The following is a 56,281-nucleotide window of genomic DNA, read 5'->3' on the forward strand; positions in this document are numbered from 1 at the left end:
AGCAGCCCATGGCGATCCCCTACGGGATCTACGACATTGCCAACAACAGCGGATGGGTCAACGTCGGCACCGACCACGACACCGCCCAGTTCGCGGTGGAGTCCATCCGACGCTGGTGGCAGCACCGCGGACGGGCGGACCACCCGAATGCCACCCGGCTCCTGATCACCGCCGACTCCGGCGGCTCCAACGACCCCCGCCGCTGGACCTGGAAGAGCAACCTTGCCACCTTCGCACGAGAGAGCGGCCTGGAGATCACGGTCTGTCACCTACCGCCGGGGACTTCGAAGTGGAACAAGATAGAACACCGGATGTTCTGTCACATCACCGCGAACTGGCGGGGGCGGCCCCTGACCAGCTACCAAGTCGTCCTCGAGACCATCGCCGCCACAACCACCAGGACCGGCCTGACCATCGGGGCCGAACTGGACACAGGCAGCTACGACCTCGGCATCAGCGTCACACCCGCCGAGTTCCACGCCCTTCCGATCACACCCAACGCCTTCCACGGTGACTGGAACTACACGCTGTCTCCCGTTCCACCGCGAGCGCCAGACGCGCCGGCAACGACACACCGGACCGACCCGGCCCTGACCGCGATGCTCACCGACCCGGCCCTGACCGGCATGTCACGAACCGCCTTCGAGCATCTGGTGGCGGTCTCGGAGCCTTTCTGGGACGCCTTGGCCGAGGCAGCATTCCAGCGACGCTTCCACCGCCCGCGCAGCTACCGCCACCCACAGACCAGCAGCGTGGACCACACCCACCGCCTCCTGGCAGCCATCCTGCGCCGCCGCAGAGCGGTGACCATGACGTTCCTGGCGCAACTACTGGGCGTCAACCGCACCAACCTGTCCATCCAGTACCAGGACGCGAAACGGCTCCTGGACATGCACCGGATCCTCGTCACGCCGATACCCGGATCGCCCGCCCGCACATTGGAACAGCTACACGCCCGAACAACCCCCGCGGAAACCCGTGACTGACAGTTATTGAAATACGGGCCCCCGGCCGGACCGAGAACTGCCAGATCGGCGTCTTCGCCGCCTACGCCTCCGTCCGGGGCAGGGCCCTGGTCGACCGCGAGCTCTACCTCCCGAAGTCCTGGACCGGAGACCGGGAACGCTGCCGCACCGCAAGGGTCCCCGACGAGCGGGAGTTCGCCACCAAGGGCGAACTGGCCCGGCACATGGTGCTGCGGGCCCTCGCCTCACCGCTGCCCATCGACTGGGTCACCGCGGATTCCGCCTACGGTCAGGACAGCCGATTCCGCCGGCTGCTGGAACAGTCGGGCGTCGGCTACGTGCTGGCCGTCCCCAAGTCCCAATTCTCCGTGGGTTGTTCACGGATCGAGGGTCTGTTCGCGCACGCCCCGGACGAAGCGTGGGAGAAGATCTCATGCGGCGACGGCGCGAAAGGGCCACGCGTCTACCACTGGGCAGCGGTGCGGCTGCCGGCCGTCGCCGAGTTCGACTGTCAGGGAGAGGCCCCTCATCGGATGCGGTGGGCACTGGCCCGGCGCAGCATCAGCAAGCCCGACGAGATTGCCTACTACCTCGCCTACACGCCCCTTCAAGTCACCGTCCAGGAGCTGGTGCGGGGCGCGGGGGCACGCTGGGCGATCGAGGAGTGCTTCCAGGCCGCGAAGAACGAGTGCGGCCTGGACCAGTACGAGGTCCGCCGCTACGTGGGCTGGTATCGGCACATCACTTTGGCCATGCTCGCGCATGCCTTCCTGGCCGCCACGGCACACCGGCCCAGGGAAGAGGGGGCGAAACAGGTGGGACAGCCTGGGCCATCGAGCTCACAGTGGCGGAGGTACGGCGACTCCTGGCAGCTTGTCGCGCCCAGCCCCCGCACCTGAGCGGACACCGAGGACGACACCACGCGCTGAGCTGGTCGAACTGGCGCCGCCGACGCCAAGCAGTCGCCCGCCGCTGTCACTACCAGCGGCGTTGTCGAACGATCGAGGGACGGTCTCCCTGAGACCGCCCCCGCACGACCGGAGGCCCGCTACACTCCCGCCACCCGGCGAAAGACCAGTTCAGACAGCAAACTCCTGCTGGAGTACTAATTCATCGACGGCCCCAGTCCCCTTGTCTCAATAGCTGTGGGTTCCCGTTTCTCGCGGCTGGCGCCGGGTGGACCTCGCCCGGTTGCCGCAGCCGAGGGAGCACCACGCCTGGTCACGTCGCCTGGCCAGGAAGAACATGCCGCAACTGGGGGCGTGGCAGCGCCGCACCCGCTGACGGTCTGGACCCGCGGCCAGGACGAGCGTCTCGCGGGCGACGACGGCGTCGGCGCCGCCGCCCTGTTCCTGCTGTGCGAGCAGGCCGTCGCTGGTCATCCGGAAGACGACGGGGGCGGACGAGGCGAGTTCGTTCAGGCGGCTCCGCAGGCTGTCGGTGAGCGGCCGCTGTTCGGCTGTCGCGTCCAGCGCGTCGCGGACCAACCCGCGCAGCTTCTCCAGTTCCTCCAAGGGGAGGGCGGCCAATCCTCGGTCGGCGGCGCAGGCGCGCCACCGCCTGGTGAGTTCCCGATCGGCGAGGAAGTCGACGTCGCCGCGCCCCAGGCCTGCGCCGACGACAACGGTGTTGGCCAGGTCGAGGACCGGGTCCTCGCCGATCCACGGCATTTCCTGCAGGTCCCGGATGGTCATGCCTCCCAATCTACTGGATTCAGGTCGGCGAACCCGTGATAGCTTCAGATCACGGATTTAATCTGCCAAATCCGTGAGTCACGTTTTCGACGAAGGGTGATGCCATGAGTACGACCATCGAGTACGTCAGGTTCGACACCGACGACCCCGCCGCCCTCACCGCCCACCGGGAGCAGCTCGTCGACCTGCTCAGGGAGAACTACGGCGACGGCTTCCAGGGTGCCCACCTCGCCCGGTTCGACGACGGCACCGTCCTGGACTTCATCATCTGGTCGTCCGCCGACGTCGCCGAGCGCGCGGCCAAGGAGATGCCGACCGCCCCCGGGCACAGGGCTTCTTCAGCCGGATCGGCACGGTGCATGAGATGCGGCACGCTCAGGTACTGCACACCGCGTAGCCCCCGAGATCAAGGAGAATGACGCTGTGCCCTCGGCAGACGAACTACTCAGCGCGGACACCGTCGCCGACCTCGCCCGATGCCTTGCGCGAGCCGGTGACGGGATCACGGCGCATGAGACCCGGGGGTGCGGCGCCCTCCTGGACGGGCTGAGCTTCACCGAGCGTGTCGCGCTGATCAGAGATGCCGTCCTGGCTGATATTCCCGCCGACTACCCGGCCTTCGCGAACGTGTTGCGCACCGCACTGCGGGACAGCGATTTCACCGGATGGATGATCTTCCCGGTCACCGAGGCCGTCGCCGTACGGGGCCTGGACGCCTTCGAGCCGGCGCTCGCCCTGCTTGCAGAACTCACCCCGCGTCTGACCGCGGAGATCGCCGTCCGACCGTTCCTCCGTGCCGACCTGGAACGCGCGCTGCGGGTCATGACGCCGTGGACCGCCCATCCCGACCTCCATGTCCGCCGACTGGCCAGTGAGGGCACGCGGCCAAGACTGCCCTGGGCGCCCCAGCTTCCGGATCTGATCGCGGATCCGACACCCGCACTGCCCCTGCTCGACGCGCTGTACCGGGATGACTCCGAGTACGTCCGCAGATCCGTGGCCAACCACCTCAACGACATCAGCCGTGACCACCCCGACATCGCCGCCGGTGTCGCGGCGCGCTGGCTGAGCGACCCGGCACCGACGACAACCCGGTTGGTACGGCACGGCCTGCGGACCTTGATCAAGTCCGGCCACGCCGGGGCCCTTACGCTGCTCGGCCACTCCCCGGACAGTCCCGTCGCTGTCGAGGGCCCGCACGTCCACGCCTCAGAGATCCAGGTCGGCGACTATCTGCTGTTCGACTACTCGGTGACCAACACTCACGATCAGACCGCTCACCTCGTCATCGACTACGTCGTCCACCATATGAAAGCCAACGGGACCCGCACTCCCAAGGTCTTCAAACTCGCCACACGGTCCCTGACTCCCGGCCAGACGTGGCGCGCGACACGCAGACACTCCTTCAAGCCGATCAGCACGCGGCGCTACCACCCGGGTGTCCATCTGGTGCAGCTCCAGGTCAACGGCCGATCCCATGGGGAAGCCTCGTTCACGCTGCACTGCTGAGGGCAACCGCCTCGCATCCCGCTTCGGTGGCGTATCCGCCATCGCGCCGCCACCCCAATGGGGCTTCCGCCACCAGAAACGGGAACCTGCATCCGCGCAGCTACCCCTTGGAATCCATCATCTAGCGAACCCCAGACGACGGGGAATGATCTATTTTCATTGCCTATACAGCTTATATCAGCATAGGTGCCACGCGGCGTTCCTGCTGTGCTCGCTCATGGTTCTGGGAGCTCGCTATGACGGCATGGTTTGCCAAGCACGTGGTCGACACCGGGCGGTTGCGGCTGTTCTGCTTCTTCACGGCGTTCATCGGGGCGTTCCTGTTCATCAGGTTCAGCGTGCGCATGATCCGGGCGGAGGTTTCCTGGTGGCCCGGCAACGTCACGCGCGGTGGGACGCACATCCATCACGCTGTCTTCGGTGTGGTGTTCGGAGTCGGTGCTGCCCTCGTCCTGGACGATTTCGCTCTGCTGCTCGATCTGAAGGACGTCTACTGGTCCGAACGCGGGCGGCTGTCTGTGGATGCCGTGTTCCTCGCCGTCGCGCTCACCGGTCTCGCTCTGACCGGTATCAAGCCACTGGGCCTTGACCGTGCCCTCGCTCCCAGGGATGCCAGTACCGGTCTGGTCGCGTGGATCGTCACCGCCACCATTCTGGTCAATCTCGCCCTGGTGGTGCTGGCGCTGGCCAAGGGCAAGACATGGAGTGGGCTCATCGGACTGTTCCTGCCCGGCCTGGCTCTCGTCGGCGCGGTCCGTCTCGCCCGCCCCCGTTCGCCCTGGGCCCGCGCTCGTCACGACGAGGGGCCGTGGAAGCTGCGAGGCCGAGGTGCGTGAGGAGCGGGTCCGCAAGCCGCTGGTGCGGGCGAAAGTCGCGTTTCAGGAGTTCTTGGCCGGGCGCTTCGGGTCGGGGCCTGAGGGCCCATGAGCATCGCGGAGCAACAGGCGGCCCCCACCGGGCCGACTCTGCATCGCAGACCGCGATTCGCTGGGCAGTTGAGCGAACGGCGTGTGCGATCTTGAGAGCATGGCGCATGAGGAAGCCGGGAGCGACGGGCACGGCAAAGGACTTCCGCTGGCCATCGGTGCGGTCCTGTTCCTTGTACTGCGGCTGTTCGCCGTCTCCGACTACGACTGGTACACCGCGTTCGCCGTGCTGCACACCGTCGATGTCGACGACAGCATCGCCGTGGTCATGGGCACCCTGATGGCCGACCCGATCGCCGCGGCCGTCTATCTCGCCCTGCTCACCCCGCTTGCTGTCCTCTGGCTGCCGCTGAGCGCGCCAAGGCACCGACGACGCACCGAGGAGGAGGCAGCGCGGCAGCCCCCGCGCCCCTCGCTGGGAAGCGGGCTCCTTCTCCTGCTCGGCGCCCTGGTGCCGCTCGCCGCGTATGTCTGGTCCTTCCGCGCCTGGTGGGTCCTGGCGACCACGGTCGCCCTCGGCGCGCTGCTCCTCGCGCTCGACCGCGCGTCGAAGGCCGGCAGCCGGCTGCGGCAACTGGCTCAGTGGACAGGCCGCCACCTCGGAAGGCTGATCCTGGCCGGATGGCTCCTCGCGGCGGCCACCGTCAACACCCCCTGGGTCCCCCTGGAACGCGTCGACCTGCACGATGAACCCCCCTTGCGCGGTTACGTCCTGCAGGCGGAACCCGGCTTCCTCAAGTTCCTCACCGAGAACCAGCGCGAGTTCCGCATCCTCACCGACCAGAACGTCGCCTCCAGGGAAGAAATTCAAGGGGACTGATGGTGCGGAGTGGGTCCTTCCGTGCGGTTCGCTGCCACTCGATGCTGTGATGTCGGGGCATCGCTGCCGGTCAGATACTCGAGGTTCGCTTGGGCTGCGGCATGGACATGCGCAAGCCGTACCCAAGCGATCTCGCCGATGAGCAGCGGGAGTTCATCGAACCCGTGATCACAGCGGTCACACTCGTACCGGGCTGGATGATCGTTTCAGCGGGTGACTTCTTACCGCCGCATGGGTGAGTGGGCAGTGATTCCGGTTCCGCTGTCCCTGGCATGAGGACTACAAACCCCTGTGCGGCCCTGGCTCGGGGCTGTCATTCACCGTCAGATTCCGTGAGCCGCTCCCGTACCCGCTCCCTGGGACGGGGCTGCGGCATGCGCTCTGTCCTTCGATGCCAGGAACGGTTCACCATGAAGATCACAACTCCTTGGCGATTGTTCGCCACGGCCGCAATCGCACTCGCCACCGTGGCGGGCGTCACGACGCCGGGGCAGGCGGAACCCGCCACACCCGCGCAGGGGACCGCCCCTACGGCTGCGGCCCTTCCCGGCTATCAGGTGATCCACGGCGGGCCGGCCACCGTGGACAACTTCGCTCGGATGTATATGGCCTGCCCGTCGGGCAAGGTCGTCGTGGGCGGCGGTGGCGAGGCCCAGGGTGCCGACGGTGTACTCGTCGGCAGCTTCCCCAGCTACGTCGGCGGCACCTACCGGTGGAACATCGTGGCACGGCAGGAGGACCAGAGCCAGGTGACCGTGACCGGGCACATCATCTGCGTCGACAGCACCGCCCTGCCCGGCTACCAACTCGTCAACCTGCCCAACGCCAATATGTCCAACGGGAGCTCACGCGAGGTCTCCTGCCCGTCGGGGAAGGTAGTGGTGGGCGGCGGAGCGGAGGCCCGAGGAACCAGCGCGACACTCCGCTTCAGCATCCCCATCCCCGCCAAGAAGGTCCCGTACTACTCATGGACGGCGAGCGGTCGGTCGCTCTCCGAGGACACGGTCGGCATCACTGTCGACGCGATCTGTGCGGACCCCTTGGCCGGGTACGAGATCATCGAATCGCCCGTGACGGAAACCCCCAACCCCACCCGGCTCACCGTGACCTGCCCCCAAGGGAAGGCCATCCTCGGCGGAGGCCCCGGCGGCTACAACACCGCCATCGTCAGCGCCAGCCGTCCCGAATTCATCGACTCCGCCCACGGCTATCGCTGGGCAACGTCCGTCCGCGAGCCCTCCCGCTCGACCGCCATCAGCAGTGCCAGCGCGATCTGCGCGAACACCTGACCCTGCTCGTCCCCGCCTCCGGACACGCCGGGATTCGGGGCGTCCGGGGGCAGGCCGCAGTACCTCCCTGATACCACCATCCGGGCCATATACGGGGTGCGCCTGGCTCCGAGCGGGCGGTACGTGCCCTTCCATCCGGCTTGCCATCGCTCAGTGACGTGACATTGAGTCATCGCCGCTGCTCAGGCGTTCAGGGTTCACCTTCCCTGACCTCAACCACGAAACAGACAAGAGCTCACGTTCCGCACTCTCTACCCCTGGTCTCGGGCCGGCATCGCACACAAGCCCTCGGCTCAGCAGTTCCGGGCGGTGGCACCCACCGGGCTGGTGATGTCCGGGAAGAGGCCCACCGGTTGTACCGCTCGCCCCCGCCCTACCGCCGCACCTGAATCAGCGCGTGCGTGCCACTGGTACGCCAGGCGCCCCCGGACCGCTCCAGAGCGTCCACCGCTCCCTCCTCCAGGCCGACGACGACATCGGACTTCAGGGTCCGGAGCGCCGCGACGGCCCCCGGGAAGTACCTGGTGAGATCGGCGAAGGACGCCGTCGCGTCCCACGACTGGTCGCCCACCAGGCGACGGTAGTTGAGGTCGCCCTTCAGGACGGTGAGCGCGGCGCCCCCGAACTCACCGCGAAGGTCCTCAGGCATCTCCCCGTACGGCTGCGGAGCGCAGAAGAACGGGTGGGTGCGGACCTCCAGGTCTCCTGCCCCCATGGCCTTCCACAGCCGGCCGCCGATCCTGCCGGCTTCTCCGGGCGCCTCGACGAGGCGACGGAGGCAGTCGACGACGTCAGCCGTCATCGCGTCGGAGACGTAGTAGGGGTAGGGCTTCACGTGAAGCACGACCCGGTCGGCACGCCGCTGTTCCAGGAGGTGGTCGATGAGGATCAGGTCGGGGATCAGCTCCCGGCCCGCGTTGTCCGCCACGACGGCGACCGTGGAGCCCGACCCGACGGGCAGAAGCCGCCACAGCAGGACGCTGTCGTCGGCGACCAGCGCGGGATCTGCGGTAGCTCCGGCCGCCGGCTCCCCCGCCGCGACCCGGAAGCCGAGGTCCGCGCGGTTGCCCCAGAGCGAGGCGTGCAGCAGGGCTGTGGCCCGCTCCTCGGCCGGCACGTTCGCGAGCGCGTCCAGGGCGCGCAGCTCCTCTTCCACCGCGCCGCCTCCCAGTTCGGCCTTCTTGAACGGCGCGAACGGATCGACTCCCCGCCATGGGCCGGTGCCGAAGTACCCGACCGCACCGAGGAGTCGGCGGTAGAAGTAGCTCTCCGCCCACAGGAACGGAGCGTCGTACCAGGAGCGGCCGAAGTACTCCTGTCCCGAGGCCGCCCAGCGCCCGTGATCGCGTTCCCCGGGGGCAAGCGGTTCGACAACGCCACGGGTGATCTCGTCCAGCAGGGCGTCGAGGGCCTCGTGCTGCCGTGGACCGTACGGGAACGCGTCCCGCACCTGCTGGACGAGAGCGGGGTGGCGCTTGGCCAGCACACCCCAGGCGAACGAACCGGGCTCGTTGCTCAGGATGACCGGAGCGTCCGACGCGGCGGTCGCCTTGGGGGCGTCGGCAGCCTCGTCACCCGAGGGGCGGGGGGTTTTCTCTGTCATGGTGTCCAAACCCTTCGTTGCTCGCTCATGTGTCCGTGATCCCCGGGGCGACGACGTCGGCCGCGCTCCCGCCAGCACCTCCCCTCGTACCACGATGCAGTACCGCGATACGGCCGGTTACCGCCCGCCTGCGCCGACGGACAGTGGCTGGTCCTCTCGGCCACCGCCCTCGACCAGCACCCGCCCGGAAGCGGAACCGGGCGCTACGAAGTCGGGGGCGGCGGCAGAAGGAGTACGCGGCGTCAGGCGGCTCGCCCGGGGGCCGCCCCGGAAGCAGCGTCGAACACCGGAGGAACGGGAGTGGCGGGCGGGGCAGGTGGGACGCGTACGAGCGTGGCCCAGGTGCACACACCGGCGGCGGGCGGCTGGGCGGCGGCGAAACCCCACTCCCCTTGGTGCCTCTCGGACAGTTCGCGTACCACCGCGAGGGAGACCTTGCGCCGCTCGGCGCACTGACCGGCGAGACGAGGCGCGAAGTGCGGGGCATGCGTGTCATGCACGACCACCTGAAGTACGCCGTCGGCCCGACGGAGCACCAGATGAACCATCTCTCCGGCCCCGGTGAAGCGGCAGGCGTGGACGGCGAGTTCGTGGACGAGTTCGAGCGCCGGCTCGATCAGCTCGTCCTCCACTCCGTGCACGTCGAGTACGGCGTCCGCCGCCTCGTGCGCGATCAGCGGGGTCGCGGTGGCCGAGGGGAGTGTCAGGCCGTAGACGAAGCGGGCGGCGGACGGCTCTCCGAGGTCCGGCGGGGGTGGCGGGCACTGCGTCACCCCCGCCGGGGCCCGAAGGGCGAACGGCGAGCCGAGAACGTAGGCGGGGAAGCCGGATCGCGGCCCCCCTCCGGCCCGTTCACGGCCGCTGCGGACCACGGGATCGGCGTCGGCCACCGAGGTGGGAACCGGATCGGAGACGGGGGCGGACGTGATGGCGGACATGTGGGCGGATGCGGTGACGGACACCGGGGCGGACACGATGGGCACGCTTTCGGGCATGACGACTCCGTTGGACGGCGCGGACGTTGGAGCATGGCCGCATCGATCACGACGCGGGTGACTTGTCGAGAGGCTCGTACGGCACATGAATCGTTCGGCGACGCGGCGCGTGGCAGTGGCTTGTCTCCCTGGCGCGAGCCCACCCCTCCCAGGGCAGGAGGACACGGGCAGGCTCACGCGATGCTCTTCTCGTTGCCTTGCGTGAGCGTCGCGTGACTTAAGGTAGGGCACCAGGTGGCTCATGTACCACTCATCCCGGAGATTCACCCCGAATGGATTGCGCGGGGCTCACCCGGCAGACTGGCCCACGGCCCGAGGAGAGAGGCGATCGATGCCGCCACGCACCACCCCCACGCAGCGTCAACGCAGGCTGGGCGCAGAGGTAAAGAAGTTGCGCACGGAGGCAGGGCTCACCGCCGAGTACGTTGCGGGCCTGCTCGGAATCGACCGGGGCAAGATCTCCAACATCGAGTCAGGTATCCGCACGATCAGTCCGGACCGGCTGCGAACGCTGGCGACGCACTGTGCCTGCGGGGACGAGCAGTACCTGATCGCTCTGGAAGAGATGGCCCAGCCGGCCAAACCCCAGTGGTGGTACGAGTATCGAGGCAGGGTCTCGCCAGGGCTGCTCGACATCGTCGAGCTGGAGTGGCACGCCAGCAGCATCCAGACGGCACAAACCGCCCACGTACCTGGCCTGCTTCAGACGGAGGACTACGCTCGCAGCATCTTCGCCGCCGTGCTACCGCCCCTCCCGCACCCCGAAGTCGAGCTGCGCCTGGCTCATCGCATGGACCGGCAGCGCGTGCTGGAACGCGCGGAGCCGCCTGCCTACACGGGGTACATCCACGAGGCCGCCCTGCGCATGCTCTTCGGAGGACGTGACGCCACCAGGGAGCAGCTGAAGGCTCTGATCGAGTGGAGCGAGAGGGACAACGTCCGGGTGCGAGTCATCCCGTTCGAACTCGGCAGCTTCCCTGGGGCAGGGCATGCCGCTCTGTACGCGAAGGGCCCGGTACCCCAGCTCGACACAGTGCAACTCGATACGGCACACGGCCCCGCGTTCATGCATGCCGAGCTGCAACTGTCGAAGTATCGGGCTCACTTGGAGTGGATGGACCGCATGAGCCTGTCCGTCACGGCATCGCGAGACCTCATCCGCAATATCATCAAGGACCTGTGAGGAGACCGATCGTGACAGACATCGAGTGGGAAGCCCCCTTCTGCGGGGAGGGCAACAACTGCTTCCGTATCGGCACCGACGCGGAAGGCAACGCCTACATAGCCGTAGCGGGCCAGGAGGACACCTACCTCACGGACACCCGCGAGGCATTGAGCGCACTCATCCAGGACATCAAGGCGGGCAAGGCCGACCATCTGCTGTGACGGTCCGGGGCAGGCCCGTGCGCCGCACGGCTGACGCCGCGCCCGCCCTCACGCGGGCCGGGGAACAGAGGCCAGAGCCGGCCGGTCGCCGGACACCGGGCCGGGGAACACAGTCGGCCGGTCGCCGGGCACCGCCCCGCCGAAGCTCGGAGGTGGCCGGATGCCGCCCTTCCCGTACGGCCTCGGCTGTCCCTCACGGAGGCCCGCGTGCCAAAGTCGCCGGACGGACCGAGCGAGCACGGACGCGAACGCAAGGAGCAGCACATGCGCGACGGGGGATCGCCGTGGACACTCACCGTGGCCACGGGCGGCGACACACTCCGGCAGGAACGCCTCACCCGGGATCTCCACGACACCCTGCACAGGGCGGACGGTCTCGTCGTCGGCTTCCATGACGCCGACGGGCCGGCCGAACCGGGCCGCAAGGGTACGGGCGTCGGTGAGGTGGCTCTCTGGGCCGCTACCACCGCCGCCACCACCGCCGCCGTCGCCCGCCCGGCGTCCCAGGTCCTGATCACCCTGATCAAGGAGTGGTGCGCCAAGGAGCGGCACCGCAAGGTCGTGGTCACCGTCGGGGACGACTCCATCCAGATCACGGGGCGTCCGGACGCGGCGCAGGAGCGCATGGTCCGGGAGTTCCAGGACCGGGTCGTCGGCGACGACGGTCCCGCATCGGATGACGGCGCGGCGTGACCCGCCTCCACAAGCGCCGGGCTCTCCTGATCGGCAACGAACACTACGACGACGGCCACTTCTCGCCGCTCGCTTCCGTACGGGCGGACGTATGGGGACTCGCCCAGGTACTGAAGCACCGCGGCATCGGCAACTTCGTCTCCGTACAGACGGAGTCCGATCTCACCGCGGACGACATGCGGGCGGCCATCGGAGAGTTCCTCCAGGAGCGCGACGAGGACGAACTCGCGCTCGTGTACGTCTCCGGGCACGGTGAGCGCACCGTACGTGACGGCGGCGAGTTCCACTTCATCGCCCGGGACACCGCATCCGACCGGGTGGCCGCGACCGGTGTCAGCGCCGGTTTCCTCAACGACGCGCTGGAGGAGTGCGTCGCCCCGCAGAAGATCGTGATGATCGACTGCTGCCGCAGCGGCGGGTTCGCCATGGGGCTGCGTACGTCGGACCGGCAGGACGACGGCTCCGTGGCCAAGTCCGGCGAGCGGCCCCCGCTGACCAGCAGGGGCGTGTACGTCCTGTCGTCCTCGCGGGCCGGCGAGGACTCGTACGCGGACGCGGGCGGCGGCGACGACGTGAAGCCGTCGGCGTTCACCGGCGAGGTCATCGAGGCGCTGCGCACGGGGAAGGTCAGCAAGGACGGCGGCAGCGCGGTAACGGTCAGCGACCTGTTCCACCACGTCAACCGGCGTATGCGTGCCCAGGACGGCGGGCGTCAGGTGCCCGTGCAGTCCGCGCTCGGCGTCGACGACCGCATCGTCATCGCGGACAGCCCCTTCGGCCTGGCCCCCGTCCTCGATCCTCTGAGTTCCCGACCCCGGACCGCCGCCGCCGGAGAAGCGACACCGCCAGGCGCCGCGAAATCCGCTCACGCGCAGCCCACCTGGACCGACCTCCTGGACTACTACCGCGAGTGCGTCCTGGCCGAGGGCGCCGAGACACCGCTGATGGACGTGAACCGCCAGGACACGTCGTACGTGTGCCTGGACGGTGCGGAGAGGTTCATCTCCGGAGACGTCGACGACGACGGCTGCGTCTCGCTCCCCGCGGAAGCGGCCCCGCTGGTGGACTCGGCGGCCGAGGAGGACGCCGAACTCTGGGCGGGTTACCCGGCCGTGGTCCTCACCGGGCCTCGCACCGGGCGCCCCTGGCAGCAGCCGAAGTTCGCGCCCCTGCTGGTACGAGGGCGAGGTGCGGCTGAAGCCGTACGGACCGGTCCAGCCGCATCCTCAGCTCGCGCACGACTGGCTGGGCGAGGACGAGGCCAACCAGCTCATCGACACGTTTCAGCCGTCCTGGCATCGAGGACAGCACGACCGGATGGCGGTGGAGGTACGGAACCTCCTCACACAGGAGTTCGAGCTGCCCTGCGTGCAGGAGCTCCGTCCGGACCAGCTCGCCGACCGTATCGACGTCCGCACGCCCGGCCACGGGGCCCGTAACACCGCGGTCCTGTTCGCGGCGCGCCCCCAGACAGGTTTCACGAGGAGTCTCCTCAACGACTTCGCCGGCATCGTCGAACAGACGGACCGGATCGGGAAGAACGCCCTCGGCGCCCTCGCGCCCGACGCCTCGCAGCGCGCCCGAGCCCTCGCCCACACGGACCCCGGCCCGGTGCGCCTCGTGACGCCGCTGCCCTCCAACGAGGCGCAGACCGCGGTGCTCCGGTCCGCCATGACCCGCCGCCTGACCGTGGCCACCGGGCCGCCCGGCACCGGCAAGAGCCAGTTGGTCGCCGATCTCGTGGCCACGGCGATCGCGGCGGGCCAGACCGTACTGGTCGCGTCCACCAACAACGATGCCGTGGACGAGGTCTGGCGCCGCTGCGACGCGCTGGTGCCCGGCAGCGTCGTACGCACCGGTTCGGCGCGGAAGAACGGCACCGGCAAGAGCAACGCGGAGCACGAGGCCGCCGCGCTGCACGCGCTGCGCACCGGCCCGGAGCCGTCCACCACCGTGGCCACGGCGTCGATGGCCGCCACGCTGGCCACCGAACGTCTGGCGGACGTACGGCAGGGGCTGGCCCACGTCGCGGAGGCCGAGCTGCGGCTTCGCCGGGCGGGCGAAGCCCGCGCCCACCACGCGGAACAGCTGGGGACCGTCGCCGCCGTACTCCCGGACCTGCTCGGTGGTCCACCCCGGCCGAGCGAGCTGGCGGACACAGCGCGCCGGCTCTCCCGCGCACGCTTCCTCGGATCGTGGCGCCGATCCCGTTTCCTGCGCAAGGCCGGTCTGGAGGCGTACACCGGTGACCCCGCCGCGGGCTGCCTCGCGCTCGCCGGCTTCGCCGCGGCCGAGGCGCAGTGGCGTGACGGGCGCGAGCACGCGGCCACCGTCGACGACACGGAGCTCTCGCGCACCCTGCGCGCAGCGGAGAGCGCCGTGCGGGACGCTTCACGCACGCTCCTCGCCACCAAGGTCCAAGCCGCGGCCTGGTCCGGACGCCGCCGCATCCTGGACCTGTTGGCGGCCCGGGACGGCAAGCGCAGCGACTGGCCGCAGATGCGGAGGGTCCTGGGCCGCTCGGACGGCTCCACGGATGCGCCCGCGGTGGCCGGATGGGCTGTCACCAGTCTTTCCGCCCGGCGGTTCCCGCTGGGCCCGGCCCTGTTCGATCTCGTCGTCATCGACGAGGCCAGCCAGTGCGCCATCCCCCAGGTCCTGCCGCTGCTGTTCCGCGCGCGGCGCGCCCTGGTCATCGGCGACCCCATGCAGCTCACGCACATCACGAAGACCAGCCCGCACCGCGAGGCTCTCATCCGGCGCGGGAACGGGTTGCGGTCCGACTGGCTGGAAAGGCACCACCTCGCCTACCGGCGCCACTCCGCCTTCCACGCGGCCGAGCAGTCCGCGGGCGGCACCTTGCTCCTCGACGAGCACTTCCGCTGTCATCCGCACATCGCCGCGATCTCCAACGAGTTCTTCTACGACGGCGGGCTGACCGTTCTCACCGACACCCGTGGCCGACCCGCTCTGGAGCACCGCTCAGCCGTCATCTGGACGGATGTGACCGGGCGCGCCGCCCGCCCTCCGTTCGGTGGCTCCTGGGTCAACGAGGACGAGATCCGCAAAGTGCTCGCCAGCGTCACGTACCTGCTGGACCAGCTGCCGCCCGAGGCCACCGTCGGCGTCGTCACGCCCTTCGCGCCTCAGGCCGAAGCGCTGCGCAAGCGGCTGCGGCCGTATGACGAGGAGCGTCTGCGCATCGGTACGGTGCACACCTTCCAGGGCGGCGAACGCGACGTCATGGTGTTCTCCCTCGTCGCCGGCGAAGGCATGCATCCGGGCGCCGTCGAGTGGGTCGGCGGACAGCTGAACCTGTGGAACGTCGCCATCACCCGGGCACGCGGTCACCTCATCGTGGTGGGGGGACAAGGAGCTCTGGCGAAAGCGGGGAGGCGTGGGCGCCGCACTGCTGGAGGCCGCGGAGCGGGACGGCGTACCCCCGGGTGGCGGAGACGAGGACGTGCTGCTCAAGCGCCTGTACCAGACCCTCTCCCGCGCGGCGGACGCCACGGTCACGCTGGGCGAGACCGTGCACGGGCATGCCGCGGACGCCGTGGTGCGTGGCGCCGGCGGGGCGGCTCCCCAAGCCGTGCTTCTCGATCGAGGAGTGGAGGAGGACGGCGACGCGGCACGCCACCTCCGGCTCATGCTGCACCGCCGGATGCTGCTGGGCGGTGGTGACGGTGAAGCCGAAGCGGCGCGTTGGCCGGCCTGGCGGCTGTACGACACCGACGAGCAGCGAGGGTGACTTCTGCCCCAGCGAAGCCGACCCGCTCCGGACGCCCCGGATCCAGCGTGCCCGAAGCCGATGCGCCGGTTGCCCGGAGGCCAGATCCGGCCACTCAGCATCGCCTGTCGGACCCTCCACGTAACCTCGCAGCCATGGAGGAACCCGCATCCGGCACACCGCCGGAACCCTGCGACGCGCCCTCGGCACCCGACGCCGACGAGACGCGCCGTCGCCTCGACGCGTACGCGTACCTCAGCGCGCCGGAGCGGCTGGAGTACCTCGCGATCATGCGGGTCTTCTGCGGCACGCTCCTGGCCGATCTGGCCGTCCCGGACGTGATGGCGAAGCTGCTTGAGGGCGGCGGGCCCGCCGCCGGACTCGACGCCGACCCCCTCACGGCGCGGCTGGAACAGCTGGTGAAGTGGGGGAACCTGCTGCGGGGCAGCCATACCGTCACGGCATCCAGCATCACGGAGTACCAGCGTTCGCGGGCCCGCTACCAGCTGTCGCGGCTGGGCGAGCGCGTCCAGCGGAACGCCGACGGGGTGCTGGCCGACGCCGACGCCGCCCGCGAGGTGAGCAACGAACTGCTGGCCCTGGTCGAGCGGGGGCTGCGGGAGCTGGCCGAGCTGGTCGCCGAGCCGGGCGGCATGGCTCCGCAGGACGGGCTGGAGCGGATCAGCACGCTGTTCGTGCAGTTCACCGGGTTCGCGGACTCCGTCCGGGACTTCTACGCCTATCTCGGCCAGGTGCTCTCCCGGTACGACCTGGACAGCGGCGAGTACCAGGGCTTCAAGGAACTCCTCCTGGACTACGTCGAGGCGATCACGGAGGACGTGTCCTTCCGCGCCCCCCGCATCTCGGCAGTCCTGGACGCGCTCTGGCCCCGCCTTCCGGGCCTGCTGGAGCAACTGGACGCCCACGCGCAGGGGCTCGCCGGGCTGCCGGTGCGGAGCGAGAGCCGTACGGAAACCCGCGTACAGCGCAGCCGGGGTCGCGAGCTCGCGGACTGGGAGGGGCTGCGGGGCTGGTTCAGGGACACCGACGGGCAGGGCAGCCAGGTCGACCAGCTGCGCGACGCCACCCTGCGGGCCCTTCAGTCGCTGCTGGCCAACGCCAAGCGGATGCTGCGCTCGGCCACCGGCGAGATGTCGCGGCGCCGGGACCTGTTGCGGCTGGCCCGGTGGTTCGACGAGGCCGCGCCGCAGGACGCGCACGACATCGCCGTCGCCGCCTTCGGGCTGTACGGCGCCCGCCACCTGGGCGTACCGCCCGCCTCCGACGAGGTGGTGCCCGCCTACACCAGCTGGTGGACCGGCCCGGTGGTCGAGGTGTCGGTCGCACTGCGCGAGAGGGGCAGCCGCGCCCAGCGGGGCCGGACAGCATCGGTGGAGGACCATTCCGCGCAGAAGGAACGGCTGCGGGAGGCGGCGCGTCAGCGGGCCGCTGACAGAAGCGCCGCGGCGGACGAGCTGTGCAGCGCGTCCGCCCGTTTCGACGGCGTACGGCTCACTTCGGCGGCGCTCGGCCTGCTCCTGGAACTGCTGGCCACGGCGCTCGGGAACGCGCAGCTCAGGCGGCACGCCGAGGCGGACGGCCGGGAGGAACGGGGCTTCGGGCTGGACGCGGCGTGGAGCGAGGACGCCGATCTGGGCATCCGGCTCACCGTGCACCGCACGGCGGGAGCGCACACTTCTCCGCTCGGCCGACGGGGATCTGCTGCTGGACGACCTGGAGCTGGTGGTCCACAGGACGGCCGTCCCGGCGGACGGAGCGGAGCCGACCGGGAGCGAGGCGCTTCCCACGCAGCCGCACAGTGCGCCCACCGACGGTACGGAGGAGGTGAGCGTGTCATGACGCTTCCCTCCGCCCACGACGTGGCCCTGGCCACCGAACGCCGCACCGCGGCGAGGCTGTTGCTCGCCCACCCGCTGGTCACATCGGACGGCCCGCACGCCGACCTCTTTCCGCTGGTCCGCAGGCACGCCGACTGGCTGCGCGGCCGGTTCCAGCAAGTGCTCGGCTACCGGCTCCTGGTCGACAGCTCCTACGCCCGGCGCGGCAGCGTGTCTGGGCCTCGCTCGCCTCATCCCTCGACGCGTCGCCACTGGCCGGGCTGGAGTGGACGGGGCAGTGGTCGGATGTGCTGCGCCGCACCGGCGTCCCGAAAGGCGTGACGCCCGAAGCAGCGGTACGGACGCTTCAGCAGGCAGTCCAGGTACTCGGCGAGCTGCTCGACCCGGAACGTACCGACGCGCGGGGCCGCGGCGAGCTGGCCGCATCGGCGACGGGTTCGGCGCACGGGCTGGACGACGGTTCCTGGCTCGCCCGCCTCGTCCAGCGCGGCATCGCCCTGGCCCACGGCACGGACCTTCCCGGCGACGCGGCCGGCCGGCGGGCACTGTGGCGGCTGGTCTCGGTCACACCGGACGAGGTCTCCAGCACCGTGCTGACGTACGGCCTCCGGCCCCACGGCGAGGACTGGCGCGCGAGGTCACTGCGGGAGCGGGCCGATCACCGTGCGGAGACCCACCTGACATCCCGGGACCTGCTCGACGCGCGGCTTCACCTGCCCGCCGGAACCACCGTCCACATCTGTGAGAATCCACGTGTGGTGGAGGCCGCAGCGGAGGCAGGCTGTTCGCACCCCCTGATCTGTACCTCCGGCAGCGCAGCGACCGTGGTCCTCACCCTTCTGGACGTTCTCGCAGCCGCGGACTGCCACTTCGCCTACCACGGCGACTTCGACTGGCCGGGCATCGCTCTGGCGAACCGGATCGTGCGCCGTTACGGAACCCGGCCTTGGCGCATGGGCGCCGACGACTACGAGCACCTGGCCACTCGCAACCAGGCCGGGGGAATCCCCCAGCTGCCGCTGGCCGGGCAGCCCATCAGCGCCATCTGGGACGCGGGGCTCGCCCCTGCCATGACAGCACTCGGGGTGGCGCTCCATGAGGAGGCGACGTTTGACCTGCTGGTGGACGATCTGTCGGGCGCCCCGTAGGGGAGCCGGAGTGGCCGGCCCGGCCCGGTCCCGCTCGCCCTGCCGATTCCTGGGGCCGTTCGGAGCCGACCGCGGAATCCGGCGCCCGGGGCGCCGGCCGGCGCAACGAGAATCCCTGGGACTGGCCGGTGGGGGCCGCCAACGATCCTTGGCGAGAACGTCCGTCAGCCGCCCGCCGGCCGGCCGGCGTGGCGTCCGGCGCGGGCAACCGCGGACTCCGCGGTCCGGCGTCGCCGGTCCCGCTGCGGGAGCAGCTTGGCTGTCGCCGGTTGCCAGGGGCGGAAGCGGTTCCGCGGCGGCCTGCGCGCTCAGGCCGCCGTGTCGTAGGTGTAGTGCGGGGTGTGGTCGAGCATGTCGGCCGGCGTCACGTCGTTCCACGGGCGCATGGTGTCGCGCAGAGCCACCACGTCGGTGGTGCCCGTGGCCGGGAGGTAGGGCGAGTTCGGGTGGCGCGCCTGCCAGTCGGCCCACAGCTTGTCGATGTACGCGTGGTGCAGCCAGAACACCGGGTCGTTGGGTGAGACTCCGGTGGCCATCTGGCCGCCGACCCACACATGTACCCGGTTGTGCAGATTGACGCCGCGCCAGCCCTCGACATGGTTGCGGAAGCCGTTCGACGCGCTGTTCCACGGCGCGGTGTCGTACGTGCTCATGGCGAGCACGGAGTCGACCTCGGCCCGGGTCGGCAGCTGCCGGCCACTGGCTCCGAGGTCGCGGCGGAGATAGTCGCGGCCGTCCACACGTACGGTGACGGGCCAGCTGCCCGCGGCCGACGCGAACGGTCCGGTCATCACTTGGCCGTCTCTGCTCCGCCCGGTGCCGCCAAGGAAGTCGTCCGCCCAGAGCGAGGACGCGACGGTGCGGTCGGCGGCCCAGTCCCAGTACGGCAGCGCCACGGACGCGTCCACGGACTGTAGTGCCCGCTCGAACTGTATGAGGAATCTACGGTGCCACGGCAGGAACGACGGCGAACGGTGGCCGACCCGCTCACCGTTGTCCGTGTCGCTCATGATGAAGGCGTTGTGCGTGGTGACGAACGTGTCGTAGCGGCCGCTGCGCTTGAGCTCCAGCAGGGCGTCGACGAAACGCTTCTTCTCGGTGGCGGTGAGGTTCGCCTGGTTCTTGCGTACGGTCATGGCTGGCGCTCCGGATTCAGGCGAGGGCGAGAGGGACGAGGGTGGCGCCCTGAAGCTCCACGACGGCGGCGCGGGCCACGGCGAGCGGGGTGGCGAAGGTCTCGTAGTGGTTGACGACGCTGATCCAGGTGCCGTCCGCGTTGCGCATCACATGCAGCTCATCGCCGTCGATGTGCACCTGGTAGCCGCTGCCGTGGTCGTGGTGTCCGCCGTGGTGGGAGGGTGCTCCCTGTATGCGGCGGCCCCGGTGCACCTCGTCGAAGGCGGCGGGTTCGGCGGCTGCTGCCCGAGGCGCGGAGGTGGCGGAGGTGTCGGAAGGGCCGGCGGCGCTGGCCACCCCGGCGACGGCGAGTCCGGCGAGGGCGCCGGCGGAGGCGCCCAGCGCGTGCCGACGGGTGATTCTGGACATGGGTGTTCCCCCAGGTGTGACGGTGGTCGATGAGCGGTCCGATGGTCGGGCGGACCGCTGCAGCCATGCCTACAGGGAGGGACGCGGCGGGAGAAAGTGGTTGGCCGCGATGCGGACATGTCGGCTTACCTGGTGGAGAGTTGAACAAAGTTGATCTTGCGGTGCGGCGGGCCGCGGGGGGCGGTCCGCGTAAATCTTGCACCTGATGTGCCCATCGCGTGAAGGATCTCCGGCGGAGGAGGAAGAGTTGTGCGCGTCCTCACACGTGAAACCTGTCCGAAATCGATGCGCGCGCTCGGCGGGCCTTGACCTCGAATCCTGGGCACGGGTCATGCGGCTGGTGCCGGCGTAGTCGGTGTGCAGGTGGAAGTCACGAGGTCCGCGCGCAGGTGACCGGCGATCGCCCGGCCGGCCGGACGGCGCGATGCGAGGTCGATGACGGTCGCGGGACAGCAGAACCTCCCGCCGTCGACGGGCAGGCAGGCGTTGTCGCCGACGTACTTCGTGTCCGGCCTCCGGGCGCTCCACCACCGTGCCGCCTCGTACGAACCCGAGGCCGTGGCCTCCACCGCACGTACGTGCGTCGGCCCGGCGACGCGACCGTGGTGGTTGAGGACGTCGGGCACATGTACGGAACTCCGGTGAGCGCCGGGCTCAGAGATCGTCCACGTCGACGAGCCCGTCCTGGACAGCCCGGGCCACCAGGCTCGCCTTGGTCCGCGCGGGGCGGCCGACGTTCGCGTACTTGATCCGCACCCGGTCCAGATACGAGTTGACCGTCCGTACGGAGATGCCGAGACGCTGCGCGACCAACTCCTTCGACTCCGACTGGAACCACTCGATGAGCACGTCCTCCTCGCGCGTGGAGAGCTGCGGGCGGTCGGCGCGGGCGTTCGCGCCCAGCGCGCCGGCCAGCGCGGGCGGCATGTAGGGCCGCTCATCGGCTGCTGCCAGTGTCGCCTCGACCAGGTGCTCCTGGCCCTCGTTCTTGGTCAGGAAGGTCGCGGCTCCGAGGTCGAGGCAGGTGAGCGCGGTCTTCTCGTCGTCCCGCATCGAGTAGACGACCACCTGCCGCCCGGCGTCGACAAGTCCCCGGAGGCTGCTGAAGGCCGGGCCGGATTCGCCCAGTTGAAGGTCCAGGACGACCACGTCGGCCGTATTGCCCGGAGCGTTCCAGGCTTCCCGTACGGTGGCCCCCGCCGCGACCACGGTGATGCGCCGCGGTGACGCGCTGAACCACATCTCCACGCCCGTGAGGATGGCGGGATGATCGTCGATGACGACCACGCTGACCGGTGTGTCGTTACTCATGGCAGGTCAACTCCTGATGACGCCGATCTGCTCCAACTCGCTTCTGCCCACGTACTTTCACCGCGCCTAGTTCTTACCACGGATACCTTCGCGTCAGTGGCGCGGCCGTGCGACGGGGCAGCCGCTCCCACGGGGCGGTCGTCGGCGCAGTCCACCCCCACGACGCTGACCCGGACGGCGCGGGGGGTCCACACGACCGTCACCCGCGCGGCCGAGCGGGTACGGCCCAGCGTCACCGCCACCGGGTCGATCAGCTCCCTGCGTACCTCCACAGGCACCTCCCCCGACTGGCCGCGCACGGCCAGGCTCACCGACACTCCCTGGTGTTCGGCCACCTCGACGCATGCCCGCAACTCGTTCAGCAACGGGTCGGAGACGGCATCGCCCTCGGCGAACAGGCGGCGCATACGGGCGCCCTCGACGCCGCACCGCAGCCTGACCTCCTCGTCGTGCGGACTCAGTACGCCGTGGCCGAGGCCCACCAGCAGGGGCACTGTCGTTGCCGTCAGCGCACGGTAGCGCTCCTTGTGATCACTCTGCAGATGCTCGTGGATACGTTCCCGGGTGCGCAGTTCCTCCTCCCGCGCGGCCGCCGACCCCGCTGCCGGGGCCGTGCCGTGGAACAGCTGCGTCATCAGGACACCGACGGAGAGCTGGAGTCCACAGCTGCCTATCGTGGCGATCCCCAGGACGGCTGACTCGGCCGCGGTCGGCGCCCAGGACCAGGCCACAGCGCTCGCGTTGATCCCTATGTGCGCTCCGAGGAAAGCCGCGTACACCCTGACCCGCAGGTCTGCCAGCAGGAACAACGCATGCCAGCCGACCACTCCGAACGCCCAGTCCGCCGCACCCGTCGACTGCTCCGGCGGGAGCGTGTACGCGCTCACCGCCGAAACGGCCAGCACCGAACCCAGGCTCCACCCGCGCACCCCCGGCGGGATCCGCCTACCACGCAGCAGATGGGCACCCCCGATCACCGCGACGGCGACGAGGCAGACGAAGGCGGCCGTCTGCGCCCACGCGGGGTGGTACACGTCCTGGTGGGCCACGAGTCGGCGCAGCGAGATGGTGAACTGCCACACCAGGCTGATCAGCAGCACGACCAGCTGGGAACCGTAAAGGAGCTGTCCGCGGATGAAGCGGACCGCGGCCGTGTGCTGCGCTCGGGCGCGGGGCTGGCACGGTACTCCCGTGGCCTGCGCCCCGTCCCCTGCCTGGGGCACCCGGCCCCGGTCGTGCCAGCGCCACCGCACGCGGGCCCCGGCCCCCGGACGCGAGGTGATGGAAGCAGTGCCTCCGGCCGCGCGCATCCTGCCGATGATGGAACCGGAGATGCCCCGGCGCCGTGCCGGAACGGATTCCGGGTCGAAGCCCTCTCCCGCGTCCGACAGTTCGACGACGACGACGTTCCCCTCTCTCCACGCTCGCAGTTCCGCTTCCCGCACCCCGGCATGGCGTGCCACATTGGTGACGGCCTCCCGGACGCCGCTGAATATCGCGAGCCCCGGGCCGGAAGGAATCGCGAGCGGGCCTTCGATGTGCGTCGTGAGCCGCACCCTGGCTTCTCCCTCGCCCTCGGGCACACAGCCGAGAAGCGCCGCGAGGTCGACGCTCCCTGTCTCGAATCCGGGCATGGCGGACAGTGCTTCCAGATCCTGCCTGGCACGTGGAGGCAGCCACGACCAGTCCCTGCTGTCGCCCTGGGAGACCATCAGCAGTGTCGCGCTCGCCGTGTCGTGCAAGGTCGCCAGGTACTCGCGCTCGGTAGCCCGCCGCGCCGCGGCGACATCGGCCTCCCGGCGCAGGGCCGCCCGCACCGCGGCTGACCGGTCAGCCGCCCTGGCCCGTGCCCGGACGATGAGGTAAGCCGCCCTCGACAGGCCCACCTGGACCACCATGCGCAACAGGGACACCACATCGGGGTCCTGCGCAGGCGAGGAGAGGAGGTCACCCAGCACGCAGGCGACAGCTCCCGCCCCGGCCAGGGCAGCCCCGGCCACCGGACGCGTCGCCCACTCGAACTGGAAAGCGACGACGCTGATGCCGACGGCCACCTCCACCATCGCATTCGCGCCCTCACCACCGAGGACCGGCTGAGACAGCCCCATCAACATCACCACTGCCGCGTCCAAGGTCCAGAGCAGGGCGAGCGGGAGCGGACGGCGCAGCGACCAGAGACGCACACCGCAGGCGAGGACGGCCGGCACCAGCAGCGACAGGGCCCAGGACACCTTCGCGGCATCCGCCTGGACGAGGCCCAGCGCACCGCACAGACAGACCACGGTGGACCGGAGCCACACCCCGTACCGCTCGACGGTGCGGTCGACCAGTCGCTCGCTGTTCCCCTCGTTCCCCCCAAGCCGCATGGGGGCGAGATTAGTTGACGGGCGAACGAGCGTGACCGAATGCGGGGTGAACAACCGGCACACCCCGCGACCGGGCCGGGCTAATGTGCCCGTCGAGAACACACTCAAAGACGGGGAAACGGGAAATTTCATGCAGAAAACTCAGAGACGGCTCACGCTGCTTCTCGCCGCAGCGCTGGCGACTGTCCTCACCATGCTCACCGTCGCGCCGGCCAGCGCGGCGGGCAAGCCGGCCCGGTCGAACGGGAAGAGCAACCGGGTCATCTTCGTTCACGGGCACTCCCCGTTCGGCAAGCATGACTGCGCCAAGGTCTTCAGCACCGCCCGCAAGCATTTCACCAACAACGGGTGGAAGGGAAACCTGCTCACCTTCGGCTACTACTCGAAGAACAAGAACTGCTCGTACAACGCCGGCGGCAGCCGTGACACGTCCATCAAGGATGTGGCCAAGAAATTCGCGAACTACGTCTCCAAGCACTACACGAAGAAGAACAAGAAGGTCGACGTCGTAGCCCACTCCATGGGAGGCCTCGTCGTCCGTGCCGCTCTGCACTACACCCATAAGCGCACCCCGGGATTCCCGACGAAGCTCTACATCGAGGACGTCGTGACGCTCGGCACCCCGCACGCCGGGATCACGAAGAGCAGGGTGACCCTCTGCGGAAACGCCCGGCAGTGCAAGGACATGAAGCCGGGCAGCAGCTTCCTCAAGGGCCTCCCGAGCAAGATGCCGAGCACCACCAGGAACGGCAACATGAGCACCGACTGGACCACCGTCTCCTCGTACGACGACGGAACCGTCACCGAGACTTCCGGCATCGCCGGCACCGCGGACCACGAAGTCCAGTACAACGCCGGAATCAACCACGGTGAACTCATCACCACCAGCTCCGGAAATCACAACGGCAGGATCAAGTACTCCACGAAGTGGACCAAGTGGCACAAGCGCATCTCGCCCGTGGGCCAGGCACGCCTGGCGGTGTACTGGCACGCCACGACCTGATATCCACGGAGACGCGGAGAAGCGAAGGGTGCGGTCGCCCCGTCGAGGGCGGCCGCACCTTCGATGCGGATCCGGGATTCCGGCTCCAACAGCCGCGTCATCTCCTCGCCCAACGGCACTCCGGGAACGGGACGTCCCCCCGCGCACTCCTCTCGCTCCCGGCGCACTACGGGAGTTGAGCCGACCGGATGAACTTTCCGGCGCGCCGGGCGCCGGGCAGGGCCCTGCCGCACCACGAATCACACCCGAACGAGCCCGCCTGGACGCACCGAATTCTCACTGACTCGGCGGAAACAGCACAGAGTTGAGGGTTTACCTGCGCGCGGAGCACGGCCCACCGAACGGGCATTCGGTCATACCAGACGACTTTCCGTACGGGCATTACCGGCGGGTGCCACGAACTGCTAGAAACTGCTTCGCTCCTCCCCCCATCCCCCCACGCCTCGAAGGACCGGCAACCATGTCAGTACGAAGAATTCGGGCATCCGTGTCCGCTCTCGCGCTCGCCGCCGTGGCCGTACTCGGCATCGCCGGACCGGCTTCCGCGGCCGGCTCGGCCGACTCCACCGCCGCGGGCGGCTATGTCGCGCTCGGCGACTCCTACTCCTCGGGCGTCGGCGCCGGAAGCTACCTTCCCGACAGCGGCATCTGCCGGCGCAGCACCAACGCCTACCCGCATCTGTGGCAGGCCGCGAACTCCCCCGCCTCGTTCGACTTCGTCGCCTGCTCGGGGGCGACCACCTCGTCCGTGGCGAGCGGCCAGCTCGGTGTGCTCAGCTCGTCCACCTCACTGGTAAGCGTCACCGCCGGAGGCAATGACGTCGGGTTCGCCGACGTCATGCAGGACTGCGTGCTGTCGAGCGAGGCCACCTGCATCAACAGCGTGAACAACGCCATCGCGCGGATGAACAACTCCCTTCCCGGAAGCCTGGATTCGCTCTACGACACCATCCGGGCCCGCGCCCCGCAGGCCCAGGTCGTGGTCCTCGGCTACCCCCGCTTCTACCAGCTGTCCGGCAGCTGCGTCGCCGGGCTCACCGAGGCCGAACGGTCAGCGATCAACAACGCGGCGGACGTGCTGAACGACGTCCTGGCCAAGCGGTCCGCAGACGCCGGATTCACCTTCTCCGGCGTGGTGGACGAATTCACCGGACACGAGCTGTGCTCGGGCGACGCCTGGCTCCACGGCGTCACGTTCCCGATCCACGACTCGTACCACCCCAAGGCAGCGGGGCAGTCGGGCGGCTATCTGCCCGCCTTCCGCTCCGCGGTGCAGAACACGTAGGCCACGTAGGCCACGTAGGCCACGTAGGCCACGTAGGCCACGTAGGCCACGTAGGCCACGTAGGCCACGTAGGCCACGTAGGCCACGTAGGCCACGTAGGCCACGTAGGAAAGCATGCGGGAGCGGCGGTTCACCGGGCGACCGGTGGGCCGCCGCTCTCAGTAGCGCTCGACCAGGTGCTCGCGGCCGGCCGGAGGCTCGTACGACTCGGGCCAGAAGTCCGTCACCCCGGTGATCAGCCCCTGCTCGTCGAACGTGAAGAAGTGAATGGCGTCCAACTCCTGCGACGGCTGCCCCGGCTGCTCCCCCGTCACGGTGAACCCGGTCCGGGCCGCGGCCTGCCGGCCCTCCGCGTCGGCGACGATCCGCTCGACCCGGACGTGCCAGTCGCCCGGATACTCCTGGTTGAACCGGAGATACCGCTCCTTGCCGCGGATCCGCTCCCGCGTCTGCGGCAGGTCGTACACCACGCCCTCGGCGAGGGTCGACCCGAACGCGCTCCAGTCGCGCGCCTCGGCCGCCGTCCAGTACGCCTCCACCGCCCCGCGCAGCGCGGCCGTCGTCGTCCCGGGCGTGGTGCTGGAAGTCGTCCCGGGCGTGGCTCCGCCCGCCGTTCCGCCTGTCATGTCGGTCATGGAAACGAGTGTGGCCCCCAGCACTGACAATCGGCCGGAGAAGCCGTGCGAGGCGGCCGCGACGAACGACGCCCGGTCCGGGCCCAGCTCCAGCGTTCCGGCCAGCCCCCGGGCGGTCTCGACGGCGGGTTCGGGGAAGTCGAGGCCCACCACCCTGTGCGGCGCCGCGCCGCGCCCAGGAAAGGGTGTCCACACCGGTATGGCACTGGCGGTGCAGCAGGGTCCTCCCGGTGACGTCGCCGACCTCAGCCGGTTCGAAGGCGCGCGCTCGCCCCAGCGCGCGCGGTTGGCGTCACGGCAGCCGTCCGGAGTCGGGGAGTACGTGGCCGGAAAGCCGCCCGAGGCTCGGGAGGGTCACGAGTGGCTATTCGGCGCCCTCCGGCCCCGTGGGGGCGACGGGCGCGGAATTACCTTGTTTCTCTCGGACCAGGGATTCAATACAGCGATTCGAACCGGGATTTCGAACCGGGCTTTAGATCCGGGCTTTCGAACCAGGAGTGCGGACCGGTTTCGGACCGGCATTGCGGACCGCCAGAAGGAAGGGTTTCCGAATCCCGTCACGGGCCGGCCGCGGGATCGGGTTGGATAGGAGCATGACGACTGATGCAGCAGCTGTGCCCGACTGGGAGATGCGGTTCCGTGCGCCTCGTGTCTCGCTGCCCGACTGGGCCGAGGACGCCCCCGACCGCGCGCTGTTCGTCTCGAACGCCACCGGGACCTACGAGCTGTACGCGTGGGACCGGGCGAGCGGGCGGCAGCGCCAGGTCACCGACCGGCCGAACGGCACGACGGACGGGGTGCTGACACCGGACGGCGAAGCGATCTGGTGGTTCAGCGACACCGACGGCGACGAGTTCGGGGTGTGGATGCGCCAGCCGTTCGACGGCGGGGAGGACGAGCCGGCCGCCCCGGGCCTCGCGCCCTCCTACCCGGCGGGCCTGGCCATCGGACGGGACGGTTCGGCGGTGATCGGCCGCTCGACCGACGAGGACGGCACGACGGTCCACCTGGTGCGGAAGCCGGGCGGCGAGCCCGTGGAGATCTACCGGCACCGGGAGTCCGCGGGGGTCGGGGACCTCTCCCACGACGGGACCCTGATCGCGCTGGAGCACACCGAGCACGGCGACGCGATGCACTCCGCGCTGCGCGTGGTGCGCCCGGACGGCTCCACGGTGGCCGAGCTGGACGACACCGAGGGCGGCACGAAGGAGCTGGGGCTCGCCGTGCTGGGCTTCGCGCCGGTGGCCGGGGACTCCCGGCTGCTCGTCGGGCATCAGCGCCGGGGCCGCTGGGAGCCGATGATCTGGGACCCGGTCTCGGGCACGGAGACCGCGCTGCCGGTCGACCTGCCGGGCGATGTGGGGGCCGAGTGGTATCCGGACGGCTCCGCGCTGCTCATCGAGCACGGCTTCGAGGCCCGCAGCGAACTGTGGCGGTACGAGCCGGGGGCCCCGGAGCCCGTGCGCGTGGAGACCCCCGCCGGCACGGTGTCGGGCGCCACGGCCCGCCCGGACGGCACGGTGGAGTATCTGTGGTCCTCGGCCGCGCAGCCGCCCGTGGTGCGGTCGACGAGCGGCGCGGTGGTCCTGGACCCGCCCGGGGCGAAGGCCCCGCCGTCGGTGCCCGTCGAGGACGCGTGGGTGGAGGGGCCGGGCGGCCGGATCCACGCCCTCGTGCAGAAGCCCGCCACCGGCGAAGGGCCCTTCCCCACGATCTTCGAGATCCACGGCGGGCCGACCTGGCACGACAGTGACGCGTTCGCCTCCGGACCCGCCGCCTGGGTGGACCACGGCTTCGCGGTCGTCCGGGTCAACTACCGGGGCTCGACCGGCTACGGCCGCGCCTGGACGGACGCGCTGAAGCACCGGGTCGGTCTGATCGAGCTGGAGGACATCGCGGCCGTGCGGGACTGGTCGGTGGCGTCCGGGCTCGCGGACCCGGCCCGCATGGTCCTGGCCGGCGGTTCGTGGGGTGGCTATCTGACCCTGCTCGGCCTCGGCACCCAGCCCGACTCCTGGGCGCTGGGGCTGGCGGCCGTGCCCGTCGCGGACTACGTCACGGCGTACCACGACGAGATGGAGGCCCTGAAGGCGATGGACCGCACGCTGCTGGGCGGCACGCCGGAGGAGGTTCCCGAGCGCTTCGAGGCCTCGTCCCCGCTGAGTTACGTCGACGCGGTGCGCGCGCCCCTCTACATCTCGGCGGGCGTCAACGATCCACGCTGCCCCATCCGTCAGGTGGAGAACTACGTGGACCGGCTCGCGGCGCGCGGCGCGGTCCACGAGGTGTACCGGTACGACGCCGGGCACGGCTCCCTCGTGGTGGAGGAGCGGATCAAGCAGGTGCGGCTGGAGTTGGAGTTCGCCCTGAAGCACCTGGGAGAAGGCGCGGTGGCCGGTTCGGCGGGGTGAACCCGGGCCGCGGGCGGGCGTGAGGGCCGGATGAATCACGGACCCCGCTCCGGGAGCCCGGGGCGGGCAACCGTACCTTTGAGGGGTGTACCGGTTCCTGCTGACCCCGCGATGGTGGGGGATCAACCTCTTCGTCGTGCTGGCCATCCCGTTCTGCGTGTTCATGGGCACCTGGCAGCTCGGCCGCTTCGAGGACCGTGTGCAGTCGCACGAACAGGCGGAGAAGCAGCCCGATCCCAGCACGCGGGCCGCGAAACCCCTGGACGAGCTGCTGCCCGTCGACAAGGTGACGTCCGGCCGCCCGGCCGTCGCCACCGGCACGTACGCCGACCAGTTCCTGGTGCCCGGCCGTGAACTGGACGACCGGCAGGGCTTCTACGTCCTGAGTCTGCTGCGTATGGACAGCGGCAAGGCCCTGCCGGTGGTACGGGGCTGGCTGCCCGGTTCCGCGAGCGACGCCCGGGTGCCCGCGGCGCCGGGGGGCGAGGTCACGGTGACCGGCGACCTCCAGGCCTCCGAGAACGCCCACAGCGACGGGGTCGACGCCCGGGGCGGACTCCCCGGGGGCCAGGTCGGCATGATCAGCGCCGCGACCCTGGTGAACCTCGTCCCGTACGACGTGTACGACGCCTGGGTGACGCTTCCCGAGGCCGGGGCGGGCGCTACGGGCGGGGCGATGAAGCCCGTGCCCGCGGCGGCCCCGCAGGGCAGCGGCCTCGATCTGAAGGCCTTCCAGAACCTCGGGTACACGGGCGAGTGGTTCGTCTTCGCCGGCTTCGTGCTCTTCATGTGGTTCCGACTGGTGCGCCGCGAGGCCGAGGCCGTGCGCGACATCGCATTCGGCCTCGTCCCGGAAGACGAGCAGGACCCGTCCTCGCCGCAGGACGGGTCGTCCTCGCCGGACTACGACGTGGCGAGTACGCCCGTGCGGTAGACCGTGCCCGAGCAGGCGTTGGGGATCTTCGTCTCCGCGGTGGGCGCTCCCGCCTCCGGGGTGTGCGTCACCGCGACGCTGCCCTCCGCCCTGCCCCCGTCCTCGCGCAGCGACTGCGCCTCGACGCCGGACTGATCGGTGCCCTCGCCGACCGATCCGCCGACGCCGTCCGCCGACGGGGTCGGGCTCGGTGACGGGCCCACGGCCGGACAACTGTCGGCCGGCACCCAGGCGAACCGCACCTCGTACGCCATGGCCGGCTTCAGCAGCACCGTGCCCGGCTCCTGCGAGGGGTCCGGCAGCCCGGGGGCCGCGTCGCCCGCGGCGTGCTGGACGACGCCGATCTTGAGCGGGTCGGCCGCGCCGATGGCGGTGACGCCCACCGTGCCGTTGCTGCTGACCGTGCAGACCTTGCCGGACACGTTGGCGATCTTGAAGCTGCCGTAGACCGTGCCGTCGGTCCCCGGCGCGTCGGTGCCCGCGGAGGCGACGCCGAGCTGGCTCGGGTCGCAGACCGGCAGGGCCGCGAAACCCGGGCTGGGGGAGGCGGTCTCCTCGCCCGTCACCGCGCCGTCGGGGTCACCGCCCTCGCCTTCGGTCGGGCTGGGGTCCGGGGCGGCCTCGCCGACGCCGCCCTCCCTCTCGCGCTCGGTGGGCTCCACGATCCGCGGTCCGGGCTCCTCCGGGCCGCTGTCGTCCCCGTTGCCGCCCTGGACCTGTTCGCCGTGCCCGGCGATGGCGGGGCGGGCGGTGGACGGGCCGTCCGAGGCCGCGACATGGACGAAGGCGGGGACGGCGGTGCCGATCAGCAGGGCCGCGGCGGCCGCCCCGACGACGGCCTGCCGTCGCCTGGCCCGGCGGGCGGGGACGGCGCGGTGGAGATGTTCGAGGGTCCCCTCGGAGGGAGCGAGCTCGCACACCGCACCCCGCAGCATGCTGCGCAGGGCCACCTCGTCCAGCTCGTCGGGTTCCTCGCCGGCCTCGTACTCCACCAGCACGGGCCGCGCGGGTTCCGGGGTCTCCCCCGGTCCGGGCCCCGCGCTCCCGCCGTACGGGCGGTCCGGACCGGTGTGCGGAGTCTCCTCCGGCCCGTGGTTCACCATTCCTTTTCCCGTCGGGTCATTCTCGTTCCTGTGCTCGGGGCCCTGTCCGGGGCGCTGCTCGGGCCCGCTCACGTCTGGGCCTCCATCACGACGCGCAGCGCCGCGATACCCCGGGAACCGTACGCCTTGACCGACCCCAGGGAGACACCCAGCGTCTCGGCGACCTGGGCCTCCGTCATGTCCGCGAAGTAGCGCAGCACCAGCACCTCGCGCTGGCGTCGCTGAAGGCCCTTCATCGCCTTGATCAGCGCGTCCCGCTCCAGCTGGTCGTAGGCGCCCTCCTCCGCGCTCGCCATGTCCGGCATCGGCTTGGAGAGCAGCTTCAGTCCGAGGATGCGGCGGCGCAGTGCGGAGCGCGAGAGGTTGACCACGGTCTGGCGGAGATACGCGAGGGTCTTCTCCGGCTCGCGGACCCGGTTGCGCGCGGAGTGCACGCGGATGAACGCCTCCTGCACCACGTCCTCGCAGGACGCGGTGTCGTCCAGCAGCAGGGCCGCGAGGCCCAGTAGGGAGCGGTAGTGGGCGCGATAGGTCTCGGTGAGGTGGTCGACCGTGGTTCCAGCTGCCACCGCCTCGTCAGCGCCCCCGCGCTGCGAGGGCAGCTGGGCCGGGCGCGCAGCGGGCATGGGCGCGATCACCGGCATGCCGCCGGGCGCGCGGGGCCGCCGGAGCGGACGCGCCGACGCGCCTCGCAACGGGCCCACCACGGTGATGTCGAGAACCTCTGCCACGCCTGTTGGACACGCTGCCCCCCGTCAGGGTTGTACGCGGACGGTGCCACGTTCGGCACTGTGCGACATGCCCTCATACGTACCTGCTCTTCCCCAAATGCCCCGTCATAGCGTCCGGTCACGCAAGAAGTGACCGCATAGACGCCGCCCGGCCGAAGTTCGGTTGCAGATGGCCGGGAGATCATCGTCGGATACGACAACGCCCCAGCTCAAGAGGTTCAGACCAGCGAATTGCTCATAGGGCGTTCACAGATCCTACAAAACAGGTTCGATCATCCCCGCGGAAATTCAGCGGCGACCGATTCGGCGATCTGCGCCACGTTCAAAGCCGCACCTTTTCGGAGATTGTCACCGCAAAGGAACATTTCCAGGGCATGCGGATCGTCCATCGACCGCCGGACCCGGCCCACCCAGGTGGGATCGGTACCGACCACATCCGACGGAGTGGGGAAGTCTCCGGACTCCGGGTTGTCGAACAGCACCACGCCGGGGGCTGTCGCCAGGATCTCGTGCGCCTTGCCGACGGCGACCTCGTTCTCGAAGCGGGCGTGCACGGACATCGAGTGCGTCGCGACGACGGGAACGTACACACAGGTCGCGGTGGCCTTGAGAGCCGGCAGGCCCAGCACCTTGCGGCACTCCTCGCGGATGGCGATCTCCTCGGAGGACCAGCCGTCCCCGGCGTCCGTACCGGCCCAGGGCACGACGTTCAGGGCGACGGGTGCGGCGAACGGGCTGTCCGCCGTGGCGGCCTCGTCACCGAGGGCCCGGCGGACGTCCCCGGGCCGGGTGCCCAGCTCCGTGCCGGCCACCAGTGCCAGCTGCTCGCGCAGGGCCGCGACGCCGTCCCGGCCCGCACCGCTGACCGCCTGGTAGGAGGAGACGATCAGCTCGCGCAGCCCGTACTCGGCGTGCAGCGCGCCGACCGCGACGATCAGCGACAGCGTGGTGCAGTTCGGGGACGCGACGATGCCGCGCGGCCGGAGCCGGGCGGCATGGGGGTTGATCTCCGGGACGACCAGCGGTACGTCGTCGTCGAGCCGGAAGGCCGCCGAGTCGTCGATGACGACGACGCCCTTGGCGGCGGCGATCGGGGCCCAGTGGGCGGACACGTCGTCCGGCACCAGGAAGAGGGCCACGTCGACGCCGTCGAACACGTCCTCGGTGAGCGCGAGGACCTCGCTCTCCTCACCGCGCACGACCAGCTTGCGGCCGGCCGAGCGCGGCGAGGCGACGAGTCTGACCTCGCCCCAGACATCCGCGTGCTGCGAGAGGATCCGGAGCATGACACCGCCGATCGCCCCGGTCGCGCCGACGACCGCGAGCGAAGGGCGGTGTGCGGTCATCGGCCGGTGCCTCCGTAGACGACGGCCTCGTCGGAGTCGCTGTCGAGACCGAAGGCGGTGTGCACGGCGCGCACGGCCTCGTTGACGTCGTCGGCACGCGTGACCACCGAGATACGGATCTCGGATGTCGAGATCAGCTCGATGTTCACGCCCGCGTCGGACAGCGCCTCGAAGAATCCGGCCGTGACGCCCGGGTTGGTCTTCATGCCCGCGCCGACCAGGGAGATCTTCGCGATCTGGTCGTCGTAGCGGAGCGAGTCGAACCCGATGCTGCTCCTGGTCCGCTCCAGGGCGTCGATGGCCTTGCGGCCCTCGGCCTTGGGCAGGGTGAAGGAGATGTCCGTCAGGCCGGTCGTCGCGGCGGAGACGTTCTGCACCACCATGTCGATGTTGACCTCGGCGTTCGCGATGGCGCGGAAGATCGCGGCCGCCTCGCCCGGCTTGTCCGGGACGCCGACGACGGTGACCTTGGCCTCCGAGACGTCGTGGGCGACTCCGGAGATGATCGCGTGCTCCACCTGCTGGTCCCCTTGCGGCTCGTTGCTGACCCAGGTGCCGCGCAGTCCGGAGAAGGACGAGCGGACGTGGATCGGGATGTTGTAACGGCGTGCGTACTCCACGCAGCGGTGCAGCAGCACCTTGGAGCCGGACGCGGCCAGCTCCAGCATGTCCTCGAAGGAGATCCACTCGATCTTCTTCGCCTTCTTCACGACCCGGGGGTCCGCGGTGAAGACGCCGTCGACGTCGGTGTAGATCTCACAGACCTCGGCGTCCAGCGCGGCGGCCAGCGCGACAGCGGTCGTGTCCGACCCGCCGCGGCCGAGGGTGGTGATGTTCTTGCCCTCCTGGCTCACGCCCTGGAACCCGGCGACGATGGCGATGTTGCCCTCGTCGATCGAGGTCCGGATGCGGCCCGGCGTGACGTCGATGATGCGCGCTTTGTTGTGGACCGAGTCGGTGATGACACCGGCCTGGCTGCCCGTGAACGACTGGGCCTCATGGCCCAGGTTCTTGATCGCCATCGCCAGCAGGGCCATGGAGATCCGCTCGCCGGCGGTCAGCAGCATGTCGAACTCACGGCCGGCAGGGATCGGCGATACCTGCTCGGCGAGATCTATCAACTCGTCCGTCGTGTCGCCCATCGCGGACACCACGACAACCACCTGGTTGCCGTTTCTCTTGGCGTCGACGACTCGCTTGGCAACCCGCTTGATGCCCTCGGCATCGGCTACGGAGGAGCCTCCGTACTTCTGCACGACAAGGCCCACGTGCGCTCCTCGCTCAGTCATTTCTGCGGTCGGCTCAGTTTAACGAGCAGTCCGGAATCGACCCGCCCATACCAGATGATGAGATGTCCCGCTCATCACCCGGTACGGCGTGTCGCCCCGAACCGCTCGTACGGGGCTGTTGCCCAGCCAGCCCGGGAGCACTCCCGTTTGTGTCCCAGCCCACACGATCGGGGCACATCCCAGCCCACACGATCCGGCGCGGTCGGGCGAGCCGGGACGGTCAGCCGGCGTACTCCTTGAGCTTCTCGGTGTCGAGCGTGAAGCCGACCGGTCCGGGCAGCTCGACGACCGCGCCGAAGGGCCGAGTGGTGGCGGAACGGTACGTACCCTTCTCCGGCTCGGTGAAGACGGTGACCGAGCACGCCTCACGGTCGACGAGCAGATAGACCGGAATGCCGGCCGCCGCGTAACCGTCGGGCTTCTCGACCCGGTCGCGCCGGTTGGTGTCCGCGTCACGGGAGGTGACTTCGACGGTCATCAGTACGCCGGTGGGGTCGGCCCATTCCCCCGCCCCGGCGAAGTGCTCGTCGGGTGCGAGGACGCCGTCGGGGCGGGCCCGGCCCTTGCGGCACGTCTCGATCGCCAGGCCCTGATCGGGAAAGAGCGACAGTTCCGGACGCCACTGCATGCACTGCCTCAGCAACCACATGACGATCGCCCCGTGATTGCCGTCGGGCGCGGGCTTGACCCGGACCTTTCCGTGGATGAACTCCAGCCGCACCAGTTCGGGTGCTCGGCTGGCGAGTTCCTCGAACTCCTCGACACTCATCTGGGGCTGGGCGGTGGTCCTGGGGGTCACGGCGTCGCCTCCTTGCCTCCATGGTGCCCCGACCGGGATGTCCCGCACGCTCACCGACGCGGCCTCGGGGCCGGAAGCACCGGGCGGACCGTGGCCGAGCGGAGTTCGGCCATGCGGGCGGCGACGTCGACCTCGGCGCGCGGCCGGGCCAGGAAGGTGTCCGGTACGTCGCCGGTCAGGCCCATCGCCTCGTCGCGGGCGACGGCTGCATGGCAGTCGCGGCAGACGCCGTGGTCCAGCGTGGTCGTCGTCTCGTCCTCGTCGCAGAACAGGCACATCATCACCATGCCCACGATCTGCTCGCTCGGGTGGTCCCTCTCCGGCTGCGGGGCGGGGCTCGGCGGCATCTTGGTCTCCAGTCGTTTACGGAGGAGGGGTCCGGCGGAGTGCACGGACGCCGGCAGGCCCGAGGTCAGGGCCTGGGTGAGCTGTTCGCGGCCGACGCCGCGCGCCAGCCATTCCCCGACCAGGTGTTCCAACGCCACGCAGTCACCCTCGGAGAGCTGGAGCCGGGGCTCGCGGCGGCCGAGCCCGGCGAGGACGTCGTACGCCTCCGAGCGCGGGGCCCGGACGCCGGGCTCGGGCTCCTCGACCGCTTCCGTGCCGGCGGAAGCAGCAGCGGGTGCCGGGGGCTGGCCCGGCGCGTCCATGCCCCGCACGAACCGCACATGGGCGGCCCACCAGTCGGCGTCGCGGGCGGTCCGGGAGAAGTACGTACGCGTCACCCAGCGCATCTGGCCGTCAGCCACGGTGACATGGACCCTGATGCGCCGGAGGTGTCCGGCCCGGGTCAGCCGGTCGAGCGCGCTGCGGCACGCCTGCTGCCCGAAGTCAGGCAGCTCCTCGGCCAGCACCTTGTAGCCGATCGCCGCGCCTTCGGGGAGCCGGTCGACGTACGCGGCGATCGCCGCCTCACGCGGCTCCAGGCCGGCGAAGTCAGTGGCACGGGGCGGGGCCTGGTCGGGGGCGTGGCGCTTTCCGTACCCGGCTTTCGCCATGGGGTGGGCGGGCGCGCGCAGGGCGGCACTAAGGTTGGCAGAAGCCATGGGGGATCGTCTTTCTAAAGGGTGCGATCTCTTACGGTCAGACCCCGGTCGGTGTTGCGAGCACCACCGGGGTTGTCCGTTTTACGGATAGTGGGTTGCTCATCGCGAACCTAGAGCGTGCATACGCTCCGGCGCAACCCGGTCACCAAACGTCACTCCTGGTCGAATTCGCGCAGCCTGCGGTGCAGTTCGGCGTCTGGCCGGGGAGGGAGGGTGGGTGGGTTGAACCCGACCGCCCGTTCCTACAGAGAGGGCTCGAAGCCCGGCGCTCGCGACTCGGGGCTTGAGCCTCGGGCGGACCTGCGGAGACGTACGTTTCATGGCGTTGCCCGTGATGCGGCACTGCCCGGCAGCCGTCGCATCGGCCGCCGGGTGCTTGTTGTCGACCGCGTGGTGTTGCGACTCGGCTATATGCGGAGGGCCCAGCTCGGGCCCTCCGGGGAGTCGAGCCATACGCGCTGGGCCTCGTTGTCGACGGTGAGGCCGTAGCGCTCGGGGCCGGGCTCGTCGTGCTCGGTGAAGACGCGGTGCGCGTCTTCGAGCCGGGACCACAGAGAGCGGGGGCCGGCCTCACTCACAGTGCCGTCGGCGTGGAGGCTGGCGATCGCGCCATCGGCGGACCAGACGCGGACAGCGGTCGGCTTCTTGTCCTCGTCGAGGTCGTACTGCCAGTCGAGGTCGGGCTCGACGATGCTCAGCAGGAAGCGGTACGCGTTATTGGCAACCACGGCGGCGGGTACGTCCGTGGGGCGGCCCTCGCCGGTGGGGAGCTCGGGCCGGCACGTCGGGACGCCGTCACCGGCGGCGCGTCGCAGCGGCATGAAGTAGGCGCCTCCGGGGAGGAACTGGCCCTCGGCTTTGAGGGGGCCAGTGCGGAGGATGCGGACCAAGGCGTTGCCGAGCGGGGCGAGGATCTGGCCTGCGCCGCTGCCGGTGACGGTGCCATCGGCGAGTTGGCGTACCCATGCGGGCGGTACGGAGTCGATGCGGCAGGTGGCGATGATGCGGTCGTACGGAGCGAGTTCCGCGTGTCCGTACGCGCCGTCGGCGAGGACGACACGCGGTTCGTATCCGGCTTCGGCGAGATGAGCGCGCGCTGCGGTGATGAGTTCGGGCTCGGTGTCGACGGTGGTCACGAGGTGGCTGCCGAGGCGGTGCGCGAGGAGTGCGGCGTTGTAGCCGGTCCCTGTGCCGATCTCCAGCGCCTTCATTCCTACACCGTCCTCGACCCGCAATGCCTCCAGCATCGTCGCCATGATCGAAGGCTGAGAGCTCGACGAGGTCGCCGCGCCGTCGGTGCGGTGCGTGACCAAGGCTCGGTCCTCGTGCACGGCCGCGAACCACTGGTCGCGCGTCCCGGCGTCGTCCGCAGAGATTTTGCGGCCAGTGTGGTCGTAGAAGTAGGGGACGAATACGTGCCGGGGCACTCTCTCGAACGCGGCTTGCCAGTCGGAGTCGGTCACGTCGCCTGAGTCGACCAGGGCTTGGGCGAGCCTGGCGCGTCCGACGGCGGCGGCCTGGGCGAGGTCGGGATCGGTGGTCACAGGGTGCCTTTCTCCAGTAGATCGGCGAGAGCGTGGGTGATGGCCTCGCGGGTGAGGTCGATCCATGCCCATTGCCCGCCGGGGTTCACGTCGATCAGGTAGTGGGTGCCTGTGGTGTCGACGATGAGGTCGAGCGCGGCGTAGACGAGGCCGAGGCCGCGCAGCATGGCGCGTATGCCGTGGGCGACGTCGCGCGGGAGCTCGGCGGGTGTGTAGGCGAGTGTCGACGAGTCGCGGCGCCAGTCGAGGCGGGTGGGGCCTTCTGGTGCGTGGACGGCGACGGGAAAGAGCTGCCCGGCGACGGCGGTGACGCGCACCTCGTACGCCTTGTCGGTGATCTCGCGCTGGAACAGGTGGGCGGTGAGCCCGATGCGCGGGTCGCCGAACTGTTCGGGCGGGACGCGACGGGTGTAGAGCTGCCCGCGCTTGCCGTCCTCGGTGTGGACGATGCTGCCGAACACCTTGGTCACGATGCGCCCGCCGCACTTGGCGGCGAACGGGGCGACAGCACCCGGGTCGTTCGTGATCAGCGTCTCCGGAACGCAGAGCCCGGCCTCGGCCGCTACGGCGAGCTGTGCCGGCTTCGTGCAGTCGGCGTTCCGCTCCGGGCGGTTGACCCACAGCACGTCGGGGAGCGAGCCGAGCACACCCGGGAGCGCGCCCTTGGCCTGCGACGCGGCGAAGCGTCGTTCGGGGTCGCTCATGGTGTCGGGGAAGGAGTACGAGGTGGGCTTGCGCCACCACACCGATCGGACCTCGGACAGGTCGACGCCGCGCAGCTGGTCGTACACCCGCCCGTCCCATCGCCCCTCGGGCCGTAACTCGGCGGTGAGCGTCGACCGGCTGGGGAAGTCGGCCAGGTCCGTACGCCAGAACGGCACGCCGCGCTCGCCCAGCTCACGCAACACGAAGTCGGCGGTGGGGTCGAGTGCGTAGGTGATGACGAGCACACGCGGCGCCACAGCGCCGCGCGTGCTCTGCCCATGGGTGGGGGCCATCAGTCGTCGTTCTGGTCGGTGTCGATGGCGATGGCGTCCCTGCCGTCCGACTCGGTGTTGCACGACGTACCGGCCATTGCCTCGATGTAGATGGCGATTGCGCCTTCGACAAGCGAGAGCTGCGAGTCCGGATCGACCGAGACCGCGGGCTGCCGGCCAGCGGTGACGGGGGTGGTCAGGGCGTCCAGTCCGAAGGGCCGGGTGGCCAGAGGGCCGGCGGGCTGGGAGCGGGTCACGTGCGAGAGGGTCGGGACGCGTTCAACGAGTACGGACATCACTGTCGCCTTTCACTGGGGCCGATGGTGCTAGGAGTTGTGCGGTGATCCCCGTCCGACCGCCCGAGGGCGGTGGGACGGAAGCTCTGAGGAGGGGCGGCGCGGGTCTTGCCGAGGCGGAGCCGCCCTTGCAGCGCACGCTCGGTCACATACGCGTCGACGAATTCGAGCGACGAGCTGACCGGGAGCGGGTCCGGACCGACTACGACGGTGACGGTTCCCCCGTCACAGACGAAGCGCACCCAGTCGCCGCCGATGGGCACATGGAGCAGGTAGTCGCAGCCGTCGAGCCGCAGCAGCACGTCCGACTCCTGATGCATGAAGAGCCGCGAACCGATGTCGGGCAGGAGCACGGTCGGCTCTGCCAGGGTGAGAGCGTCGGCGAGGCCCCGCATCCGCGCCTCGACCATCTGCGGTGACTCACCAGGGCGGAGACCGGGCGGGTGCGCGATCAGCAGGAAGGCGAGGTGACCGACCTTCGTGGGATCGATCCAGAACCATGCGGCCACCGAGGCGAGCAGTCCAGCACTCGGCGCGATCGTGGCGGGCCGCGTCAGCATGGGATCGCTCCCGCCGCTGATTTGTGCCGGGTCTCGATCTTGAACTCGGTCCATACGGTCTTGCCGCTCGGAACGCGCGGCTGCACCCCCCATCCGTCGGCGAGGGCATCCACGAGTAACAGCCCTCGTCCGGACACGTCCTCGGCATCCGGGCAGTTGATGTGGGGAAGGCGACCGGACTGGTCATGGACCTCGACGCGCAGGCGGCCGTCGATGAGGGATGCCGCGACGAGGAAGTACCCACCTTGCGGGACCGCGTGCCGAATCGCGTTCGTCGCGAGTTCCGAGAGGCAGAGCAGAGCGTCGTCGGAACGGTCGATGATGTCCCACTCGCTCAGCACATGGCGTAAGAATGAACGCGCCTCGGGCACTGCGGCATCGGCTCGGGAGAACCTGCGCTCCGCTGGTCTTGGCATATGAGTGCAACTCCCTTGCCTGCACGGTTGGTTCGTTCATCCAGGCAACCCCCAAGGCGCGTCCGGGGGTACCGTCAGAAGGGGTGGCAAGGGGTGGCACTTGAACTACCGGCCGCGGCGAAGGGGTAGGAACTCAATATGACGTCACCGAACACGAATTTCGCACGGTGGCTTGAGCGGTCGGGTATGAGCAACAAGGAGTTGGCCCGCCGCGTCAAAGCCGCAGCTCAGGTATGGGGTCAGCCGCACATTCAGACGGACGCCACGGCGGTGAGGCGCTGGCTGGCCGGCCTTCAGCCACGTTCTCCGGTGCCAGAGGTCATCGCCGACGTGATCTCGGCGAGCGTCGGATTTCGGGTCACAGCATACGACCTTGGCTTCGCCGAGGGCGGCACCGCAGATCGGTCGCTCGCCTACAACTCCTCTTTCGCCGTTACGGTGGAAGCCGTTGCCGACTTGGGGAGAGCGGACGTGGATCGTCGAAAGTTCCTGGCAGCGGCACCTTTCGCCGCAGTCGCAGCCGTTGGGCCCTCGCGCGACTGGCTGCTCAACACTATTGATCAGCACCCGGATCCCGGCCCGCGCGTACGCTTTGAAGACGTCACCGCGGTGAAGAACATGTTCGGCGAGTTCCAGAAAATGGACGTACTCCAGGGCGGCGGCTCGGGCCGTCTCATCCTCGCCGAGTACATGAACCAGCACGTCTACCCGCTGCTGCGCCGAACGCATTCGGACGAGGTGCGGCGGGCGCTGTGCGAAGCGGCGGCCGAGCAGACGTATCTCCTCGGATGGATGGCGTACGACACCGGAGAACATGGCACGGCCCAGCGGTACTTGATCCAGTCGCTACGCCTGGCGGAGGAGTCGAAGAACGCGGCGCTCGGCGCTCACGTCCTCGCGGGTATGGCCGACCAGGCGACACTGCTCGGCGACCCGGCGGAGGGCCGGCGGCTTGCCCAGGCCGGCCGCGCCGGGCTGGGCAAGAACACCTCCCCCGCATGCCTCGCCGATCTATGGGCCCTGGAGGCTCGTGCGCTGGCGAAGCTCGGTGACAAGTCCGACGCGGCTCGGGCTGTGACGCGGTCCGAGACGGCGTACGGCCGCGTACGGCTGGAGGACGAGCAGGAGTGGGCGGCGTTCATCGACCCCGCGTACCTCCATGGCGAGCACGCGAACACCTTCCGGGACCTCGGGCAGGCCGAGAGGGCCGAGCGGCACGCGCGCCAGTCGATCGACCACGCCCGCAAGCAGCGTCGCGCCCGCCGGGGTGCCATGTCGCAGGCCGCACTCGCTGTATCCCACTTGCAGCGGCGTGACCTTGAGGCGGCCCACTCCGCAGGGCTGCGGACACTCTCGCTGTCGCGGCAGGTCAAGAGTTCGCGGTGCGTCGAGGCCGTGCAGGACTTGCAGCGACGTATGGAGCCGTTCGGGACGCATCGCCTGGTGGCCGACTTCAACGAACGGGCGCGCGAGCTGGTCGCCGCAGCGTAACGACCGCACCTCAACGACAAAGGCGCCCCGCCTCGGCATCAGCCGAGGTGGGGCGCGGTGCGTTACGACTCTCCGAGCCGGGATCTGACGATGCCGCTGATCCTGTCGGCGGCCGCTTCGGGATCTTCGTGTTCCCAAACGCGCACGACGGCCCAGCCTTGCGCGCTGAGGGACGCGTTCGTGTCGGCGTCACGGGCCCGGTTTCCCGCGATCTTCTCCTGCCAGAACTCGCCTCGCTTGGTAGCGGGTCGGTGGTGCTCGGGGCAGCCGTGCCAGTAGCAGCCGTCGACGAACACGGCCACGCGGGCCTTGGTGAACACGACGTCGGCCGTTCGCCTGAGCTCATGCACAGGCCTCACCGACACCCGGTATCGAAGCCCGTTGCGATGAAGGGCGGAGCGCAGGAGCAGCGGATCACCCGCAGATGGTGCCCCAGCACGTACGCCTCGGTAGCGGTACGCGCCGCCTGCCTGCGCGCTTCCCGCTCGGCGTCATTCGCCTCCGGGGCGCCCGCGCGCATCCGCTGTCTCACCTCGGCCCAGCTGCTCTGCCCGCTCAACGCAATCGGCCTCCCGCCCGTTCCGCCTACTTCACCTGGCGCAGGCCCAGCGGGGCCGCGATCTCCTGGAGCATCACGCGGCCCGCTTCCTCGGCGAGGTCCTCCTCGCCCGGGTCCTGGTCGGTGTCCAGGCCGTCCAGCTCCTCCAGGGGCTGGCCGAGGCGGATGTGGGCGACCAGGGACTGGAGGGCGCGGAGGGTGGCGGAGGCGGTGGAGCCCCAGTTGGAGAAGTACGAGAACTGCCACCACCACAGCGCCTCGGCGGTGCGCTCGGCGTCGTAGTGCGCGAGGCCGTGGCCGAGGTCGGTGACGAGGTCGGCCAGGTCGTCGGAGATCCGGTGCGGGACCGGGGCCTTGCGGGGCTCGTACGGGTCGAAGACCTCGGAGTAGACGTCGATCGGCTCCAGGAGCACCGCGAACCGCTCGCGCAGGCCGTCCGCGTCCGGCTCGGGGCCGAGGTCCGGTTCGTACCGCTCGTCGGGCAGGACGTCCTCGTACGCGCCGAGGCGGCCGCCCGCGAGCAGGAGCTGCGAGACCTGGAGGAGCAGGACCGGGACGGCCTCTTCCGGCTCGTCGACCTTGGACACCTCGGTGACCGCGACGATGAACGTCTTGATCTGGTCCGCGATCTGGACGGCGAAGTCGTCCGGGTCCTGCGTGACGGAGTTCAGCGTGGCGTCAGACATCGAGGGGACCTCCCGTGGGCGCGGTCACAAACGGTGAAGCGGACGGCGAAGCGGACGGCAGTACGTGCGGGGGCCGAGGAGGTACGGCGGTGGGGTCAGACATCCAGCAGCCGCCTCCCCTCGAAGGCGCGGCCCAGGGTGACCTCGTCGGCGTACTCCAGGTCGCCGCCGACCGGCAGGCCGCTGGCCAGCCGGGTCACCCTGAGGCCCATCGGCTTGACCATCCGCGCCAGGTACGTCGCGGTGGCCTCGCCCTCCAGATTGGGGTCGGTCGCGAGGATCAGCTCCGTGATGGAGCCGTCCGCGAGCCGCGCCAGCAGCTCACGGATGCGCAGGTCGTCCGGCCCGACGCCCTCGATGGGACTGATCGCCCCGCCCAGGACGTGGTAGCGGCCGCGGAACTCCCGCGTCCGCTCGATCGCGACGACGTCCTTGGGCTCCTCGACCACGCAGATGACGCTCCGGTCGCGGCGCGCGTCCCGGCAGATCCCGCACTGCTCCTGCTGCGCGACATTGCCGCACACGGTGCAGAACCGGACCTTGTCCTTGACCTCCAGGAGGGAGTGCGCGAGCCGGCGTACGTCCGTGGGCTCGGCCTGCAGGATGTGGAAGGCGATCCGCTGCGCGCTCTTGGGACCGACGCCGGGCAGCCTGCCCAGTTCGTCGATGAGGTCCTGAACAACGCCTTCGTACAACGGAACGCCTTTCTTTGCTTCCTGCTCCGTACCGTAGTGGGTACGGGTCGGTACCAGTAGGCCCCGCGAGCCTGCCTGTGGCCGGTCCGGTCAGAACGGTCCGGTCCAGAACGGTCCGGTCAGAACGGCAGGCCGGGGATGCCGCCTCCGCCGCCCAGGCCCTGTGCCAGCGGGCCGAGCTTCTCCTGCTGGAGCGCCTGCGCGTTCTCGCCGGCCGCCTGGACGGCCGCGACGACGAGGTCGGCGAGCGTCTCGGTGTCCTCCGGGTCCACCGCCTTCGGGTCGATCACCAGGGCGCGGAGCTCGCCGGAACCGGTCACGGTGGCCTTCACGAGACCACCGCCCGCCTGTCCCTCGACCTCGGTCCTGGCCAGTTCCTCCTGGGCCGCGGCGAGATCCTGCTGCATCTTCTGGGCCTGCTGGAGCAACTGCTGCATATTGGGCTGGCCACCACCGGGAATCACGGTCACTCCTGGCATTTCGACGACAAATGTTTCGGTAAGCCGAGCCTACGTGCTCCCCGGTCACCGCGCTCCACCCGCCGGGGACCAACTCTTTCGGGTGAGATTCCGGAACCGGCGTGAGTGCTCCTATACCTGACCAGCGACCCCGCCCAGGCGGGAATCCCGCGATTTCGACCCCACGGCCCACCATTCGGCGGTAGGAAGGGCATGCACATCGGCACACGAGCGTGCATGTGCGGTGACGCAGAGTTACCCCACGAGGGTCGTCGGTCGCGCGGACCGCCCCGCCCTCTCCGGGCCGGCCGGGTCGATCGGTCCCGGAAGAGCCCAACGCGTCCGTCCCGTCCGTCAGAGTGCAGAGGAGTGCCCCGGTGAGTCAGCCGGAGATGCAGCCCGAGGGGCCGCCCCGCAAGGAGTCCGATGCGGGATCCGGTGAGATCGGAGCCGAGCATTCCGACTCCGGTCCGGGCAGGGAACGCCCCGCCGGGCGCGATCTGACCGGGCGCCCGTTCCCGCTCGGCGACTGGGGCGAACCGGCCGAGCGGCTCGACGAGCTCTACCGCTGGGTCGAGACCGGCGCCCTGGACACCGCCGACTGGTATCTGAACGACCGGATCTGGAAGCGCCGGGCCGCCAGGGCCCTGCGGACGGGTACCGCCGCCGGGGTGGTCGCCGGGGCCGCCCTGCCGCTGCTCGACCTGACCGGCGCGCTGAGCGGCTCGGCGGGCTGGGGCTATCTGTCGCTGCTGCTGGGTGCCGCCTGCATGGCCTGCGACCGGTACTTCGGCCTCACCTCCGGGTGGATAAGGAACCTCGCCACGGCCCAGGCCGTGCAGCGGCGGCTCCAGGTGCTCCAGTTCGACTGGGCCTCGGAGTGCGTACGGGAGATGCTCGGGCCGACCGAGGGCACGGCCAGCGAGGCGGCCGAGCGGTGCCTGGGGGTGCTGCGGAGGTTCTCCGAGGACGTCACCGAGCTGGTGCGGTCGGAGACGGCGGACTGGATGGTGGAGTTCCGGGCCGGGCCCGCGCCGATGGGCATGCAGGCCCTGGCTTCGGGGAGCGCCGGGGGGCGGGGCGAGCCGGGGGCGGCGCCGGGGCGGTTCTCGATGCCGTCGGTGGCGGCCCGGCCGAACATGCCGCGGCAGCGGCCGCCGGAGTCGCCGCCGCGGTGAGGATTCCGGGGGCCGGGGGTGCGGGGTGAGCCTTCGGGGGCCGCCCCGGACCCCCGGTCCTCAATCGCCGGACGGGCTGGGTTCGGCTCAGCTGAAGATGATCATTGAGCCCTGGGCCAGGCTGCGGGTCGCTGCCGCGTGGAGGCCCAGCCAGACGTGGCGTTCCCGGGCGAACGGGCTGTCGTCGTAGAGGATCGGGCTCGCCGGTTCCTCCAGGGCGGTGGGGCCGGAGGGCGGTTGCGGGGCGGCCGGCGGGTTGGCCGGGTCGATGCCGATGGACGGGGCCACGAACTCCAGCTCCCGCAGCAGCCCGTGGGCGGAGCCCAGCGGTCCGCCGCCCGCCAGGAGCGCGTCGTCGGAGAGCGGGGCCGGGAAGTCCACCGGGACGTACGCCCCGGCGTGGTCGTAGTGCCAGACCAGGTGCGACTGCTGCGCACCCTGCTCGAACATCTCCAGGAGCTGCTCGTAGTCGCCGTCGAGACCGGCGACAGGGGTGACGGCGAGGCCGCTCAGCTGGAGCAGGTAGGCGCGGCGCAGGAAGTGCAGGGCGTCGTAGTCGAAGCCGGCCACGGGGGCGACCTCACCGTTGAGGCCCGGCATGTAGGCGTAGACGGGGACGGGCGGGAGCCCGGCGTCGTTCAGCGCCTTGTCGTAGACGGCGATCTCTTCGGCGAACGGATTGTCGGCGCTGTGGCACAGCACATCGACGAGGGGGACCAGCCACAGGTCACAGGCCACGAAGTCTCGCTCTCCAACAGGTTCGGGCGATCGTCGGAACAGCGTAGTGCGGGGCGAACCTCACGCACAGTGCCCCGGGGCCTCCGGAGATGCCGGGGACCCCGAGGACCCGGAGGACCCGGAGGACCCGGAGGACCCCGAGGACCCCGAGGACCCGGAGGACTCCGACGGCCCGGGGGCGTTCTCCTCGGCCTCCCGCGCTTCCAGCCGGTCCGCCCAGGCGAGCGCGTGTGCGTAGTAGGAGTGCATGGCGGCGTGGACCTGCTCGTGGTCGCACCGGGCAATGGCCTCGACCAGCTCTTCGTGGCCGAACCACAGCAGGTTCTCGTCCATGCCGTCGCGGCGCAGCCGGTGCACGGCGAACACCCAGGCCTGGACGCGGAGCTTGGTGAGGAAGTCGGCGATGTACGGGTTGAGGACGAACTGTCCGAGCTCCCGCCAGAACCGCAGGTCGTACCCGATCAGCACGTCGAGGTCGCCGCCCTTCGCCGCGCGGACCGCCTCCCCGGCCCTTCGGCGGATCGAGGCGAGGCCCTCGGGCCGGACGGCGACCCGTTCGGCGGGGTTACGGAAGAGGCCCTCGACGACGAGGGCGCGGGCCTCGGCCATCGCGCGGTAGTCGGCGACGGTGAACTCGCGTACCTGGAAGCCGCGGTGCTGGTCGGAGGCGAGGAGCCCCTGTGCGGAGAGGTCGAAGAGCGCCTCGCGGACGGGTGTCGCGGAGACCCCGTACTGCTCGGCGATCTGCTTGACGGTGAACTCCCGGCCCGGCGGAAGACGCCCCGCGAGCACCTCGTCACGCAGCGCGTCGGCGATCTGCTGGCGCAGGGTGTTGCGCGTCACACCTCCGCTCGGACTCATACCGGCCCCCATCCGTCCGCCCCCGTCCGCCCCTGTCGGTCCCCGTTCGCCGACCGTTTCCGGCGGGGGTCACTCTGGCTCGGGTCACCTTAAGCCAGGGCCGCCGCCGTGCCCGATTCCGGGCACGGCGGTGAGGCGTACGGGGTCGATCGCGTACGGAATCGGGTCATCCGGTTGCCCGGCGTACAGGCCGGGAGGGCCGTTACGCGCCCTGCACCGTGTACGCGTCGGCGACGGAGAGCGCGACGTCCAGGGCGGCGAGCCCTTCCCCGGCCTCGGCCTCGGAGACATTGCAGGCGGGGACGGCGTGGGTCCGGTTCATGTTGATGAACGGCCACAGCCCCTGCTTCTTCGCCGCCGCGCCGAACGCCGCCATCGGGGCGTTGGCCTCGCCCGAGGCGTTGTACGGGACGAGCGGCTCGCGGGTCTCCCGGTCGCGGACCAGCTCCAGCGCCCAGAACGCGCCGAGTCCGCGGACCTCGCCGACCGAGGGGTGGCGTTCGGCCAGTTCGCGCAGGCCGGGGCCGAGGACCGTCTCACCGATGCGGGCCGCGTGCTCGACGACCTTCTCCTCCTCCATCACGCCGATGGTGGCGACGGCGGCGGCGCAGGCCAGCGGGTGCCCGGAGTAGGTGAGGCCGCCGGGGTAGGGGCGGTTCTCGAAGGTGGCGGCGATCTCGGCGTTGATGGCGACGCCGCCGAGCGGTACGTAACCGGAGTTGACGCCCTTGGCGAAGGTCAAAAGGTCCGGCACGACGTCGAAGTGGTCGGCGGCGAACCAGGCGCCGGTGCGGCCGAATCCGGCCATCACCTCGTCGAGCACGAAGACGATCCCGTACCGGTCGCAGATCTCGCGGACACCGGCGAGGTAGCCCGGCGGCGGGGTCATGATGCCGGCCGTGCCCGGGATCGTCTCCAGGATGATCGCGGCGATGGTGGACGGACCCTCGAAGGCGAGGGTGTCCTCCAGGTGCTGGAGGGCGCGGGCGCACTCCTCTGCCTCGTTCGCCGCGTGGAACGGGGAGCGGTAGAGGAACGGGGCCCAGAAGCGGACGACGCCCGCCGAGCCGTTGTCGGAGGGCCAGCGGCGCGGGTCGCCGGTGAGGTTGATCGCGGTGGAGGTGGCGCCGTGGTACGAGCGGTAGGCGGAGAGCACCTTCGTACGGCCCGTGTGCAGCCGGGCCATGCGGATGGCGTTCTCGACGGCCTCGGCGCCGCCGTTGGTGAAGAAGATCTTGTCCAGGTCGCCGGGGGTGCGCTCGGCGATGAGACGTGCGGCCTCGGAGCGCGACTCGACGGCGAACGCGGGCGCGAAGGTGACGAGCTTGCCCGCCTGCTCCTGGATCGCGGCGATCACGGTGGGGTGCTGGTAGCCGATGTTGGTGTAGACGAGCCCGCTGGTGAAGTCGAGGTAGCGGTTGCCGTCGTAGTCCCAGAAACAGGACCCCTCGGCGCCGGCGACGGCGAGCGGGTCGATGAGGCCCTGGGCGGACCAGGAGTGGAACACGTGCGCGCGGTCCGCGGCCTTCACGGCCGCACCGGCCGCGGGGTCGGCGTACGGGGCATGAGGGGCATGAGGGGTCATGCGGCGAGCGTAGGCGCTGGTGGGGGCCGTCTCCATGGCCACCTTGTACGGCCTGGGGCGGATGGATCGGCAGGGTGTCGGGTCCGGGGCCGCGCGCGAAGCATTGACAGCACACTGTCGACATGACAGCCTTCTGTCATCTAGCCGAGGAGGTCATCATGACCAGCAGCAGAACCGGCGGAACCGGCAGGACCGTTCATCTCGCCGTGTACGACGCCTTCGCCGACTGGGAGACCGGGCACACCACCGCCCATCTCACACAGAACGGCTACACCGTGCGGACCGTGGGGCTCTCCCGGGAGCCGGTCACGACCATGGGCGGCCTGCGCGTCCGGCCCGACCTGCCCCTGGACGAACTGCGGGCGCAGGACAGCGCGTTGCTCATCCTGACCGGTGCTGCCGCGTGGGACACGGGGGACGGGCTGGCCCCGTTCGCGCGGGCGGCCCGGGGCTTCCTGGACGCGGGGGTGCCGGTCGCGGCGATCTGCGGGGCGACGGGCGGGCTGGCCCGGGAAGGGCTGCTGGACGGCCGGACGCACACGAGCGCGGTCTCCTTCTACCTCGCGGCGACGGGGTACGCGGGCGGCGCGCGGTACGTCGACGCGGACGCGGTCACCGACGACGGACTGATCACGGCCGGACCGACGGAGCCGGTGGCGTTCGCGCGGGAGGTTTTTGCGCTGCTCGGGGTGTACGGGCCGGAGAAGCTGGACGCGTGGTACCGGCTGTTCCACGACTCGGACGCGAGTGCGTACGAGGTGTTGCAGGGTGAGTGAGGGACGCGGTGATCGCGAGGCCACGAAGACCGTCCGGCGCGAGGGACGCGGTGATCGCGAGGCCGCGGAGGACGTCCGGGTTCAGCAGGACCTGCTGAGCAGGACGGCGTTGACCGTGTTCCGGCTGAACGGGCAGTTCCTCGGGGTGGCCGACGAGCTGGCGCGGCCGGGCGGCCTCACTGCGGCGTGGTGGCAGGTGCTGGGAGCGGTGCTGCCGGAGCCGCTGCCGGTGGCGGGGATCGCCCGGGCGATGGGGATCACCCGGCAGAGCGTGCAGCGGATCGCGGACCTGCTGGTCGAGCGGGGGCTCGCGGAGTACGCGGAGAACCCGGCCCACCGCCGCGCGAAGCTGTTGCGGCCGACGGGGGCGGGGCGGGACGCGGTGTCCCGGATCGACCCGTCCCACGCGGAGTTCGCCGCGCGGCTGGCGGGAGAGCTGGGGGCGGAGGGGCTGGCGGAGACGGTGCGCGTGCTGGAGCGGCTTTCGGGGGCGGTGGAGAACCTGACCGCAGCGGCCACCCCCGGTGCGGGGCCGGCCGATTCAAGCCGGTCCGGCGCTTGAGGACGGAGACCCGGCGGGCCGGCCACCCACCCCCGGCGCGCGAGCACTACGCCCGCTGACGTGCGACCAGGGCGGTGAGGCCTTCGATGAGGGGGGTGGGGTCGAGGTCCGGGTCGAGCGTCCGCTGGAGCAGGAAGCCGTCCATCGCCGCGGTGAGCGTCACCGCCGCGGCGAGTGGATGTGTGACTCCGCGCTCAGCGAACCAGTCGTGCAACCCCTGCCGGAGCTCGGCGAGAGAGGCGGCGATCTCGGTACGCAGCTGGTCGTCCCGGTTTGCCGCGACAAGGGTTTCGTACAGCAGGAGCAGTTCCGGGTCGTGCGAGTCACCGGAGCACAGTGAGCGGAGAATCGTTTCGACGGCCGATGACGGATCTTCTTGTGTCAGGGCGTCGCCGATCCGGTCGAGGAAGAACATCCGGATCCTGCCCACTGCGGCGATGCGCCGGAGTTCGCCGATGCTTCCCACGTGGTAATGGATCACGCCGGGGTTCACGCCCGCGCGTTCCGCGACCCGCCTGCTGGTCACACCGCCCCAGCCCACTTCCGGGATGAGGGAGGCCGCAGCCTCGATGATCTTCTCGCGTGTGCTCGCGCCGGAAGGAGAGGCGCTGTTCACACAGGTGTCGTTCACAGACGCATCCCCTGGATCGCGATCACTGCGCCCACGCCGGCCGAGGCCAGCGCGATGACTTCCAGCACCAGCAGTTGCACCGGAAGCCGGTCGGGCACGACCGGGAAGACCGCACCGAGGTCCGCCGCGAAGACCGCGGCATAACCCAGGCTCAGAACCAGGGCCGCCACGAACACCCAGTCCTGGCCCGCCATGGCGAACCCGGCCACCACGAAGCTGGCCAGCCCGAGGGACGTGAGGTAGGCGTTGAACCCGTTGTACTGCCAGCGGGGGAGCGGCGAGAAGTCCCTCGTGTCGACCAGCTTCCCCGGGACCATGGGGATCAGCAGGAGTGCCTCCCAGACCAGGAAAGCTCCGGTCAGCGTCGTCAACAGGGAATGTTCCATCAGGACCTCCGAGGTCGCAGTGGTTTGCCCGTATTGGACGATAGACCTGGACGGTCGTCCAAATCAAGCGGAACGGGCGTCGGCACATGCGGACTCCGGGCGGAGGGGGCCGGGGCGGGGCGGGCGTCGGGGCGCGGCGCTATCCTCGTGCGGGCCGCACGGGGAGGAAGCGCACCATGGACAAGCTCGGGCCCGACGACCCGCACCGCATCGGTGCGTACCGCCTTCTCGGCCGCCTCGGCGAGGGCGGCATGGGCCAGGTCTTCCTCGCCCGCTCCGACCGCGGCCGCACCGTCGCCCTCAAGCTCGTCCGCCGCGAGCTCGCCGAGCAGCCCGAGTTCCGCGCCCGTTTCCGCCAGGAGGTCCGCGCCGCGCACCGGGTGGGCGGCGCGTGGACCGCACCGTTGCTGGACTCCGACACCGAGGCCCCCGCCCCCTGGGTCGCCACCGGTTACGTCGCCGGGCCCTCCCTCCAGCGCATCGTCTCGGGCCGCCCCGGCGCCCCGGTCGCGGCCTCGGGGGCGTACGGGCCGCTGCCGTCGCGTTCCGTACGGTTCCTGGGGTCCGGGCTCGCCCACGCCCTCCAGCACATCCACGGAGCCGGGCTCATCCACCGGGACCTGAAGCCCTCCAACGTCCTGCTGACCATCGACGGCCCCCGGGTCATCGACTTCGGTATCGCGCGCGCCCTGGAGTCCGTGCCCGACGGCGACCTGACCCGTACCGGCGCCCTGGTCGGCTCACCCGGCTTCATGGCCCCGGAACAGGTCCGCGGCGAGCGCGTGACCACCGCGTGCGACGTGTTCTGCCTAGGCGCCGTCCTCGCGTACGCGGCGTCGGGCCGGCTGCCGTTCGGTACGGCGGAGAGCGGCGGGGTCCATGCCCTGATGTTCCGGATCGCCCAGGAGGACCCGGACCTGACCGGCGTTCCGGAGGAGCTGGCCGGCGTCCTCCGGGACTGTCTGGCGAAGGACCCGGCGGACCGCCCCGGCACCGGCGAGATCCTGGCCCGTCTGGGCGACGCGGAGACGGAAGAACCCTGGCTGCCCGGCACTCTCATCGCCCGACTCGGCCGCCACGCCGTGGAATTGCTCGACGCTGAGGACCCGGAGGACCCGCGGTCCCTGCATGCCCCACAAGACCCGCGGGCCCCGCGGAGCGCGCCCGCCGCCCAACACAGCCCCATACCGCCGGTCCCCGCCCCGATTTCGCCGGCGGCCCCGGTCACCCCGGCCGCCGAAACGGAGACCGCCCCGCCGCCCCACCCGTACGCACAGCACCACCCGTACTCGCCGCCCCACCCGCCCTACAGTCGCACCGCCGAACAGCCGCTCCCCCCGGCTCACTTCGCGCCCACGCCGACCCCGCCCGCCCGGGAGCGCCGCTCCGTCGGGGCCACCGCCGCGCTCATCGCCGTCGCCGTGGTCGTGGCGATCGGGGCGGGCGGATCGGTGTACGCGTTCATGAACGACGACGGCACGAGGAAGACCGCCTCTCCCGGCCCGTCGGGCTCCGGGGACTCCGATGACTCCGGCGACTCCGGGGACTCCGATGACTCCGGCGGCTCCGGCGGCTCCGGCGACGGGCAGCAGGGCGGCGAGGGAGCCGTCCCCGAGGACCTCCTGGGGACCTGGTCCGGCTCCATACCCGGCGAACAGGGCCCGTCCTCCAGGACATTGACCATCCGACAGGGGGACGTGGGCGACCAGGTCCTCGTCCTCATCGCCGAAGGCCCCCTCGCCTCCGGTTCCACGTACCACTGCGAGTTCACCGCCCCCCTCTCCGGCCGCCCCGCCGGGGACGGCCCGGTCCGCATCGGCCCCTCCACGGTGTCCGTCGGCCGCCCGGCCTCCTCCTGCGCGCCCGGGAAGCCCACCGAGCTGACCCTGCTCCCGGACGGCAGCCTGCGCCGGTCCGCGGCCGGGACCGGCGAGAGCCTGATCTACACCAGGTCCGACTGATCCGACTGATCCGAACGATCCGAACGATCGGACGGCCGCCCCTCCTCCGGGGCCGCCGCCCCGCTCCCCCGCTCCCCGGCATCCCGGCATCCCGGCGTACCGGACGGGACGGCTTCGGCTCCCTGACCGTGCGCCATGAAGGACAGGCTCCGGGCGTGGTGAACATGCCGAAGTCGTCCGAGGTCGGCAAGTAGCAACGGGTTCCTGGGCTTCGACGTCCCGGGCTGCTGCCATGAAGTGGTCGCTTTCCGCTGTGGAGAAGGGAGTTCCCGCAGGATGCGGACCACAACACTGGGCAGGGACGGGCCGGTCGTCGGCCGGCTGGGGCTGGGGGCCATGGGCCTCTCGTACCGTTGCGCCCCAGGCCTGGAGGACAGGACCAAGGCCGTATCGCTGGTCCAGGAGGCGGTGGACCTCGGGGTCAATCTCGTCGAGACGGCCGGTGCCTACGCGGCCGGCGACAACGAGCGGCTGATCGGTGAGGCCATCCGCGGGCGCCGGGACGAGGTCGTGCTGTGCACCGGCGGCGGACTGCTCGGTGACGCGGACGGTGTGCTGCGGCCCGCGGGCGGTCCGCAGGCGCTGAGGGACGCGGTCGACGAGAGTCTGCGACGGCTGCACGTGGACCACATCGACCTCTATCTGCTGCGCCGCGTCGATCCCGGCGTGCCACTGGAGGAGAGCTGGGGTGCGCTGGCCGAGCAGGTCTGGGCGGGAAAGATCCGCATGCTGGGGCTGCCCGTCGTCACCGAACAGGAGGCCCGCGAAGCCGAAGCCGTGCACGAGGCGGCGGCGATGGCCGCCGAGGTGTCGCTGTTCACGCGCTGCGGTCTCGACGATGTCGTGCCGTACGCGGTGGGGCGCCGGATCGCACTGCTGGCGGGCGCCCCGCTCAGCCGCGGGCTGCTGACCGGTGCGTTGTCCAGCTCCGACGACCTGATGCCGGACGACTGGCGGCGCACCCGGCCCCGCTTCGCTCCGCGCGCCATCCGGCACAGCTTCGCTCTCACACGGGCCGTCGCCCAGGTGGCCGCCCGGCACGAGGCCACACCCGCGCAGGTCGCCCTGGCATGGCTGCTCCGGCTCGGCGATCACGTGGTGCCGCTGCCCGGCACCAGGGCTTCGTACCACCTCGCGGAGAACCTCGGCGGCGACCGGATTCGCCTGACCGAACAGGACCTGACCGACCTGGAGTTCCTCCCCTGTCCGGCGGGCGCCCCCGAGATGTGAGCCGGTCCGGCTCCCACCGCACCACACGCCACACGCCACGCACCGCATCACGCACACCGCACACCGCACACCGCACACCGCACACCGCTGCAACTGACTCTCCAACTCTTCTGGAGTTCTGACATGACGACCTCTCTGGTACGGCAGGTCCTCCCCCGGCCACGGCCACGGCCGCGGGCGGCGACGGCCGATGTGCACGGAATCACCGCGCCCGGATTCGCCTCCGTGCGTCACTCCTTCGAACGGGCCTGCGGAGAAGCGGGCCCGCCCGGCTCCCAGGGAGCCGCGCTGGCGGTCGTACAGGACGGTGAACTGGTCGTCGACCTGTGGCACGGCACCGCCGATCCGGTCACCGGGGCACGGTGGACCGGCGACACCCTGGAGCCGCTGCTGACGGGTTCCCACGGAATCCTGGCCACGGCGGTCCTGCTGCTCGCCGACATGGGCGCGCTCGAACTGGACCGGCCCGTCGCCGACTACTGGCCGGAGTTCGCGGTCCGCGGCAAGGGCGCGGTGACGCTGCGGGACGTGCTCACGTTCACCGCCCGCCTCCCCGGCATGGCGGCCGAACTCGACCAGCGGGACATCGAGAACCCGCGCACGATGGCCGCGCTGCTCGAACTGCACAGCCTGGAGGAGGACCCCCGGGCCGGTGGCGTGCTGCACGGGCCGTGGACCGCCGGGTGGATCGCCGCCGAGGTGATCCGCCGGGTCGACGGGCGCGATCTCGATCTGTTCTTCCTGGAGGAGATCGCGGGCCCGCTGGGTCTCGACGTCCACTTCGGCCTCGTACCCGACCAACTGCCGCAGGCAGCCCGTATCTCGTACGACGCGGACTTCCGCGCCTGTTTCGCGGCACTGGACAGCGGGGCGGACGACGGCGGGGCCGGTCTCTTCGGGCGGGTGTGGAACAACCCGTCCCCGTTCCCCGCGGAGTCCGGGGTGTGGAGCGAGAGCCGGCGGCGCTACGCGATCATCCCCTCGCTGGGGGCGTACGCGTCCGCCCGCGGCCTCGCCCGGCTCCAGGGCGTCCTGGCCGCGGATGCCGTACGGGCCCCGGGCGAGGAGCCGCTGCTGTTGTCACGCCGCACGCTCGACCGGGCTCGGAGCTTCTGGGTCGAGGGCCTGGATCCGCTGCTCGGCGGGATCAGCGCGTACGGCGAGGGCGGCCTCCAGCTCGTCGACGAGTGCCTCCACCCGGCCGTCCGCTCCGGCGCGTTCGGCCACCAGGGTCCCGGCGGAATCGCTTACCAGGCCTGGCCGCGGGTCCGGGCCGGGGCAGCCTGGGTCCGCAGCCGGCTGACGGCGGGCCTGAACGCGCGGGTCCTGGACGAGGTGGCGGGCGCGGTGGCGCGGGCGCTGCGGACCGCCTGAGCCACACCGTCCTGCGGACCGCCCGAGCCACACGCCCTACGGACCGCCCGAGCACAGTCGAGGCCGGGATGGGCCGGGATGGACCGGGACCCGACTTCAGGCAGGTTCCGCCCCGCGCCCCGTCAAACCCGCTCGGCCCTCCCTGCCCGCCCTGCCTTCGCCGCCCGTTCCTGCATGCGCCTTCTCCTTGGGCCTCGGCCAGTAGTCGCGCCCCGAAAGAAAAATAACGAACATTCTCTATGTTTGCTAGTCTGCTCAGCGACGCTTGCCTGGGAGGGACCCGCAGTGACGACGACGTACGAGATGCCCGACATGGCGACGACCCGGCCGCCGGGCGATCTGTCCCGGCTTCTGTTCGGCCACTTACACCGCTCCGACCAGCAGCGTTGGGGCCATGTGTACCTGCAAGGACTCCTGCGGACACACGGGAAGAAGACCGTGCGCCGGATGGCGGCCGTGGTGACCGGCTCGGAGGCGGCGTCGGCGTCGCTGCACCAATTCGTCAGCGCCAGCCCCTGGGAGTGGGCCCCGGCCCGCGGCGAGCTGGCCCGCTGGGCCGCCCGGTCGCTGCCGGTGCGGGCCTGGACCCTGGCACCGGCGGTGCTGCCCAAGCGCGGCAACTGCTCGGCCGGGGTGCACCGGCGCTTCCTGCCGGATGCCGGGCGCACGGTCAACTGCCAGCTGGGCCTCGGCCTGTTCCTGGACGCCGGGCGGACGCACGTGCCTGTCGACTGGCGGCTCTTCCTGCCTCCCCGGTTCACCCGCGACGAGGCGGTACGCGACCGGGCGAAGATCCCCGCGACGACCACGGCCCAGCCACTGTGGGAGCACGCCCTGTGCCTGGTACGGGAGATGACGTCATGGTCGAACGGGCGGACGGCGCCCGTGGTGGCCGA

At 70.6% G+C, this 56,281-nt stretch carries 54 protein-coding genes and 3 pseudogenes (1 of these 57 cut by a window edge); 26 read left to right on the forward strand and 31 right to left on the reverse strand.

Annotated elements, in window-relative coordinates:
- Both B9S58_RS26970 and B9S58_RS26975 read left to right on the forward strand, forming a co-directional pair.
- Positions 1–982: pseudogene (locus tag B9S58_RS26970) on the forward strand (ISAzo13 family transposase); the annotation flags it as partial.
- Positions 983–1,030: 48 nt separating this feature from the next.
- The gene (locus B9S58_RS26975) at positions 1,031–1,864 is read left to right on the forward strand and encodes an IS701 family transposase (RefSeq protein WP_374935711.1); all 834 of its coding nucleotides are present in this window, start codon (positions 1,031–1,033) and stop codon (positions 1,862–1,864) included.
- A gap of 237 nt (positions 1,865–2,101) precedes the next feature.
- On the opposite strand, the gene B9S58_RS26985 is transcribed toward B9S58_RS26975, so the two are convergent.
- Complete coding sequence (locus tag B9S58_RS26985) at positions 2,102–2,659, reverse strand: ABATE domain-containing protein (protein WP_103534631.1); 558 nt, start codon at positions 2,657–2,659, stop codon at positions 2,102–2,104.
- Positions 2,660–2,763: 104 nt separating this feature from the next.
- On the opposite strand from B9S58_RS26985, the gene B9S58_RS26990 reads away from it, so the two are divergent.
- The 5 genes from B9S58_RS26990 (at position 2,764) to B9S58_RS27010 (ending at position 7,203) form a co-directional block, all read left to right on the forward strand.
- Positions 2,764–3,078, forward strand: a complete 315-nt coding sequence (locus B9S58_RS26990) for a hypothetical protein (RefSeq protein WP_258045080.1) — start codon at positions 2,764–2,766, stop codon at positions 3,076–3,078.
- Between the two features lie 4 nt (positions 3,079–3,082).
- Positions 3,083–4,168 carry a DNA alkylation repair protein gene (locus B9S58_RS26995; protein ID WP_103534632.1) on the forward strand — a complete coding sequence of 362 codons (1,086 nt, stop codon included), beginning with the start codon at positions 3,083–3,085 and terminating at the stop codon, positions 4,166–4,168.
- Positions 4,169–4,404: 236 nt separating this feature from the next.
- Positions 4,405–5,004, forward strand: a complete 600-nt coding sequence (locus B9S58_RS27000) for a hypothetical protein (protein WP_219818919.1) — start codon at positions 4,405–4,407, stop codon at positions 5,002–5,004.
- A 190-nt stretch (positions 5,005–5,194) separates the two neighbouring features.
- Entirely contained in the window at positions 5,195–5,914 is a 720-nt protein-coding gene (locus B9S58_RS27005) for a hypothetical protein (RefSeq protein ID WP_103534633.1), read from the forward strand.
- A gap of 410 nt (positions 5,915–6,324) precedes the next feature.
- Entirely contained in the window at positions 6,325–7,203 is an 879-nt protein-coding gene (locus B9S58_RS27010; RefSeq protein WP_146063570.1) for a hypothetical protein, read from the forward strand.
- Between the two features lie 373 nt (positions 7,204–7,576).
- Here the strand turns inward: B9S58_RS27010 and B9S58_RS27015 are convergent, their stop codons facing one another.
- Together B9S58_RS27015 and B9S58_RS39475 are read right to left on the reverse strand one after the other, a co-directional pair.
- Positions 7,577–8,806: a damage-control phosphatase ARMT1 family protein gene (locus B9S58_RS27015; RefSeq protein WP_103534635.1), complete on the reverse strand. Its 1,230-nt coding sequence runs from the start codon at positions 8,804–8,806 to the stop codon at positions 7,577–7,579.
- A 242-nt stretch (positions 8,807–9,048) separates the two neighbouring features.
- Positions 9,049–9,801 (reverse strand): ATP-binding protein, encoded by a 753-nt coding sequence (locus tag B9S58_RS39475; protein ID WP_258045081.1) that lies wholly within the window; start codon positions 9,799–9,801, stop codon positions 9,049–9,051.
- 331 nt (positions 9,802–10,132) lie between these two features.
- Between B9S58_RS39475 and B9S58_RS27025 the strand changes: the two genes are divergently transcribed.
- From B9S58_RS27025 to B9S58_RS40320, 7 genes and pseudogenes are all read left to right on the forward strand, one after another.
- The gene (locus B9S58_RS27025; RefSeq protein ID WP_103534636.1) at positions 10,133–10,984 is read left to right on the forward strand and encodes a helix-turn-helix transcriptional regulator; all 852 of its coding nucleotides are present in this window, start codon (positions 10,133–10,135) and stop codon (positions 10,982–10,984) included.
- 11 nt (positions 10,985–10,995) lie between these two features.
- On the forward strand, positions 10,996–11,187 hold the full coding sequence (locus tag B9S58_RS27030; protein ID WP_103534637.1) for a hypothetical protein: 192 nt from the start codon (positions 10,996–10,998) through the stop codon (positions 11,185–11,187).
- 264 nt (positions 11,188–11,451) lie between these two features.
- Positions 11,452–11,880, forward strand: coding sequence for a hypothetical protein (locus B9S58_RS27035; protein ID WP_103534638.1), 429 nt, complete (start codon positions 11,452–11,454; stop codon positions 11,878–11,880).
- Positions 11,877–13,319, forward strand: coding sequence for a caspase family protein (locus tag B9S58_RS39480; protein ID WP_258045082.1), 1,443 nt, complete (start codon positions 11,877–11,879; stop codon positions 13,317–13,319). The genes B9S58_RS27035 and B9S58_RS39480 overlap by 4 nt, the downstream gene beginning before the upstream one ends.
- Positions 13,320–13,551: 232 nt before the next feature.
- The gene (locus B9S58_RS39485) at positions 13,552–15,564 is read left to right on the forward strand and encodes an ATP-binding protein (protein WP_258045095.1); all 2,013 of its coding nucleotides are present in this window, start codon (positions 13,552–13,554) and stop codon (positions 15,562–15,564) included.
- A gap of 336 nt (positions 15,565–15,900) precedes the next feature.
- A pseudogene (locus B9S58_RS27045) lies at positions 15,901–17,610 on the forward strand (TIGR02677 family protein); the annotation flags it as partial.
- A complete protein-coding gene (locus B9S58_RS40320) occupies positions 17,604–18,617 on the forward strand; it encodes a DUF2399 domain-containing protein (RefSeq protein WP_374935712.1) in 1,014 nt (337 codons plus the stop codon). The pseudogene B9S58_RS27045 and the gene B9S58_RS40320, both read left to right, overlap by 7 nt.
- Before the next feature lie 308 nt (positions 18,618–18,925).
- Here the strand turns inward: B9S58_RS40320 and B9S58_RS27060 are convergent, their stop codons facing one another.
- The 5 genes from B9S58_RS27060 to B9S58_RS27080 all read right to left on the reverse strand — a co-directional run bounded on the left by B9S58_RS27060 (position 18,926) and on the right by B9S58_RS27080 (position 23,839).
- Positions 18,926–19,753, reverse strand: a complete 828-nt coding sequence (locus B9S58_RS27060) for a tyrosinase family protein (protein WP_103534640.1) — start codon at positions 19,751–19,753, stop codon at positions 18,926–18,928.
- A 16-nt stretch (positions 19,754–19,769) separates the two neighbouring features.
- The gene (locus tag B9S58_RS27065) at positions 19,770–20,162 is read right to left on the reverse strand and encodes a tyrosinase cofactor (RefSeq protein WP_103534641.1); all 393 of its coding nucleotides are present in this window, start codon (positions 20,160–20,162) and stop codon (positions 19,770–19,772) included.
- A gap of 329 nt (positions 20,163–20,491) precedes the next feature.
- Complete coding sequence (locus B9S58_RS27070; protein WP_103534642.1) at positions 20,492–20,788, reverse strand: hypothetical protein; 297 nt, start codon at positions 20,786–20,788, stop codon at positions 20,492–20,494.
- 28 nt (positions 20,789–20,816) lie between these two features.
- A complete protein-coding gene (locus tag B9S58_RS27075; protein WP_181009475.1) occupies positions 20,817–21,473 on the reverse strand; it encodes a response regulator transcription factor in 657 nt (218 codons plus the stop codon).
- Positions 21,470–23,839: a sensor histidine kinase gene (locus B9S58_RS27080; RefSeq protein ID WP_103534643.1), complete on the reverse strand. Its 2,370-nt coding sequence runs from the start codon at positions 23,837–23,839 to the stop codon at positions 21,470–21,472. Before B9S58_RS27080 ends, B9S58_RS27075 begins: the two co-directional genes overlap by 4 nt.
- Before the next feature lie 130 nt (positions 23,840–23,969).
- Between B9S58_RS27080 and B9S58_RS27085 the strand changes: the two genes are divergently transcribed.
- Positions 23,970–24,842, forward strand: coding sequence for a triacylglycerol lipase (locus B9S58_RS27085; protein WP_258045083.1), 873 nt, complete (start codon positions 23,970–23,972; stop codon positions 24,840–24,842).
- Between the two features lie 460 nt (positions 24,843–25,302).
- On the forward strand, positions 25,303–26,127 hold the full coding sequence (locus tag B9S58_RS27090; protein ID WP_103534644.1) for an SGNH/GDSL hydrolase family protein: 825 nt from the start codon (positions 25,303–25,305) through the stop codon (positions 26,125–26,127).
- On the opposite strand, the gene B9S58_RS38215 is transcribed toward B9S58_RS27090, so the two are convergent.
- The 3 genes and pseudogenes from B9S58_RS38215 to B9S58_RS27100 all read right to left on the reverse strand — a co-directional run.
- A complete protein-coding gene (locus B9S58_RS38215) occupies positions 26,088–26,231 on the reverse strand; it encodes a hypothetical protein (RefSeq protein ID WP_181009476.1) in 144 nt (47 codons plus the stop codon). The two genes, B9S58_RS27090 and B9S58_RS38215, sit on opposite strands and share 40 nt — an antisense overlap.
- Positions 26,232–26,285: 54 nt before the next feature.
- The gene (locus B9S58_RS27095; protein WP_103534709.1) at positions 26,286–26,666 is read right to left on the reverse strand and encodes a nuclear transport factor 2 family protein; all 381 of its coding nucleotides are present in this window, start codon (positions 26,664–26,666) and stop codon (positions 26,286–26,288) included.
- 150 nt (positions 26,667–26,816) lie between these two features.
- Positions 26,817–27,083, reverse strand: a pseudogene (locus B9S58_RS27100) (class I SAM-dependent methyltransferase); the annotation flags it as partial.
- Between the two features lie 272 nt (positions 27,084–27,355).
- Here B9S58_RS27100 and B9S58_RS27105 point away from each other — a divergent pair.
- A complete protein-coding gene (locus B9S58_RS27105) occupies positions 27,356–29,173 on the forward strand; it encodes a prolyl oligopeptidase family serine peptidase (protein WP_103534645.1) in 1,818 nt (605 codons plus the stop codon).
- 85 nt (positions 29,174–29,258) lie between these two features.
- Positions 29,259–30,107, forward strand: a complete 849-nt coding sequence (locus B9S58_RS27110; protein ID WP_103534646.1) for an SURF1 family protein — start codon at positions 29,259–29,261, stop codon at positions 30,105–30,107.
- Here the strand turns inward: B9S58_RS27110 and B9S58_RS27115 are convergent.
- The 11 genes from B9S58_RS27115 to B9S58_RS27165 form a co-directional block, all read right to left on the reverse strand.
- Positions 30,077–31,207, reverse strand: a complete 1,131-nt coding sequence (locus B9S58_RS27115; RefSeq protein WP_103534711.1) for a hypothetical protein — start codon at positions 31,205–31,207, stop codon at positions 30,077–30,079. The two genes, B9S58_RS27110 and B9S58_RS27115, sit on opposite strands and share 31 nt — an antisense overlap.
- Before the next feature lie 71 nt (positions 31,208–31,278).
- Positions 31,279–31,854, reverse strand: coding sequence for a SigE family RNA polymerase sigma factor (locus B9S58_RS27120; RefSeq protein WP_103534710.1), 576 nt, complete (start codon positions 31,852–31,854; stop codon positions 31,279–31,281).
- 359 nt (positions 31,855–32,213) lie between these two features.
- Positions 32,214–33,287: an aspartate-semialdehyde dehydrogenase gene (locus B9S58_RS27125; RefSeq protein ID WP_103534647.1), complete on the reverse strand. Its 1,074-nt coding sequence runs from the start codon at positions 33,285–33,287 to the stop codon at positions 32,214–32,216.
- Positions 33,284–34,555: an aspartate kinase gene (locus tag B9S58_RS27130; RefSeq protein ID WP_103534648.1), complete on the reverse strand. Its 1,272-nt coding sequence runs from the start codon at positions 34,553–34,555 to the stop codon at positions 33,284–33,286. Before B9S58_RS27130 ends, B9S58_RS27125 begins: the two co-directional genes overlap by 4 nt.
- Positions 34,556–34,796: 241 nt before the next feature.
- Positions 34,797–35,375 carry a Uma2 family endonuclease gene (locus tag B9S58_RS27135; protein ID WP_103534649.1) on the reverse strand — a complete coding sequence of 193 codons (579 nt, stop codon included), beginning with the start codon at positions 35,373–35,375 and terminating at the stop codon, positions 34,797–34,799.
- Positions 35,376–35,425: 50 nt separating this feature from the next.
- Entirely contained in the window at positions 35,426–36,421 is a 996-nt protein-coding gene (locus tag B9S58_RS27140) for a hypothetical protein (protein WP_258045084.1), read from the reverse strand.
- A gap of 407 nt (positions 36,422–36,828) precedes the next feature.
- A complete protein-coding gene (locus B9S58_RS27145) occupies positions 36,829–37,965 on the reverse strand; it encodes a methyltransferase domain-containing protein (RefSeq protein ID WP_103534651.1) in 1,137 nt (378 codons plus the stop codon).
- On the reverse strand, positions 37,962–38,963 hold the full coding sequence (locus B9S58_RS27150) for an MvdC/MvdD family ATP grasp protein (RefSeq protein ID WP_103534652.1): 1,002 nt from the start codon (positions 38,961–38,963) through the stop codon (positions 37,962–37,964). The genes B9S58_RS27145 and B9S58_RS27150 overlap by 4 nt, the downstream gene beginning before the upstream one ends.
- Positions 38,963–39,238, reverse strand: a complete 276-nt coding sequence (locus B9S58_RS27155) for a hypothetical protein (RefSeq protein WP_103534653.1) — start codon at positions 39,236–39,238, stop codon at positions 38,963–38,965. Before B9S58_RS27155 ends, B9S58_RS27150 begins: the two co-directional genes overlap by 1 nt.
- The gene (locus B9S58_RS27160; protein WP_103534654.1) at positions 39,238–39,798 is read right to left on the reverse strand and encodes a hypothetical protein; all 561 of its coding nucleotides are present in this window, start codon (positions 39,796–39,798) and stop codon (positions 39,238–39,240) included. Before B9S58_RS27160 ends, B9S58_RS27155 begins: the two co-directional genes overlap by 1 nt.
- Positions 39,792–40,214 carry an ATP-binding protein gene (locus B9S58_RS27165; protein WP_103534655.1) on the reverse strand — a complete coding sequence of 141 codons (423 nt, stop codon included), beginning with the start codon at positions 40,212–40,214 and terminating at the stop codon, positions 39,792–39,794. Before B9S58_RS27165 ends, B9S58_RS27160 begins: the two co-directional genes overlap by 7 nt.
- A 138-nt stretch (positions 40,215–40,352) precedes the next feature.
- On the opposite strand from B9S58_RS27165, the gene B9S58_RS27170 reads away from it, so the two are divergent.
- Entirely contained in the window at positions 40,353–41,705 is a 1,353-nt protein-coding gene (locus B9S58_RS27170; RefSeq protein WP_103534656.1) for a transcriptional regulator, read from the forward strand.
- A 62-nt stretch (positions 41,706–41,767) separates the two neighbouring features.
- On the opposite strand, the gene B9S58_RS27175 is transcribed toward B9S58_RS27170, so the two are convergent.
- The 4 genes from B9S58_RS27175 to B9S58_RS27195 form a co-directional block, all read right to left on the reverse strand.
- Positions 41,768–42,070: a hypothetical protein gene (locus B9S58_RS27175; RefSeq protein WP_308457927.1), complete on the reverse strand. Its 303-nt coding sequence runs from the start codon at positions 42,068–42,070 to the stop codon at positions 41,768–41,770.
- Between the two features lie 220 nt (positions 42,071–42,290).
- Positions 42,291–42,950: a DUF5063 domain-containing protein gene (locus tag B9S58_RS27185; protein ID WP_103534658.1), complete on the reverse strand. Its 660-nt coding sequence runs from the start codon at positions 42,948–42,950 to the stop codon at positions 42,291–42,293.
- 95 nt (positions 42,951–43,045) lie between these two features.
- The gene (recR, locus tag B9S58_RS27190) at positions 43,046–43,645 is read right to left on the reverse strand and encodes a recombination mediator RecR (protein WP_103534659.1); all 600 of its coding nucleotides are present in this window, start codon (positions 43,643–43,645) and stop codon (positions 43,046–43,048) included.
- A 119-nt stretch (positions 43,646–43,764) separates the two neighbouring features.
- Positions 43,765–44,109: a YbaB/EbfC family nucleoid-associated protein gene (locus tag B9S58_RS27195; protein WP_103534660.1), complete on the reverse strand. Its 345-nt coding sequence runs from the start codon at positions 44,107–44,109 to the stop codon at positions 43,765–43,767.
- 371 nt (positions 44,110–44,480) lie between these two features.
- On the opposite strand from B9S58_RS27195, the gene B9S58_RS27200 reads away from it, so the two are divergent.
- The gene (locus tag B9S58_RS27200; protein ID WP_103534661.1) at positions 44,481–45,281 is read left to right on the forward strand and encodes an SLATT domain-containing protein; all 801 of its coding nucleotides are present in this window, start codon (positions 44,481–44,483) and stop codon (positions 45,279–45,281) included.
- Positions 45,282–45,368: 87 nt separating this feature from the next.
- Here B9S58_RS27200 and B9S58_RS27205 read toward each other — a convergent pair whose 3' ends face one another.
- The 3 genes from B9S58_RS27205 to B9S58_RS27215 form a co-directional block, all read right to left on the reverse strand.
- Complete coding sequence (locus B9S58_RS27205) at positions 45,369–46,019, reverse strand: hypothetical protein (RefSeq protein ID WP_103534662.1); 651 nt, start codon at positions 46,017–46,019, stop codon at positions 45,369–45,371.
- Positions 46,020–46,079: 60 nt separating this feature from the next.
- On the reverse strand, positions 46,080–46,880 hold the full coding sequence (locus tag B9S58_RS27210; RefSeq protein ID WP_103534663.1) for a GntR family transcriptional regulator: 801 nt from the start codon (positions 46,878–46,880) through the stop codon (positions 46,080–46,082).
- A 202-nt stretch (positions 46,881–47,082) separates the two neighbouring features.
- A complete protein-coding gene (locus tag B9S58_RS27215; protein WP_103534712.1) occupies positions 47,083–48,465 on the reverse strand; it encodes an aspartate aminotransferase family protein in 1,383 nt (460 codons plus the stop codon).
- Between the two features lie 158 nt (positions 48,466–48,623).
- On the opposite strand from B9S58_RS27215, the gene B9S58_RS27220 reads away from it, so the two are divergent.
- Together B9S58_RS27220 and B9S58_RS27225 are read left to right on the forward strand one after the other, a co-directional pair.
- A complete protein-coding gene (locus B9S58_RS27220) occupies positions 48,624–49,241 on the forward strand; it encodes a DJ-1/PfpI family protein (RefSeq protein WP_103534664.1) in 618 nt (205 codons plus the stop codon).
- Positions 49,242–49,332: 91 nt separating this feature from the next.
- A complete protein-coding gene (locus B9S58_RS27225) occupies positions 49,333–49,803 on the forward strand; it encodes a MarR family winged helix-turn-helix transcriptional regulator (RefSeq protein WP_258045099.1) in 471 nt (156 codons plus the stop codon).
- A gap of 46 nt (positions 49,804–49,849) precedes the next feature.
- On the opposite strand, the gene B9S58_RS38220 is transcribed toward B9S58_RS27225, so the two are convergent.
- Both B9S58_RS38220 and B9S58_RS38225 read right to left on the reverse strand, forming a co-directional pair.
- Positions 49,850–50,434 (reverse strand): TetR/AcrR family transcriptional regulator, encoded by a 585-nt coding sequence (locus B9S58_RS38220; protein ID WP_181009477.1) that lies wholly within the window; start codon positions 50,432–50,434, stop codon positions 49,850–49,852.
- Positions 50,431–50,820 carry a hypothetical protein gene (locus B9S58_RS38225; protein ID WP_181009478.1) on the reverse strand — a complete coding sequence of 130 codons (390 nt, stop codon included), beginning with the start codon at positions 50,818–50,820 and terminating at the stop codon, positions 50,431–50,433. The genes B9S58_RS38220 and B9S58_RS38225 overlap by 4 nt, the downstream gene beginning before the upstream one ends.
- Positions 50,821–50,996: 176 nt before the next feature.
- On the opposite strand from B9S58_RS38225, the gene B9S58_RS27235 reads away from it, so the two are divergent.
- The 4 genes from B9S58_RS27235 to B9S58_RS27250 all read left to right on the forward strand — a co-directional run.
- Positions 50,997–52,781 carry a serine/threonine-protein kinase gene (locus B9S58_RS27235; protein WP_103534667.1) on the forward strand — a complete coding sequence of 595 codons (1,785 nt, stop codon included), beginning with the start codon at positions 50,997–50,999 and terminating at the stop codon, positions 52,779–52,781.
- Between the two features lie 276 nt (positions 52,782–53,057).
- A complete protein-coding gene (locus B9S58_RS27240) occupies positions 53,058–54,011 on the forward strand; it encodes an aldo/keto reductase (protein WP_103534668.1) in 954 nt (317 codons plus the stop codon).
- 123 nt (positions 54,012–54,134) lie between these two features.
- Complete coding sequence (locus tag B9S58_RS27245; RefSeq protein WP_103534669.1) at positions 54,135–55,385, forward strand: serine hydrolase domain-containing protein; 1,251 nt, start codon at positions 54,135–54,137, stop codon at positions 55,383–55,385.
- Positions 55,386–55,670: 285 nt separating this feature from the next.
- Positions 55,671–56,281 carry the 5' portion of a transposase gene (locus B9S58_RS27250; RefSeq protein ID WP_103534670.1) on the forward strand. Its footprint extends 508 nt past the window's final position, so the window shows 611 of its 1,119 coding nt (coding positions 1–611); the start codon lies at positions 55,671–55,673; its stop codon lies off the right edge, out of view.

This window comes from Streptomyces sp. SM11, assembly GCF_002910905.1.
Classification (GTDB): domain Bacteria; phylum Actinomycetota; class Actinomycetes; order Streptomycetales; family Streptomycetaceae; genus Streptomyces.

What these genes read in the sequence shown, in the direction of transcription:
- B9S58_RS26985 (WP_103534631.1), bottom strand. Translation starts at nt 2,659, where the DNA reads ATGACCATCCGGGACCTGCAGGAAATGCCGTGGATCGGCGAGGACCCG.
- B9S58_RS26990 (WP_258045080.1), top strand. Translation starts at nt 2,764, where the DNA reads ATGAGTACGACCATCGAGTACGTCAGGTTCGACACCGACGACCCCGCC.
- B9S58_RS27000 (WP_219818919.1), top strand. Translation starts at nt 4,405, where the DNA reads ATGACGGCATGGTTTGCCAAGCACGTGGTCGACACCGGGCGGTTGCGG.
- B9S58_RS27005 (WP_103534633.1), top strand. Translation starts at nt 5,195, where the DNA reads ATGGCGCATGAGGAAGCCGGGAGCGACGGGCACGGCAAAGGACTTCCG.
- B9S58_RS27010 (WP_146063570.1), top strand. Translation starts at nt 6,325, where the DNA reads ATGAAGATCACAACTCCTTGGCGATTGTTCGCCACGGCCGCAATCGCA.
- B9S58_RS27015 (WP_103534635.1), bottom strand. Translation starts at nt 8,806, where the DNA reads ATGACAGAGAAAACCCCCCGCCCCTCGGGTGACGAGGCTGCCGACGCC.
- B9S58_RS39475 (WP_258045081.1), bottom strand. Translation starts at nt 9,801, where the DNA reads ATGCCCGAAAGCGTGCCCATCGTGTCCGCCCCGGTGTCCGTCACCGCA.
- B9S58_RS27025 (WP_103534636.1), top strand. Translation starts at nt 10,133, where the DNA reads ATGCCGCCACGCACCACCCCCACGCAGCGTCAACGCAGGCTGGGCGCA.
- B9S58_RS27035 (WP_103534638.1), top strand. Translation starts at nt 11,452, where the DNA reads ATGCGCGACGGGGGATCGCCGTGGACACTCACCGTGGCCACGGGCGGC.
- B9S58_RS39485 (WP_258045095.1), top strand. Translation starts at nt 13,552, where the DNA reads ATGACCCGCCGCCTGACCGTGGCCACCGGGCCGCCCGGCACCGGCAAG.
- B9S58_RS27060 (WP_103534640.1), bottom strand. Translation starts at nt 19,753, where the DNA reads ATGACCGTACGCAAGAACCAGGCGAACCTCACCGCCACCGAGAAGAAG.
- B9S58_RS27065 (WP_103534641.1), bottom strand. Translation starts at nt 20,162, where the DNA reads ATGTCCAGAATCACCCGTCGGCACGCGCTGGGCGCCTCCGCCGGCGCC.
- B9S58_RS27075 (WP_181009475.1), bottom strand. Translation starts at nt 21,473, where the DNA reads ATGAGTAACGACACACCGGTCAGCGTGGTCGTCATCGACGATCATCCC.
- B9S58_RS27080 (WP_103534643.1), bottom strand. Translation starts at nt 23,839, where the DNA reads ATGCGGCTTGGGGGGAACGAGGGGAACAGCGAGCGACTGGTCGACCGC.
- B9S58_RS27085 (WP_258045083.1), top strand. Translation starts at nt 23,970, where the DNA reads ATGCAGAAAACTCAGAGACGGCTCACGCTGCTTCTCGCCGCAGCGCTG.
- B9S58_RS27090 (WP_103534644.1), top strand. Translation starts at nt 25,303, where the DNA reads ATGTCAGTACGAAGAATTCGGGCATCCGTGTCCGCTCTCGCGCTCGCC.
- B9S58_RS27105 (WP_103534645.1), top strand. Translation starts at nt 27,356, where the DNA reads ATGACGACTGATGCAGCAGCTGTGCCCGACTGGGAGATGCGGTTCCGT.
- B9S58_RS27120 (WP_103534710.1), bottom strand. Translation starts at nt 31,854, where the DNA reads ATGCCGGTGATCGCGCCCATGCCCGCTGCGCGCCCGGCCCAGCTGCCC.
- B9S58_RS27125 (WP_103534647.1), bottom strand. Translation starts at nt 33,287, where the DNA reads ATGACCGCACACCGCCCTTCGCTCGCGGTCGTCGGCGCGACCGGGGCG.
- B9S58_RS27140 (WP_258045084.1), bottom strand. Translation starts at nt 36,421, where the DNA reads ATGGCTTCTGCCAACCTTAGTGCCGCCCTGCGCGCGCCCGCCCACCCC.
- B9S58_RS27150 (WP_103534652.1), bottom strand. Translation starts at nt 38,963, where the DNA reads ATGGCCCCCACCCATGGGCAGAGCACGCGCGGCGCTGTGGCGCCGCGT.
- B9S58_RS27155 (WP_103534653.1), bottom strand. Translation starts at nt 39,238, where the DNA reads ATGTCCGTACTCGTTGAACGCGTCCCGACCCTCTCGCACGTGACCCGC.
- B9S58_RS27160 (WP_103534654.1), bottom strand. Translation starts at nt 39,798, where the DNA reads ATGCTGACGCGGCCCGCCACGATCGCGCCGAGTGCTGGACTGCTCGCC.
- B9S58_RS27165 (WP_103534655.1), bottom strand. Translation starts at nt 40,214, where the DNA reads ATGCCAAGACCAGCGGAGCGCAGGTTCTCCCGAGCCGATGCCGCAGTG.
- B9S58_RS27170 (WP_103534656.1), top strand. Translation starts at nt 40,353, where the DNA reads ATGACGTCACCGAACACGAATTTCGCACGGTGGCTTGAGCGGTCGGGT.
- B9S58_RS27185 (WP_103534658.1), bottom strand. Translation starts at nt 42,950, where the DNA reads ATGTCTGACGCCACGCTGAACTCCGTCACGCAGGACCCGGACGACTTC.
- B9S58_RS27210 (WP_103534663.1), bottom strand. Translation starts at nt 46,880, where the DNA reads ATGAGTCCGAGCGGAGGTGTGACGCGCAACACCCTGCGCCAGCAGATC.
- B9S58_RS27215 (WP_103534712.1), bottom strand. Translation starts at nt 48,465, where the DNA reads ATGACCCCTCATGCCCCTCATGCCCCGTACGCCGACCCCGCGGCCGGT.
- B9S58_RS27220 (WP_103534664.1), top strand. Translation starts at nt 48,624, where the DNA reads ATGACCAGCAGCAGAACCGGCGGAACCGGCAGGACCGTTCATCTCGCC.
- B9S58_RS38225 (WP_181009478.1), bottom strand. Translation starts at nt 50,820, where the DNA reads ATGGAACATTCCCTGTTGACGACGCTGACCGGAGCTTTCCTGGTCTGG.
- B9S58_RS27235 (WP_103534667.1), top strand. Translation starts at nt 50,997, where the DNA reads ATGGACAAGCTCGGGCCCGACGACCCGCACCGCATCGGTGCGTACCGC.
- B9S58_RS27240 (WP_103534668.1), top strand. Translation starts at nt 53,058, where the DNA reads ATGCGGACCACAACACTGGGCAGGGACGGGCCGGTCGTCGGCCGGCTG.
- B9S58_RS27245 (WP_103534669.1), top strand. Translation starts at nt 54,135, where the DNA reads ATGACGACCTCTCTGGTACGGCAGGTCCTCCCCCGGCCACGGCCACGG.